The 56,331-nt window shown below is 61.7% G+C and carries 53 protein-coding genes, 1 tRNA gene and 2 rRNA genes (1 of these 56 running past the window's edge); 21 read left to right on the top strand and 35 right to left on the bottom strand.

What is annotated here, in order from left to right:
• Window positions 1–114, top strand: the 3' portion of a protein-coding gene (locus tag ACN9MO_RS18100; RefSeq protein ID WP_425985878.1) for a GNAT family N-acetyltransferase. The gene continues 357 nt to the left of window position 1, outside the view; only the last 114 of its 471 coding nucleotides appear in the window; the start codon falls outside the window, past its left edge; its stop codon occupies window positions 112–114.
• 61 nt (window positions 115–175) lie between these two features.
• Here the strand turns inward: ACN9MO_RS18100 and ACN9MO_RS18095 are convergent, their stop codons facing one another.
• Window positions 176–1,180: a 2-hydroxyacid dehydrogenase gene (locus ACN9MO_RS18095; RefSeq protein ID WP_057247751.1), complete on the bottom strand. Its 1,005-nt coding sequence runs from the start codon at window positions 1,178–1,180 to the stop codon at window positions 176–178.
• Between the two features lie 182 nt (window positions 1,181–1,362).
• Between ACN9MO_RS18095 and ACN9MO_RS18090 the strand changes: the two genes are divergently transcribed.
• Complete coding sequence (locus ACN9MO_RS18090) at window positions 1,363–1,914, top strand: SH3 domain-containing protein (protein WP_057247750.1); 552 nt, start codon at window positions 1,363–1,365, stop codon at window positions 1,912–1,914.
• 38 nt (window positions 1,915–1,952) lie between these two features.
• Here the strand turns inward: ACN9MO_RS18090 and ACN9MO_RS18085 are convergent, their stop codons facing one another.
• Together ACN9MO_RS18085 and ACN9MO_RS18080 are read right to left on the bottom strand one after the other, a co-directional pair.
• Window positions 1,953–2,945: an adenosine kinase gene (locus ACN9MO_RS18085; RefSeq protein WP_057247749.1), complete on the bottom strand. Its 993-nt coding sequence runs from the start codon at window positions 2,943–2,945 to the stop codon at window positions 1,953–1,955.
• An 87-nt stretch (window positions 2,946–3,032) separates the two neighbouring features.
• Window positions 3,033–3,461 carry a VOC family protein gene (locus tag ACN9MO_RS18080; protein WP_057247748.1) on the bottom strand — a complete coding sequence of 143 codons (429 nt, stop codon included), beginning with the start codon at window positions 3,459–3,461 and terminating at the stop codon, window positions 3,033–3,035.
• Window positions 3,462–3,529: 68 nt separating this feature from the next.
• Here ACN9MO_RS18080 and ACN9MO_RS18075 point away from each other — a divergent pair, with 68 nt between their 5' ends.
• Complete coding sequence (locus tag ACN9MO_RS18075; protein WP_057247747.1) at window positions 3,530–4,123, top strand: TetR/AcrR family transcriptional regulator; 594 nt, start codon at window positions 3,530–3,532, stop codon at window positions 4,121–4,123.
• Window positions 4,124–4,153: 30 nt separating this feature from the next.
• Here the strand turns inward: ACN9MO_RS18075 and nth are convergent, their stop codons facing one another.
• Window positions 4,154–4,924 carry an endonuclease III gene (nth, locus tag ACN9MO_RS18070; RefSeq protein WP_058328341.1) on the bottom strand — a complete coding sequence of 257 codons (771 nt, stop codon included), beginning with the start codon at window positions 4,922–4,924 and terminating at the stop codon, window positions 4,154–4,156.
• 22 nt (window positions 4,925–4,946) lie between these two features.
• Between nth and ACN9MO_RS18065 the strand changes: the two genes are divergently transcribed.
• Window positions 4,947–5,444, top strand: a complete 498-nt coding sequence (locus tag ACN9MO_RS18065) for a DUF2244 domain-containing protein (protein WP_057247746.1) — start codon at window positions 4,947–4,949, stop codon at window positions 5,442–5,444.
• A gap of 105 nt (window positions 5,445–5,549) precedes the next feature.
• A complete protein-coding gene (locus ACN9MO_RS18060) occupies window positions 5,550–6,437 on the top strand; it encodes a methylated-DNA--[protein]-cysteine S-methyltransferase (protein ID WP_058324472.1) in 888 nt (295 codons plus the stop codon).
• Window positions 6,438–6,554: 117 nt separating this feature from the next.
• On the opposite strand, the gene ACN9MO_RS18055 is transcribed toward ACN9MO_RS18060, so the two are convergent.
• The 6 genes from ACN9MO_RS18055 to mepA form a co-directional block, all read right to left on the bottom strand.
• Window positions 6,555–7,190, bottom strand: coding sequence for a 2,3-bisphosphoglycerate-dependent phosphoglycerate mutase (locus ACN9MO_RS18055; RefSeq protein WP_058328325.1), 636 nt, complete (start codon window positions 7,188–7,190; stop codon window positions 6,555–6,557).
• A gap of 34 nt (window positions 7,191–7,224) precedes the next feature.
• Window positions 7,225–8,043 carry a 4-hydroxy-tetrahydrodipicolinate reductase gene (dapB, locus tag ACN9MO_RS18050; protein WP_057247743.1) on the bottom strand — a complete coding sequence of 273 codons (819 nt, stop codon included), beginning with the start codon at window positions 8,041–8,043 and terminating at the stop codon, window positions 7,225–7,227.
• A gap of 125 nt (window positions 8,044–8,168) precedes the next feature.
• Window positions 8,169–9,986: an ABC transporter ATP-binding protein gene (locus tag ACN9MO_RS18045; protein WP_113132915.1), complete on the bottom strand. Its 1,818-nt coding sequence runs from the start codon at window positions 9,984–9,986 to the stop codon at window positions 8,169–8,171.
• A 112-nt stretch (window positions 9,987–10,098) separates the two neighbouring features.
• Window positions 10,099–11,118 carry a glucokinase gene (locus ACN9MO_RS18040; RefSeq protein WP_058324620.1) on the bottom strand — a complete coding sequence of 340 codons (1,020 nt, stop codon included), beginning with the start codon at window positions 11,116–11,118 and terminating at the stop codon, window positions 10,099–10,101.
• A 120-nt stretch (window positions 11,119–11,238) separates the two neighbouring features.
• Window positions 11,239–11,622, bottom strand: coding sequence for a methylglyoxal synthase (locus ACN9MO_RS18035; RefSeq protein WP_057247741.1), 384 nt, complete (start codon window positions 11,620–11,622; stop codon window positions 11,239–11,241).
• 103 nt (window positions 11,623–11,725) lie between these two features.
• On the bottom strand, window positions 11,726–12,781 hold the full coding sequence (gene mepA / locus ACN9MO_RS18030; protein WP_425985866.1) for a penicillin-insensitive murein endopeptidase: 1,056 nt from the start codon (window positions 12,779–12,781) through the stop codon (window positions 11,726–11,728).
• Between the two features lie 232 nt (window positions 12,782–13,013).
• Here mepA and ACN9MO_RS18025 point away from each other — a divergent pair, with 232 nt between their 5' ends.
• The 5 genes from ACN9MO_RS18025 to ACN9MO_RS18005 all read left to right on the top strand — a co-directional run bounded on the left by ACN9MO_RS18025 (window position 13,014) and on the right by ACN9MO_RS18005 (window position 19,888).
• Entirely contained in the window at window positions 13,014–14,873 is a 1,860-nt protein-coding gene (locus ACN9MO_RS18025; RefSeq protein ID WP_112994246.1) for an extracellular solute-binding protein, read from the top strand.
• 177 nt (window positions 14,874–15,050) lie between these two features.
• Window positions 15,051–16,136, top strand: coding sequence for a microcin C ABC transporter permease YejB (locus ACN9MO_RS18020; protein ID WP_058328328.1), 1,086 nt, complete (start codon window positions 15,051–15,053; stop codon window positions 16,134–16,136).
• Entirely contained in the window at window positions 16,136–17,281 is a 1,146-nt protein-coding gene (locus ACN9MO_RS18015; RefSeq protein ID WP_112994247.1) for an ABC transporter permease, read from the top strand. The genes ACN9MO_RS18020 and ACN9MO_RS18015 overlap by 1 nt, the downstream gene beginning before the upstream one ends.
• Window positions 17,282–17,289: 8 nt before the next feature.
• On the top strand, window positions 17,290–18,918 hold the full coding sequence (locus tag ACN9MO_RS18010; RefSeq protein WP_113132930.1) for an ABC transporter ATP-binding protein: 1,629 nt from the start codon (window positions 17,290–17,292) through the stop codon (window positions 18,916–18,918).
• A 10-nt stretch (window positions 18,919–18,928) separates the two neighbouring features.
• Window positions 18,929–19,888 (top strand): 2-hydroxyacid dehydrogenase, encoded by a 960-nt coding sequence (locus ACN9MO_RS18005; protein WP_057247736.1) that lies wholly within the window; start codon window positions 18,929–18,931, stop codon window positions 19,886–19,888.
• 51 nt (window positions 19,889–19,939) lie between these two features.
• On the opposite strand, the gene ACN9MO_RS18000 is transcribed toward ACN9MO_RS18005, so the two are convergent.
• The 3 genes from ACN9MO_RS18000 to ACN9MO_RS17990 all read right to left on the bottom strand — a co-directional run bounded on the left by ACN9MO_RS18000 (window position 19,940) and on the right by ACN9MO_RS17990 (window position 22,633).
• Window positions 19,940–20,794 carry an NlpC/P60 family protein gene (locus tag ACN9MO_RS18000; RefSeq protein WP_113132916.1) on the bottom strand — a complete coding sequence of 285 codons (855 nt, stop codon included), beginning with the start codon at window positions 20,792–20,794 and terminating at the stop codon, window positions 19,940–19,942.
• Window positions 20,795–20,803: 9 nt separating this feature from the next.
• Entirely contained in the window at window positions 20,804–21,154 is a 351-nt protein-coding gene (locus tag ACN9MO_RS17995; RefSeq protein ID WP_057248220.1) for a MarR family transcriptional regulator, read from the bottom strand.
• Between the two features lie 87 nt (window positions 21,155–21,241).
• A complete protein-coding gene (locus ACN9MO_RS17990; protein WP_057247734.1) occupies window positions 21,242–22,633 on the bottom strand; it encodes a leucyl aminopeptidase family protein in 1,392 nt (463 codons plus the stop codon).
• 131 nt (window positions 22,634–22,764) lie between these two features.
• Here ACN9MO_RS17990 and ACN9MO_RS17985 point away from each other — a divergent pair, with 131 nt between their 5' ends.
• A complete protein-coding gene (locus tag ACN9MO_RS17985; protein ID WP_113132917.1) occupies window positions 22,765–23,586 on the top strand; it encodes a tetratricopeptide repeat protein in 822 nt (273 codons plus the stop codon).
• Between the two features lie 272 nt (window positions 23,587–23,858).
• On the opposite strand, the gene ACN9MO_RS17980 is transcribed toward ACN9MO_RS17985, so the two are convergent.
• From ACN9MO_RS17980 to ACN9MO_RS17935, 10 genes are all read right to left on the bottom strand, one after another.
• A complete protein-coding gene (locus tag ACN9MO_RS17980; RefSeq protein WP_057247732.1) occupies window positions 23,859–24,842 on the bottom strand; it encodes a type II secretion system F family protein in 984 nt (327 codons plus the stop codon).
• Between the two features lie 10 nt (window positions 24,843–24,852).
• Entirely contained in the window at window positions 24,853–25,863 is a 1,011-nt protein-coding gene (locus ACN9MO_RS17975) for a type II secretion system F family protein (RefSeq protein ID WP_057247731.1), read from the bottom strand.
• Between the two features lie 8 nt (window positions 25,864–25,871).
• Entirely contained in the window at window positions 25,872–27,341 is a 1,470-nt protein-coding gene (locus tag ACN9MO_RS17970) for a CpaF family protein (RefSeq protein ID WP_057247730.1), read from the bottom strand.
• A gap of 21 nt (window positions 27,342–27,362) precedes the next feature.
• Window positions 27,363–28,652: an AAA family ATPase gene (locus ACN9MO_RS17965; RefSeq protein WP_113132918.1), complete on the bottom strand. Its 1,290-nt coding sequence runs from the start codon at window positions 28,650–28,652 to the stop codon at window positions 27,363–27,365.
• Between the two features lie 18 nt (window positions 28,653–28,670).
• Window positions 28,671–29,366: a CpaD family pilus assembly protein gene (locus ACN9MO_RS17960; protein ID WP_057247728.1), complete on the bottom strand. Its 696-nt coding sequence runs from the start codon at window positions 29,364–29,366 to the stop codon at window positions 28,671–28,673.
• A gap of 56 nt (window positions 29,367–29,422) precedes the next feature.
• Window positions 29,423–30,970: a type II and III secretion system protein family protein gene (locus tag ACN9MO_RS17955; RefSeq protein ID WP_057247727.1), complete on the bottom strand. Its 1,548-nt coding sequence runs from the start codon at window positions 30,968–30,970 to the stop codon at window positions 29,423–29,425.
• A 10-nt stretch (window positions 30,971–30,980) separates the two neighbouring features.
• The gene (cpaB, locus tag ACN9MO_RS17950) at window positions 30,981–31,790 is read right to left on the bottom strand and encodes a Flp pilus assembly protein CpaB (RefSeq protein ID WP_110880881.1); all 810 of its coding nucleotides are present in this window, start codon (window positions 31,788–31,790) and stop codon (window positions 30,981–30,983) included.
• Window positions 31,791–31,907: 117 nt separating this feature from the next.
• The gene (locus tag ACN9MO_RS17945) at window positions 31,908–32,420 is read right to left on the bottom strand and encodes an A24 family peptidase (RefSeq protein WP_113132919.1); all 513 of its coding nucleotides are present in this window, start codon (window positions 32,418–32,420) and stop codon (window positions 31,908–31,910) included.
• Window positions 32,421–32,532: 112 nt separating this feature from the next.
• Window positions 32,533–32,712 (bottom strand): Flp family type IVb pilin, encoded by a 180-nt coding sequence (locus tag ACN9MO_RS17940; protein ID WP_110880879.1) that lies wholly within the window; start codon window positions 32,710–32,712, stop codon window positions 32,533–32,535.
• 30 nt (window positions 32,713–32,742) lie between these two features.
• Entirely contained in the window at window positions 32,743–32,925 is a 183-nt protein-coding gene (locus ACN9MO_RS17935) for a Flp family type IVb pilin (protein ID WP_110880878.1), read from the bottom strand.
• A 259-nt stretch (window positions 32,926–33,184) separates the two neighbouring features.
• On the opposite strand from ACN9MO_RS17935, the gene ACN9MO_RS17930 reads away from it, so the two are divergent.
• From ACN9MO_RS17930 to ACN9MO_RS17900, 7 genes are all read left to right on the top strand, one after another.
• Entirely contained in the window at window positions 33,185–33,595 is a 411-nt protein-coding gene (locus ACN9MO_RS17930; protein ID WP_110880877.1) for a pilus assembly protein N-terminal domain-containing protein, read from the top strand.
• 115 nt (window positions 33,596–33,710) lie between these two features.
• Window positions 33,711–34,334, top strand: coding sequence for a TadE/TadG family type IV pilus assembly protein (locus ACN9MO_RS17925; RefSeq protein ID WP_113132920.1), 624 nt, complete (start codon window positions 33,711–33,713; stop codon window positions 34,332–34,334).
• Between the two features lie 59 nt (window positions 34,335–34,393).
• On the top strand, window positions 34,394–34,933 hold the full coding sequence (locus ACN9MO_RS17920; protein WP_093235394.1) for a TadE/TadG family type IV pilus assembly protein: 540 nt from the start codon (window positions 34,394–34,396) through the stop codon (window positions 34,931–34,933).
• 144 nt (window positions 34,934–35,077) lie between these two features.
• Window positions 35,078–36,298: a phosphopentomutase gene (locus ACN9MO_RS17915; RefSeq protein WP_057248218.1), complete on the top strand. Its 1,221-nt coding sequence runs from the start codon at window positions 35,078–35,080 to the stop codon at window positions 36,296–36,298.
• The gene (locus ACN9MO_RS17910; RefSeq protein WP_057247720.1) at window positions 36,295–37,263 is read left to right on the top strand and encodes an adenosine deaminase; all 969 of its coding nucleotides are present in this window, start codon (window positions 36,295–36,297) and stop codon (window positions 37,261–37,263) included. Before ACN9MO_RS17915 ends, ACN9MO_RS17910 begins: the two co-directional genes overlap by 4 nt.
• Window positions 37,264–37,484: 221 nt before the next feature.
• Entirely contained in the window at window positions 37,485–38,114 is a 630-nt protein-coding gene (gene upp / locus ACN9MO_RS17905) for a uracil phosphoribosyltransferase (protein ID WP_058324465.1), read from the top strand.
• Window positions 38,115–38,302: 188 nt separating this feature from the next.
• A complete protein-coding gene (locus ACN9MO_RS17900; protein WP_110880901.1) occupies window positions 38,303–38,827 on the top strand; it encodes a TIGR02281 family clan AA aspartic protease in 525 nt (174 codons plus the stop codon).
• On the opposite strand, the gene deoA is transcribed toward ACN9MO_RS17900, so the two are convergent.
• The 9 genes from deoA to ACN9MO_RS17855 all read right to left on the bottom strand — a co-directional run bounded on the left by deoA (window position 38,820) and on the right by ACN9MO_RS17855 (window position 49,724).
• Entirely contained in the window at window positions 38,820–40,136 is a 1,317-nt protein-coding gene (gene deoA, locus ACN9MO_RS17895) for a thymidine phosphorylase (protein ID WP_113132921.1), read from the bottom strand. The two genes, ACN9MO_RS17900 and deoA, sit on opposite strands and share 8 nt — an antisense overlap.
• On the bottom strand, window positions 40,133–40,939 hold the full coding sequence (locus ACN9MO_RS17890; protein ID WP_058328335.1) for a purine-nucleoside phosphorylase: 807 nt from the start codon (window positions 40,937–40,939) through the stop codon (window positions 40,133–40,135). The genes deoA and ACN9MO_RS17890 overlap by 4 nt, the downstream gene beginning before the upstream one ends.
• Window positions 40,936–41,328 carry a cytidine deaminase gene (locus ACN9MO_RS17885; RefSeq protein ID WP_034805117.1) on the bottom strand — a complete coding sequence of 131 codons (393 nt, stop codon included), beginning with the start codon at window positions 41,326–41,328 and terminating at the stop codon, window positions 40,936–40,938. The genes ACN9MO_RS17890 and ACN9MO_RS17885 overlap by 4 nt, the downstream gene beginning before the upstream one ends.
• A 4-nt stretch (window positions 41,329–41,332) precedes the next feature.
• Window positions 41,333–42,304, bottom strand: coding sequence for an ABC transporter permease (locus tag ACN9MO_RS17880; RefSeq protein ID WP_057247715.1), 972 nt, complete (start codon window positions 42,302–42,304; stop codon window positions 41,333–41,335).
• 4 nt (window positions 42,305–42,308) lie between these two features.
• Window positions 42,309–43,442, bottom strand: coding sequence for an ABC transporter permease (locus ACN9MO_RS17875; RefSeq protein ID WP_058324463.1), 1,134 nt, complete (start codon window positions 43,440–43,442; stop codon window positions 42,309–42,311).
• Window positions 43,439–44,974 (bottom strand): ABC transporter ATP-binding protein, encoded by a 1,536-nt coding sequence (locus ACN9MO_RS17870; protein ID WP_057247713.1) that lies wholly within the window; start codon window positions 44,972–44,974, stop codon window positions 43,439–43,441. The genes ACN9MO_RS17875 and ACN9MO_RS17870 overlap by 4 nt, the downstream gene beginning before the upstream one ends.
• A 252-nt stretch (window positions 44,975–45,226) precedes the next feature.
• The gene (locus tag ACN9MO_RS17865; RefSeq protein WP_113132922.1) at window positions 45,227–47,515 is read right to left on the bottom strand and encodes a heavy metal translocating P-type ATPase; all 2,289 of its coding nucleotides are present in this window, start codon (window positions 47,513–47,515) and stop codon (window positions 45,227–45,229) included.
• Window positions 47,516–47,608: 93 nt separating this feature from the next.
• Window positions 47,609–49,027, bottom strand: a complete 1,419-nt coding sequence (locus tag ACN9MO_RS17860; RefSeq protein ID WP_112994257.1) for a coniferyl aldehyde dehydrogenase — start codon at window positions 49,025–49,027, stop codon at window positions 47,609–47,611.
• Window positions 49,011–49,724 (bottom strand): lysoplasmalogenase, encoded by a 714-nt coding sequence (locus ACN9MO_RS17855; RefSeq protein ID WP_112994258.1) that lies wholly within the window; start codon window positions 49,722–49,724, stop codon window positions 49,011–49,013. Before ACN9MO_RS17855 ends, ACN9MO_RS17860 begins: the two co-directional genes overlap by 17 nt.
• A 306-nt stretch (window positions 49,725–50,030) precedes the next feature.
• Between ACN9MO_RS17855 and tnpA the strand changes: the two genes are divergently transcribed.
• The 3 genes from tnpA to tnpC are packed head-to-tail and all read left to right on the top strand — an operon-like array spanning window position 50,031 to window position 52,483.
• Window positions 50,031–50,441: an IS66-like element accessory protein TnpA gene (gene tnpA, locus ACN9MO_RS17850; RefSeq protein WP_113132924.1), complete on the top strand. Its 411-nt coding sequence runs from the start codon at window positions 50,031–50,033 to the stop codon at window positions 50,439–50,441.
• Window positions 50,438–50,782: an IS66 family insertion sequence element accessory protein TnpB gene (tnpB, locus tag ACN9MO_RS17845; protein WP_113132925.1), complete on the top strand. Its 345-nt coding sequence runs from the start codon at window positions 50,438–50,440 to the stop codon at window positions 50,780–50,782. The genes tnpA and tnpB overlap by 4 nt, the downstream gene beginning before the upstream one ends.
• Window positions 50,783–50,827: 45 nt before the next feature.
• Complete coding sequence (tnpC, locus tag ACN9MO_RS17840) at window positions 50,828–52,483, top strand: IS66 family transposase (protein WP_113132926.1); 1,656 nt, start codon at window positions 50,828–50,830, stop codon at window positions 52,481–52,483.
• A 199-nt stretch (window positions 52,484–52,682) separates the two neighbouring features.
• Here the strand turns inward: tnpC and ACN9MO_RS17835 are convergent.
• The 3 genes from ACN9MO_RS17835 to ACN9MO_RS17825 all read right to left on the bottom strand — a co-directional run bounded on the left by ACN9MO_RS17835 (window position 52,683) and on the right by ACN9MO_RS17825 (window position 56,123).
• Window positions 52,683–52,759 (bottom strand) — tRNA-Met (locus ACN9MO_RS17835).
• 304 nt (window positions 52,760–53,063) lie between these two features.
• A 5S ribosomal RNA gene (gene rrf, locus ACN9MO_RS17830) occupies window positions 53,064–53,178 on the bottom strand.
• 148 nt (window positions 53,179–53,326) lie between these two features.
• Window positions 53,327–56,123: ribosomal RNA gene (locus ACN9MO_RS17825) — 23S ribosomal RNA — on the bottom strand.
• Between the last annotated feature and the right edge of the window lie 208 nt (window positions 56,124–56,331).

The following is a 56,331-nucleotide window of genomic DNA, read 5'->3' as shown; positions in this document are numbered from 1 at the left end:
GAACTCACCGAAAACCACCGGGCGTTCGCCGCCTGGGGCTTCGTCAAAACCGGTACGATGTGCCACCCCGGCTTTACCCGGCCGACGGCGATCGAGATGCGCAAGACGCTCTAGCTTCTGACTTTGAGCAGGACGGACGGACAACCGCACGGCAGGACCGTGCGGCGCTCCGCGATCAGTCGCGGCCCGGAAGCACGCGGTCCGGCGGGCGATGGCCGTCGAAGAAGGTGCGGATGTTGATCACCACCTTGTCGCCCATGTCGATGCGGCCCTCGAGCGTCGCCGAACTCATATGCGGCAGGAGCACGACCTTGCCTTCGCCCGCGAGCTTGATCAGCTTCGGATTGACCGCGGGCTCGTTCTCGAAAACGTCGAGGCCGGCACCGGCTATCTTGCCTTCGCGCAGGGACTTGATCAGCGCCGTCTCGTCGATGATGCCGCCGCGGGCTGTGTTGACGATATAGCTGTCGGGCCGCATCAGCGCCAGGCGCCGGGCCGAGAGCAGGTGATAGGTCGCCGGCGTCGACGGGCAGTTGACCGAGACGATATCGACGCGGGCAAGCATCTGGTCGAGGCTGTCCCAGTAGGTCGCCTCCAGCATCTCTTCGGTTTCGGCGTTCACCCGGTGACGGTTGTGATAGTGGATCGAAAGGCCGAAGGCCTTGGCGCGGCGTGCGACCGCGGTGCCGATCCGGCCCATGCCGACGATGCCGATGCGCTTTCCGGCAATGCGCCGGCCGAGCATCCAGGTCGGCGACCACCCGGCCCATTCGCCCTTGCGATCGGTCAGGATCTGCGCACCTTCGGCAAGCCGGCGCGGCACTGCGAGAATCAACGCCATCGCCATGTCGGCGGTGTCCTCCGTCAACACGTTCGGCGTGTTGGTGACGGTGATGCCTTTGCGCGCTGCGGCGTCGACGTCGATATTGTCGACCCCATTCGAGAAGCTGGCGATCAGCTTCAGCTGTGGGCCGGCCTGCTCGATCAGCGCCGCATCGATGCGATCGGTCACTGTCGGCACCAGCACGTCGGCGCGCTTCACCGCCGCGACGAGCTCGGGCTGGCTGCGCGGCGTGTCGTCGATGTTCAACTCCGCATCGAAAAGTTCGCGCATGCGCGTCTCGACGATATCAGGCAGTTTACGGGTGATGTAGACCGTGGGCTTCTTCTTGCTTGTCATTGCTGCGACGGGCCTTGTTGACGGGTCCTTAACCAAGTTGGGCGATACTTTCTCCCTGTAGCCGCAATTTCTACCAGACCCCACCGGGAAGACAAACAAAACTCGCGCGTTCGTCCCCGCGATTTCAGCCCGTGTGTTGGGCCCCAGGTGAACTGCGCCCGCAAAAGCTAGTGCCACGGAAAATGAGCTTCGTCATGCGTCATGTCATTTCCAGATTCTCGTTCTCGTTGATCGCCGCCTGCCTTGGCGCCGGGATCATGGCGTCGGCGGCTTACGCTCAAGCTGCCAAGGGCGCCAGCGGACTGCCGCTGCCGCGCTTCGTGAGCCTCAAGTCGAAGAGCGTCAATCTCCGGATCGGCCCGAGCGTCGATTACGCGGTCGCCTTCCGCTACATGAAGCCCGGCGTTCCCGTGGAGATCATCCAGGAATACGATAACTGGCGCCGTATCCGCGACGCCGACGGCACCGAAGGCTGGGTCAACCAGGCGCTGCTTTCCGGCGACCGTACAGCCGTCGCAGCGCCCTGGATGCGCGGCAAGGGCGAAGGCGTCTTCGTCAACATGCGCCGCGATCCGCAGGGTACATCCCCGATCGTCGCCCGCATGGAGCCGGGGGTCATCGTGCATGTCGGCGAATGCAATGGCGACTGGTGCCATGCCGAGACGCAGGGCGTCGAAGGCTGGATCGCCCAGAGCGAGATCTGGGGCGCCTATCCCGGCGAGGCCTTCAAGTAAGGCCACGCCTGCTTTTCACAAAATTCAATCAGGACGAATCAGGCGAGACCCGCCTGCTTGGCGGCCGTTTCCAGCGAGACCATCGGCCGCGGGCCGATCTGACCGATGACAATGCCGGCGGCGAGATTGCCGAGCCTGCTGCAGTCTTCGAGCGAGCGTCCGGTCGTGTAGCCGTGCAGGAAGCCCGCGGCATAGAGGTCGCCGGCACCGGTCGTATCGACGACCTGGGCGATCGGCGTTGCGCGGACCCGAACCCGCTCCTCTCCACGCACGACCACCGAGCCTTCTTCGCTGAGAGTCACGGCAGCGAGCTTGCAATCCTTCGAGAGTTTTTCCAGCGCCAGATCGAAGTCTTCGGTCTCGTAGAGGGCCAACGCTTCCTGCCTGTTGGCGAAGACGATATCGACCGTGCCTGATCGCATGAGTTCGAGGAACTCCTCGCGATAGCGGTGAACGCAGAAGCTGTCGGACAGCGTGATCGCGGTTTCGCGGCCGTTTTCGTGGGCGATCCGCGCGGTCTCGCGGATGGCGTCCTTGGCCCGCGGCGGATCCCAGAGATAGCCTTCGAAATAGGTGACCTTGGCCTCAGCGACGACGTCGGCCTCCACATCCTCGGGGCCAAGCTCGACGCAGGCGCCGAGATAAGTGTTCATCGAGCGCTCGCCATCCTCGGTGACGAAGATCATCGAGCGCGCGGTCGGCGGCACGTTTTCGAGCGGCTTCGTCTGGAAGTAAACGCCCTGGGCGCGGATGTCGTGCGCGAAGATCTCGCCGAGCTGGTCGCTCGCGGTCTTGCCGAAGTAGGCGGCGCGACCGCCAAGGCTGGCGACACCGGCTGCCGTATTGCCGGCGCTGCCGCCGGACGCTTCGACGGCCGGGCCCATGCGCGAGTACAACAACTCGGCTCGTTCGGCATCGATGAGGTTCATGGCGCCCTTTATGATGCCGTTTTCATTGAGAAAGGCATCGTCGCAGCGCGCGATGATATCAACGATGGCATTGCCGATCGTCAGCACGTCGTATTTTGTCATGAACCTCGTCCGGTCTCCGTGATGGCCGGTGTTCGTTAATACCGGTTTTCCGGCCATTTGGAAGACAAAAGACGTGGGGCCATCGCATCAGGCCGTCGGAAGCGCGCTTTCGTCGTAAGCTGCGGCGAATTCGGCGCTCGGCGGGATCGGCTTGATGACATCGATCAGCACGCCGTTCGGATCGGCGGTGATGAAATGACGCTGACCGAAGACCTCGTCTCGCAACGTCTTCAGGATCGGAAGCCCGGCGGCAACCGCTTGCGCGTAAATGCGATCCGGATCCTCGACCTCAAAATTCAGCAGAAGACCGCGGGTGGGCGTACGTGCTTCCTCCGGGATCGTCTCGTGGCGGTAGTCGAGCACCGCCAGCGTCACATGCTCGTCCTCGACCGACTGCAGATGCACATACCAATCGCTGGTGAAGAGCGCCTGGAAGCGGAAGTGCTCGATGTAAAAGGCGGCGGTGGCGGCAACATCTGATGTCATGATGACAGGATAGTAGCTCGTCGATTTCATGGCTTTCCCTCGCTCCGGCAATATCATACAATCTGTATGTATCTTTAATTAACATACAGGCTGCATGTATGCAACAGGAAGTCTCCCGTCGCTCCAATCGCGAGCGATCCGACACGACGCGCACCGCGATCCTCGATGCCGCGCGTGGCCTTTTCGTCACCCGGGGTTATGCCGATACCTCCACGCCCGATATTGTTGCCGCCGCCGGATTGACCCGCGGCGCGCTCTATCACCACTTCGAAGACAAGAAGGCATTGTTCCGTGCCGTGGCGGAGCGGGAGGCGGGCGCAGTGGCGATATCGATCGAGCAGGCAACGGCCAACGACCTCACGCCCCGCGACGCACTGAAAGTCGGTGCCCGCGCCTATTTCGACGCGATGCGCGAGCCGGGCCGAATCCGTCTGCTGCTGCTCGACGGGCCGGCGGTGCTCGGCAAGCAGGAAATGGCCGCGATCGACGCGGCCAATGCCCAGAGAACCCTGGAGGAGGGCATTGCCGAGGCGATGGCGCCGGCAGTGCCGGGCCCGGAAAGGCTGTCGGCCATGGCCTCGCTGCTTTCGGCCGCCTTCGATCGCGCGGCGCTCGACATCGCCGATGGTGCTTCGGCCGAGCTTTACGCGGAGACGATCGGCACGCTGATCGACCGGCTGGTGTCGGCCTGACGCCGACCGTCAAGACAACACCAGGGTGCCTCAGCCTGCGGCGGAGATGATCTGCGGCGGCAGTTCGACGAGCGGCGCCGGGATATCGCAGGTCTTTTCCGGCGACTTGCAGAGATCGGCGATGACGCAGCGCTCGCATTCGGGCTTGCGCGCCTTGCAACAGTAGCGCCCGTGCAGGATCAGCCAGTGATGCGCGTGGTAGAGGTATTCATCCGGGATGATCTTGATCAGCTTGTCTTCCACCTCGTCTGGGGTCTTGCCCGGTGCCAGACAGAGGCGGTTGGCGATGCGGAGGATGTGGGTGTCGACGGCGATCGTCGACTGGCCGAAGGCCATCGACAACACCACATTGGCGGTCTTGCGACCGACCCCCGGAAGGGTCACCAGTTCCTCCCGCGTGCGCGGCACTTCGCCACCGAAATCGCGGATCAGCTTTTCGCTGAGCGCGATGACGTTCTTCGCCTTGTTGCGGTAGAGACCGATGGTCTTGATGTAGTCCCGGACCTTCTCTTCCCCAAGCGCCAGCATCTTCTCCGGCGTATCGGCGATGGCGAAGAGCGCGCGCGTCGCCTTGTTGACGCCGGCATCGGTCGCTTGCGCCGAGAGCGCCACGGCAACGACGAGCGTGAACGGGTTGACGTGCTCCAACTCGCCCTTCGGCTCGGGGCGCTGGATCGAGAAGCGGCGGAAAATCTCCTTGAGCTCGTCCTGGCTGTAGAGGCTCTTCACCCGCGGCGTTGCGCGGCGGCTCGTCTTGGGTTTTGCGGCGCTGACGGGGAATTTCGGCTTCACGTTTTTCATGATGCATCTATAGTCAAAGGTCATGATCAATGGCAACGTCACCACCCCGCCCGAGGATGCGCCGGTCTTCACCGCCGAGCTTACGCCCTATCGTTCGCTCGGGCGAAAAGGCTTCAGGATCGTCTTCCTGATCGCCGGACTGCTCAGCCTGGTGCACGCTTTTGTCTTCCTCGTCATCGGCGCCTGGCCGATCGTGTTCTTCTTCGGGCTCGACTACCTGCTGCTGTTCGGCGCCTTCTGGCTGAATTACCGCTCGGCGCTCAGCCGCGAAGAGGTCAGCGTTTCCAGAACCGATGTTTCCGTGCGCAAGTTCACGCCGTCGGGCCAGATCACCGAACACCGCTTCAATCCGTTCTGGGCCCGCTTCAATGTCGCCCGCCATCAGGAAATCGGCATCATCTCGATGACGATCAGCGGTGGTGGCCGCCGGACCGACATCGGTTCGTTTCTCAATCGCGACGATCGCGAGACCTTCGCGCTCGCCCTCTCGGGTGCGCTTGCGACCGTTCGCCGCCGCTGACGCTCGCCGAACGACCAATGGGACGCAAATCCGCGCATTCGTTCAAGTTTCGGGTGGTTTCCTGGACCAGCAAGGGATTACCTGTGACATGACAGGAGAAGAGCCATGAACATTGCGACATCCGTACCCACAGACATCACGCCGAAAGGCACCGATTACGATACGGTCAGCCGCGTGATCGAAATGCTCACCGAGGATTATCGCGACCAGCCGTCGCTCGAAACGGTGGCGCACCGCCTGAAGCAGTCGCCGACGCAACTCCAGAAGGTCTTCACCCGCTGGGCCGGGCTTTCGCCGAAGGCCTTCCTCCAGGCGGTGACGCTCGACCATGCCAAGCGCCTGTTGCGCCAGGAAGACATGCCGCTGCTCGAAACCAGCATCGAGGTCGGCCTGTCAGGGCCGAGCCGCCTGCACGACCTGTTCGTCACCCACGAGGCGATGTCGCCCGGCGAATGGAAGGCGCGCGGCACCGGCCTGACGATCCGCTACGGTTACCATCCCTCGCCCTTCGGCACGGCGCTGGTGATGATCACAGACCGCGGCCTGGCAGGCCTCGCCTTTAACGATGGCGGCGGCGAACAGGCGAGCTTCGAGGACATGGCGCAACGCTGGCCGAACGCCAGCTATATCGAAGACAGTGCGGCCACCGCCTACTATGCGGCACGCATCTTCGATCCCTCGCGCTGGCGCCAGGAAGAGCCGCTGCATATCTTCCTGATCGGCTCCGATTTTCAGATCCGGGTCTGGCAGGCATTGTTGAAGATCCCGCTCGGCTGCGCCACCACCTATTCGAACATCGCCGGGACGATCGGCCAGCCGACGGCCTCGCGCGCCGTCGGTGCCGCGGTCGGGCGTAATCCGATCTCCTTCGTGGTTCCCTGCCATCGCGCACTCGGCAAGAGCGGCGATCTCACCGGCTACCACTGGGGCCTGACGCGCAAGCGCGCGATCCTCGGCTGGGAAGCCGGCAAGGCGGCGGACGGCACGATCTGATGCTTTCAAGTCACGCAGATCCGGACGGAAAGCCGCTTCGCACCTTTCCTGGAACTGCTTGGAAAAACAAAAAAGGGGCGCTCGGCGCCCCTTCTTCATTTCCATCTTTGTCAGCGCTCAGTGGGCGCCGGACATGTCGCCCAGCACTTCCTTGGAAGCGACCGTCGAGTCGGCCTTGAGCTTGTAGACCATTGGCACGCCGGTCGCGAGGTTGAGCTTCAGGATCTCTTCCTTGGTCAAATGATCGAGCACCATGACCAGCGAGCGCAGCGAGTTGCCGTGGGCGGCGACCAGAACCTTCTGGCCCGACAGCACGCGCGGCAGGATCTCGGTCAGGTAATAGGGCCAGACGCGGGCACCGGTGTCACGCAGGCTTTCGCCGCCCGGAGGCGGCACGTCGTAGGAGCGGCGCCAGATGTGCACCTGCTCTTCGCCCCACTTCTCGCGTGCGTCGTCCTTGTTAAGGCCGGAGAGGTCGCCGTAGTCGCGCTCGTTGAGCGCCTGGTCGCGGATCGTTTCGAGCGAGGACTGGCCGACGGCGTCGAGCACGAACTGGCAGGTGCGCTGGGCACGGACGAGGTCCGAGGTGAAGGCGATGTCGAACTTGATGCCATATTCGGCAAGCGCCTTGCCGCCGGCCCTGGCTTCCGCGACGCCGAGTTCCGTCAGGTCCGGATCACGCCAGCCGGTAAACAGGTTCTTCAGGTTCCAGTCGCTCTGGCCATGCCGGACGAGGACGAGAGTACCGCTCATGTCGAATTCCCCTTGAGACTTGAGAGTGGAAAGGTCAGTTGAGCCCGAGAACGTCGAGCATGGAATAGAAGCCGGGTTTCTGGCTGCGTGCCCAAAGCGCCGCCGTGACGGCGCCGCGCGCGAAGATCGAGCGATCCGTGGCACTGTGCGAGAGCGTCACCTGCTCGCCTTCGCCGGCGAGAATGACCGAGTGTTCGCCGACGACCGAGCCGCCGCGCAGCGTCGCAAAGCCGATCGTACCGGCCGGACGCGGGCCCGTATGACCGTCACGCACGCGCACCGAATTGTCGGCAAGGCTGATGCCGCGTCCCGTCGCCGCCGCTTCGCCGAGAAGCAATGCGGTGCCCGAGGGCGCATCGACCTTGTGCTTGTGGTGCATTTCGAGGATTTCGATATCCCAATTGGCGGGGCCGAGCGCACGCGCCGCCTTTTCCGTCAACACGCCGAGCAGGTTCACACCGAGGCTCATATTGCCCGACTTGACGATCCGGGCGTGACGCGCAGCAGCACGGATTTTCGCCTCGTCGTCGGCCGAGCAGCCGGTGGTCCCGATGACATGGACGATGCGGGCCTGGGCCGCAAGGCCGGCAAACTCGACGGTGCCCGCGGGTGCTGTGAAATCAAGCACGCCTTCCGCCTCGACGAACGCTTCGAGCGGCTGGTCGGTGACCGGCACGCCGATCGGCCCGAGACCGGCCACTTCGCCGGCGTCACGGCCGATGAAGGGAGAACCCGGGCGTTCGATGGCGGCATGCAGGCGCACGCCGTCCATCGCGTGGACCGTGCGTATCAGCGTCTGGCCCATACGGCCTGCAGCACCCACCACCACGAGCTTCATATCGGGTTCGCCCATCGGTGATTTCCTTCTCGTCCGCTGTTAGCGCGTTCCCAGTCAAAACGGCGTCGGGAAACGCTCTATCTCATTGTTCTTACGCATTTCCGGACGCAAAACCGCTACGCGCTTTTGCTGGAAATGTTCTAGATTTCGGCGCCGGCCGGCGCTTCGGGCGCCTTGGCCTCAGGCGACTGGCCCTGAAGATTGTGAAGCCGAGCGTAGAGACCGTCCGGTCGCCGTGCAAGCTCGGCATGCGTGCCCTCCTCGAAGACGGAACCATCCTTCATGACGATGATCTTGTCGGCATTGACGACGGTCGAAAGGCGATGCGCGATGACGATCACCGTACGGCCGTTCATGGCGTAATCGAGCGCCTTCTGCACGGCGGCTTCCGATTCGGTATCGAGCGCCGAGGTGGCCTCGTCGAGCAGCAGGATCGGCGCATTGCGCACGAGTGCACGGGCGATGGACAGCCGCTGGCGCTGGCCGCCGGAAAGCGTCATGCCGTTTTCGCCGACCGGGGTATCATATCCCTGCGGCTGCGCCAGAATGAAATCATGCGCATAGGCAAGCCGCGCGGCTTCCTCGATCTCCGCGTCGGTCGCATCGATGCGCCCATAGCGGATGTTGTCGCGGATCGACCCTTCGAAGAGATAGGGTTGCTGCGACACATAGGCGATGCTCTTGCGCAGCGACTGCTTGGTGACGTCGGCAATATCCTGCCCATCGATCAGGATCTGGCCGGAAGCCGGATCGTAGAAGCGCGGGATAAGGCTGATGACCGTCGACTTGCCGGCACCGGAGGGGCCGACGAGCGCCGTCGTCTTGCCGCCTTCTGCAACGAAGCTGACGCCTTTCAGAACCTCGTCGCCGTTAGCGTACTGGAAGCGGACGTCGCGCAGCTCGACTGCGGCGTTCGTGAAGGCCAGTTCCTTGGCGTCCGCCTTGTCGCGCTGATGCGGCACGGTGTCGAGGATTTCGTAGACCATGCGGGCATTGACGGCAGCACGCTCCATCGAGACCTGCAGCCGCGCCAGTCGGCGGGCCGGATCGTAAGCCATCAGGAGAGCCACCACGAAGGCGAAGAAGGCGCCGGGCGGCACGTCCGCATAGATCGCGCGGAAGGCGGAATAGGCAAGCACAGCAGAAATCGCGAGGCCGGCGAAGGTTTCGGTCATCGGCGCCGTGCGCTCGCTCAACCGCGCAATGCGGTTCGCCCGGTTCTCGGCCCGATCGATGATCGCATCGACCTTGCCGCGCAGTTCGCCTTCCATGGTGAAGGCCTTGACGATGGTGATGCCCTGGATCGTTTCCTGCATCGCGCCGAGAACGCGGCTATTGACCTCGATCGATTCGCGCGTCGCCGAACGCAGGCGCCTGGAAACGTAGCGCAGGCCGAGCAGCAACGGCGGCGCCGCGACGAAGACGATGATCGACAGCAACCAGTCCTTGGCGAACATGACGCCGACCAGACCAATCAGGGTCAAGAGATCGCGGGCGATCGACGTGACCGTCAGGTTGAGCACGTCGCGGATGCCGCTGACATTCTGGCTGATCTGGGCTGCAAGCTGTGCCGATCGCGTCTCGTTGAAATAGCCGACGCTCAGCGCCATCAGATGGGCGTAGAGCCGGCGCTGGTAACGCGCGACGATGTTGTTGCCGATCTTCGACAGGGCAACGGCCTGGCCGTAGGTGGCGAAGCCACGCAGAATGAAGGCTGCGAGGATCGCGCCGCAGACGAGCAGGACGATATCTGCCCGCTTGTTGGCGAAAGCCTCGTTGATCACGGTCTCCATGATCGAGGCCGTGAAACCGGTTGTGGCAGCGACGACGGCCAGACAGGCAATGGCAAAAGCATAGCCGCGAATGTGGTCGCGACCGTTTTCCGCAATGACCCGTTTCAGAATTCCGCTGATCGTATCGGAATCGACCGCGTACTGTTTTCTATTGCTGGCGCTCAAAAAGCCCGTCTTCCCTGGACCCAATGTGGCGAGCCGGTTTCCGGCCCGACCTTTCCCGGGGCTCTATAGTAGTTTGGTATCGCTTTGGCGAGTCTTTGCGCGCGCCGACTGCTCAGCTTCTCCAGCGGCGTCCCTCCGTTGCAACACCGAAATCCCTCGGCGTGCGGGCAAAAGCGGCCAAGCCGGAGAGCGCCGCCATTGGATGAATGACGGCAAAGGTCGGGATCGTCTTCATCAGCGCCGAGTGCGGCGCCTTGTCTTCGAAGGCGGCACGGAACGGCGATTTCATGAGCGCCGGCAGGATCTTCTGCGAGATGCCACCCGCCAAGAACACGCCGCCGCGAGCCATGAAAATTAGCGCCATGTCACCGGCAACGCGGCCGAGATAGGTGCAGAACAGCGAGATCGTCTCGATCGCCGCCCTGTCGCTCTCGGCCAGAGCGTGCGTCGTCACTTCCGCCGGATCGATGAGCACCGGGTCCACGCCATCGGCGGCACAGACGGCGCGATAGAGATTCATGATGCCGCGCCCGCAGAGGATCTGCTCGCCGGCCATGCGTCCCTCGATCGGTTCGAGGAAGGGCCAGATCTGAAAGTCGCGTTCGCTACGCGGGCCGATGTCGACATGGCCACCCTCGCCCGGTACCGGGATCCAGGTGTGCTGGGCAAAGACCAGTCCGCCGACGCCGAGACCCGTGCCCGGGCCGAGGACCACACGCGACGTCAGGGGACGAACGCTACCGCCGCCGATCTGCACGAGATCCTCGTCCGCCGGAGCAGCCACGGCGAGCGCCTGTGCCTCGAAATCGTTGATGATCAGCACGTCCTCGAGGCCAAGGCTCGAGAGCATGTCTTTCGGCCTGATCACCCAGCCGGCATTGGTGAGCGGAATTTCATCGCCCCGGATCGGACCGGCCACCGCCAGAATCGCCGAACGCGGCTGCACCGAGGTCTTGTCGAGGATGCTCTTCTGCATCGCCTCCTCGATCGTTTCGAAATCGCCGGTCTTGATCGGCGGCAACTGCTTCGGCTCGGCAAAAGCATCGAGGAGCAGGGCAAAGCGGGCATTGGTGCCACCGATATCACCGATCAGGATCGGAAAGGGGAAGGCGTTTTCACTGGTGCCGGGCATCGCAAGATCCATCCTGAGGGTCGTGGCAGGTATATCGCTGTCTATCAGCTAGAGCGGGATAAGGGAAAGTGTGTCCGGTTTTCCGCCCGCAGCCGCCTAACTCATGAGAAGCGATCACGTTTATGATTTTGGGTTGAAGTCGATCAACCGTTCGGCTGTCGCCTGGTTGAGGGCCATCGGAATGTCGTAGACGATCGCGAGACGCATCAGCGCCTTGACGTCCACGTCATGCGGCATTGCCGTCAGAGGATCGACGAAGAAGATCAGAAGCTGCACCTCGCCGGTGGCGATCATCGCGCCGATCTGCTGGTCGCCGCCGAGCGGACCGCTTTTCAGGCGCGTGATATCGAGCCCCGGACAGACATCGAGGACACGGCCGCCTGTCGTGCCTGTCGCAACGATGCGCCATTGGGACAAAACCGCTTCATGCACCTTGGCGAAAGCCGCAAGATCGTCCTTCTTCTGATCGTGAGCGATCAGGGCAATGCATTTCCGATCCGCCATGTCGGGCCTCGCATCAATCTTTAAATCGATTTGATCGCCCTATACATGAACGCCGCGGCAATGGGAAGGTTGAAGCCCGCCCACCCCGCTCACGCGTTCATGATCATTGCAAGGCCGGACGGGCCAGCGGCACTGGAATATCGGTCGGCGGAACGTCTCCGGCGGCAGCGCCGATCACCTGCTCGATACCTTCAGTCGCCGGGGCAGGTGCCGCCGCCCGATAGGCCGTGCCAAACGTGGCGGCCTCTTCCGAGGCGGGCGCGGGACCGTTCAGCACCAGCGCGCAAGCTTTCGGCAGGTCGGCCATGGTCGTGAGCCTTGGCTTCACCGGCTTTTCGCCCGGCTTTTTCTTCGGCTTTGCCCAGGGCTCGTCGGTAAACCACCAGGCCAGCGACTTGTCGCAGCCATCGCCGGCCGGCACCGCCGCCTGGTCCTTGCAGCTCGCTGCACCCGCAGGGCATTTGATGCGGATGTGGAAGTGGTAGTCATGACCGTAGATCGGCCGGACCTTGCCAAGCGCCGATCGGTCCCCGGTCCAGGTGTCGCAGAGCTTCTTCTTGATCGCCGGATTGACGAAGACGCGCTCCACCTGCGGGTAGCTGGCGGCCAGCATGATCAGCTGCGCGTGTTTTGGCGTCCAAATGGAGCGATCAACCGTCAGGAACTTGTTCTTCTGCAGCATCGAGGTCGCGGAGATATCTTCGCGCTCGCGGTAGCTGAGCGTGCGCTGCGGCATCGGCGTCAGCCAGATATCGGCGTCGAGACCGATCTGATGGGACGCGTGGCCCGACAGCATCGGGCCGCCGCGCGGCTGCGAGATGTCACCGAGCAAAAGGCCCGGCCAGCCGACCTTTTCGGCGGCATCGTGCGAAAACTGCTCGATCAGCGCGATCATCTGCGGGTGACCCCAACGTCGGTTACGCGACAGCCGCATCGCCTGCCAGGTGGGCCCGTCGGTCGGGATCGCGACACCGCCGGCAAGGCAGCCCTTCGCGTAGAAACCATAGGGGTTCGCGGCCATTTCGGCTGGCAGGGCCTTGGCACCGAACAGCGCCTTTGCCGGCACATCCTCGGCCGCCGCGTTGTCGGCAATCAGAAGGCTTGTTCCCAGCAGCAACGCAAGAAACGCCGAGCCGCAACGTCGAAGTGGAGCAATCATTGAATTTCGTCCCATTTGTCTCGCGGACAGAAGCGCCAGCACGCGGCATTCCCTGGCCGACGAACCCCGATCCTAAGGCCCCGTGTTTGCCTCAGCCTTACGCGTCACGCGCTTGTGAATCACCGGGATGTGACTCAAAAATTTTGCCTGATTTGCGGCGGTGCCTGTCAATTGCCCGGATTTCGCCTATGCTCTCGCAAAAGAAGATTGAAATATAAGGGGTACCGGCTGGATGCCAAACTTCTGCAGGACCGTGAAACCTGGCCTCGCTGCCTCGCTTCTGACAGCAGCGTTTCTTCTCTTTCCTCCTGCATCGAACGCCGAAGATCAGCCCGTCTGGCGTCATGGCACGTCGTCAATCGGTGAACTGAAATACAAGCCTGACTTTGCCCGCTTCGACTATGTCAATGCGGATGCGCCCAAAGGCGGCGAATTGAACCTCTCCGAAAGCGGCACCTTCGACACGTTCAATCCGATCCTTTCCAAGGGCGAGGCGGCGAGCGGTGTTACCTCCCTCGTCTTCGACACCCTGCTGAAATCCGCTGAGGATGAGATCACCACGGCCTACGGTCTGCTAGCCGAGGGCGTCTCCTATCCCGATGATATTTCCTCCGCCACTTTTCGTCTTCGCGCCGAGGCGAAGTGGGCGGACGGCAAGCCAGTGACGCCTGAGGATGTCGTCTTCTCGTTTGAAAAGGTGAAGGAGCACAATCCGCTCCTGTCCAACTACTACCGCCACGTCGTTTCGGCGGAAAAGACGGGCGAGCGCGACGTTACTTTCCGCTTCGACGAGAAGAACAACCACGAACTGCCAAACATTCTCGGCCAGTTCCCGATCCTGCCGAAGCATTGGTGGGAAGGACAGGACGAGAAAGGCAACAAACGCGACATCAGCCGCACGACGCTTGAACCGGTCATGGGCTCCGGCCCCTACAAGATCGCTTCGTTCCAGGCCGGCGGCTCCATCCGCTTCGAACGCAGGGACGACTATTGGGGCAAAAACCTCAACGTGAATGTCGGTCAGTATAATTTCGGTACGATCACCTACGCCTTCTTCAGCGACCGGAACGTACAATTCGAGGCGTTCCGCGCCGGCAATGTCGATTTCTACCAGGACAACAGCGCCAGCCATTGGGCGACGGCCTATGATTTTCCGGCCATGAAGGATGGCCGCGTGATCCGCGAGGAAATCGAGAACCCCTTGCGCGCGGCCGGGATCATGCAGGCCTTTGTGCCGAACATGCGCCGAGAAAAATTCCGGGACCAGCGCGTGCGCGAGGCGCTAAACTACGCCTTCGACTTCGAGGATCTCAACCGCAATCTCGCCTACAATGCCTTCCAGCGTGTCGACAGTTACTTCTGGGGCACCGAGCTTGCCTCATCCGCTTTGCCTGAAGGCCGGGAAAAGGCCATCCTGGAGGAGCTGAAGGACAAGGTTCCGGCCGAGGTCTTCACCACGCCCTACACCAACCCCATCAATGGCGACCCGCAAAAGGTGCGCGACAACCTGCGCAAGGCGCTCGCGCTGTTCAAGGAGGCCGGTTACGAACTGAAGGGCAACCGCCTCGTCAACGTGAAGACTGGCGAACCCTTCAGCTTCGAACTGCTTCTGTCCAACCCGTCTTTCGAGCGCACGGTCACCCCGTTCATCAACAGTGTGAAGAAGATCGGTATCGATGCCCGCATCCGCACCGTCGATGACTCCCAGTACACCAATCGCGTCAGAAGCTTCGACTATGACATGATCTACGGCATCTGGGCGCAGACACTGGTGCCCGGCAACGAGCAACTCGACTATTGGGGCTCATCCTCGGTCAACCAGCAGGGGTCGAGAAACTATGCCGGGATCGCCGATCCGGCGATCGACGAGCTCATTCGCAGAGTGATCTTCGCGCCGAACCGCGATGAACTGGTCGCGACCACGCGGGCGCTCGACCGCGTCCTTCTCGCCCACCACTACGTCGTGCCGCTCTTCTATTCGAAGTCGGTGCGCGTCGCCTATTGGAACCACCTCGCCCACACGAAGGAACTTCCCTATTACGGCACAGGCTTCCCGGATGCCTGGTGGTCGAAAAACGCCACCCCCAAATGAAGTCCTTGCACTCGGATGGCGTCTCGATTCCAAATGCAAAAAAACGAATCACTGAAACAAGCCCCGATCCGGGCCTGACAGCCGCAAGGAGACACAGGGATTGAAACACCATAGACGGCATGCCGACGCTTCGCCGGTCCGGGCCATCGCCCACACGTCGATCGAAAGGCTCGCCTGATGGGTGCCTATATCCTGCGCCGCCTGCTTCTGATGATACCAACGATCTTCGGGATCATGGCGATCTCCTTCGCCATCGTACAGTTCGCACCGGGCGGCCCGGTCGAGCAGGTGATTTCGGATCTCACCAATGCTGGCGGCGGCTCGGACCGCTTGAGCGGCAGCAGCGGCGACCTGATGCCGTCGGGGGGGGATGAAGGCGGCCGCTATCGCGGCGCGCAAGGGCTAGATCCGGAATTCATCGCCAAGCTCGAGAAGCAATTCGGCTTCGACAAGCCGCCGCTTGAGCGCTTCGCGACGATGATGTGGAATTACATCCGCTTCGATTTCGGCGAGAGCTTCTTCCGCAACACCTCGGTCATCGATCTCATCAAGGAGAAGATGCCGGTCTCGATCTCGCTCGGCCTCTGGATTCTGCTGTTTTCCTACGCAATCTCCATCCCGCTGGGCATCAAGAAGGCGGTTTCCGACGGCTCGGCCTTCGACGTCTGGACCTCCGGCATCATCGTCATCGGCTATGCCGTGCCGAGCTTCCTGTTCGGCATCCTCTTGATCGTCATCTTCGCCGGCGGGTCGTTCTTCGACTGGTTCCCGCTCCGCGGCATTGTCTCCGACAATTTCTGGCAATTGCCCTGGTGGCAGAAGCCACTCGACTACATCTGGCACATGACGCTGCCGCTGATCACGCTGCTGCTTTCGGCATTTGCGACCACCACGCTGCTCACCAAGAATTCCTTCATCGACGAGATCAAGAAGCAATATGTGACGACGGCGCGGGCGAAGGGTCTCAACGATCGCCAGGTGCTCTACGGCCACGTGTTCCGTAACGCCATGCTGATCATCATCGCCGGCTTCCCGGGCGCCTTCATCTCGGCCTTCTTCACCGGGTCGCTGCTGATCGAGTACATCTTTTCGCTCGATGGCCTCGGTCGCCTCGGTTATGATTCGGTCGTCAAGCGTGACTACCCGATCGTCTTTGCAACGCTCTTCATCTTCTCGCTGATGGGTCTGCTCGTCAGCCTGCTGTCGGACCTCATCTACACCTGGGTCGATCCGCGCATCGACTTCGAGCGGAGGGACGTCTGATGGTGGACGTGACGACCTCTCCGACAAGCCGCGTGGAGGTGCCCCCGCGCGGCTGGCTGTCTCCGGTCAACCAGCGGCGCTGGCAGAATTTTAGGGCGAACCGACGCGGCTACTGGTCGCTCTGGATCTTCCTTGCGCTCTTTGGGCTGAGCCTTGTTGGCGAGTTCATCGCCAATGACAGGCCGATCGTCGCCTCCTACAAGGGCGAGCTTCTCTTCCCTGTTGTCATCGACTACCCGGAGGAAAAGTTCGGCGGCTTCCTTGCCGAGACCGACTACCGCTCCGACTTCATCCGCGACGAAATCGAGGCCAATGGCTGGATGGTCTGGCCGCCGGTCCGCTACTCCTATCAGACCGTCAATTCCAACATCCCACATTCGGCGCCCACCAAACCCTTCTGGCTGATGGACAAGGAGGAGCGCTGCTCCGCCTATCCGGAGGGGCGGAATGACCGCAACTGCATCGTCGGCAATCTCAACTGGCTTGGCACCGACGATCAGGCCCGCGACGTGTTTGCGCGCATGATCTACGGCTTCCGTCTCTCGGTGCTGTTCGGCCTGACGCTGACCATTGCCTCGGCGGTGATCGGCGTGACCGCCGGTGCTGTCCAGGGCTATTTCGGCGGCTGGACCGATCTCCTGATGCAGCGCTTCATCGAGATCTGGTCGTCAATGCCGGTGCTTTACATCCTGTTGATCATTGCCGCGATTCTGCCGCCCGGCTTCTTCATCCTGCTCGGCATCATGCTCTTGTTTTCCTGGGTCGGCTTCGTCGGCGTCGTGCGCGCCGAGTTCTTGAGGGCGCGCAATTTCGAGTATGTGAATGCGGCGCGGGCGCTCGGCGTCGGCAACGGCACGATCATGTACCGCCACCTGCTGCCGAACGCGATGGTCGCAACGCTGACCTTCCTGCCCTTCATCCTCTCCGGCTCGATCACGACGCTGACATCGCTCGACTTCCTCGGTTTCGGCATGCCACCGGGCTCGCCTTCGCTCGGCGAGATGATCGCGCAGGGCAAATCCAACCTGCAGGCACCCTGGCTCGGGCTGACGGCCTTCTGCGTCATGTCGCTGATGCTATCGCTGCTGATCTTCGTCGGTGAAGCAACGCGCGATGCCTTCGACCCGAGAAAGACATTCCGGTGAGCGCGACGATGACAGATCCCATCCTCTCCGTCCGCGACCTCTCGGTCGCCTTTCACCAGGGCGGCAACACCTCGATCGCCGTCGACCACATCTCCTTCGAGATCAAGCGCGGGGAAACCGTGGCGCTTGTCGGCGAATCCGGTTCGGGCAAGTCGGTTTCGGCCAATTCGATCCTGAAGCTGCTGCCCTATCCGTCCGCGAGCCACCCGAGCGGCGAGATCGTCTTCAACGGCAAGGACCTGTTGAAGGCCGGCGATGCGGAGCTGCGCAACGTGCGCGGCAACGACATCACCATGATCTTCCAGGAGCCGATGACCTCGCTCAACCCGCTGCATTCGATCGAGCGGCAGATCGGCGAGATCCTCGAACTGCACCAGCGGCTCGAAGGAGCCGCTGCGCGCACCCGCATTCTCGAGCTTCTCAATCAGGTCGGTATCCGCGAGCCGGAGAAGCGCCTCAGCGCCTATCCGCACGAGCTCTCCGGTGGCCAGCGCCAGCGCGTCATGATCGCCATGGCGCTTGCCAACCGGCCCGAGCTCTTGATCGCCGACGAGCCGACAACGGCGCTCGACGTCACGGTGCAGGCGCAGATCCTCGAGCTTCTGAAGACGCTCAAGGACGAGCACGGCATGTCGATGCTGTTCATCACCCACGACCTCGGCATCGTGCGCAAGATCGCCGACCGGGTCTGCGTGATGACCAAGGGCAAGATCGTCGAGACCGGCCCGACCGCCGAGATCTTCGCCAATCCGCAGCACGCCTATACCCGCCATCTGCTCGCCTCCGAACCGAAGGGCAACCCGCCGCCGTCAGACGCGTCGAAGCCGCTCGTGTTGGAAGCCTCCGACATGAGGGTCTGGTTCCCGATCAAGGCCGGCTTTCTGCGCAAGGTGGTCGACCACGTTAAGGCGGTCGACGGCATCGACCTGAAGCTGCGCGCCGGCCAGACGCTCGGGGTCGTCGGCGAATCCGGTTCCGGCAAGACGACGCTCGGCCTGGCGCTGACGCGGCTGATCTCGTCGAAGGGCCGCATCGCCTTTATCGGCAAGGACATCGACCGCTACAGCTTCAACGAAATGCGGCCGCTTCGAAACCGGATGCAGATCGTCTTTCAGGACCCCTATGGCTCGCTCAGCCCGCGCATGTCGGTGGCCGATATCATCGCCGAAGGCCTGAAGATCCATGAACGTTCGCTTTCGGAAAACGAGCGCGATGCCCGCGTCGCCGCCGCTCTCGAAGAAGTCGGCCTCGATCCTTCGACCCGCTGGCGCTACCCGCACGAATTTTCCGGCGGCCAGCGCCAGCGCATCGCCATTGCGCGTGCCATGGTGCTGAAGCCGCAATTCGTCATGCTCGACGAACCAACCTCGGCGCTCGACATGAGCGTGCAGGCGCAGGTGGTCGATCTCTTGCGCGACCTGCAGAGCAAACACGATCTCGCCTATCTGTTCATCAGCCATGACCTGAAGGTCGTGCGGGCGCTTGCCAACGAGATGATCGTGATGCGCCTGGGCAAGGTGGTGGAACAGGGGCCGGCCGAGCGCATCTTCAATGCGCCGAGCGAAGATTACACGAAGGCGCTGATGGCAGCGGCCTTCAACCTCGAAGCCGTCAATCTCACCGCGATCCGCCAGTAGAGTGCCCGCAATGTCCGCAAAGAGCCCCGTCATCGTCGATCTGAAGTTCATTCCGGAGGAGGTCGAGGCGGCTCTTCGCGGCGCCTTTCCCGATCGCGAGGTGATCAATCGCGCCGACGTCGTGCACCACAACCGCGATCTCTCGGGGATCGACTATGCAGTGGTGTGGAAATCGGCGCCGGATCTCTTCGAGCGGGCGCCGGATCTCAAGGTGGTCTTCTCCGGCGGCGCCGGCGTCGATCACGTGCTGACGCTTCCCGGGCTTCCCGAGGTGCCGCTCGTGCGCTTCGTCGATCAGACGCTGACGACGCGCATGAGCGAGTGGGTCGTCATGCAATGTCTTCTGCATCTGCGCCAGCACCGCGCCTATGAGGCGCTAGCGGCGAAGCGCGAATGGCGCGATCTGACCCAGCCGGAAGCCGCAGACATCACGGTCGGCATCATGGGCATGGGCGTGCTTGGCCAGGACGCCGCCCGCAAGCTCTCCACCATGGGCTTCAAGGTCGTCGGCTGGTCGCGCAGCAAGCGAGACGTCGCAGGCATCGAGACCTTCGGCGGCAGCGAGCTCGACACGTTCCTGGCGCGCACGGATTTCCTCGTCGGTCTGCTGCCGCTGACGCCGGACACGCGCGGCATCTTCAATCTGCGCCTGTTTGCCAAGCTCAGCCGCAACGGCCCGTTCGGTGCGCCTGTTTTCATCAATGCCGGCCGTGGCGGCAGCCAGGTCGAAGCCGATATCGTTCAGGCACTCGACAATGGCGTGCTCGGCGGCGCCTCGCTCGATGTCTTCGAAGAGGAACCGCTTGCCAGCGACAGCCGCTTCTGGACCATGCCGAACGTCTATGTCACACCGCATGTGGCGGCATCCTCCGACGTCAAGGCGTTGTTCCGCCATGTCGAGCAGCAGATCGCCCGCTTCGAAAGCGGTCAATCGCTCGAACACGTGGTCGACAAAGTAGCCGGCTATTGATTTAGCGGAAGCGAGGTGCGGCGGAATCAACCCGCCTGCACGTGGCTTGCTTCAGGGCCGTCGATAGCCGGTCGGCTGGTCGTAGAGCCAGCCAATGCGAGCGATCGCCTCTTCCAATCCTTCATGCGCGACCGACATGGTGTGGCCGTTGGCATGGATCAGCGTGCGTTCGTCTTCCATGATCGCGACATGGCCCTTCCAGAACACGAGATCGCCGCGCCGCAACTCTTCACGAGCGATCGGCATGCCGAGCCGAGCCGCCTGCATGTCGGAATCGCGCTCGACTACACGGCCTGCCATCAACATCGACGTCTGGACGAGGCCTGAGCAATCGATGCCGAAGCCGGAGCGGCCGCCCCACAGATAGGGCGTCTCCAGGAAGCGGGTGGCGACGGTGACGTAGTCGGCGCTGACGGCGTGGCCAACGGGCGCACAATGATTGGCGACGATCGCGCGGCCGCCCTCAAGCAGGAAGTAGCGCGTGCCACGCGTTTCCGCCTCGCCGATGACCGCGACACGGCTTCCCATCGAGAGAGCGAGGGCATGCGGAAACTTGAGGTCGGCACCGTTGTAGACGAATGTGCGCGGCACGGTGACGATATGGGTCGGAACGGTCGTCTGCCGCAGAAGAGCCGTCTCCGGCAGATAGCCGACATAGCCGTCGAGATCGGCTTTGACCCAGGCCCAGCCCTCGGCCGTATCAAGCACCCGCACGCCCTCGCCATAGAGCACCTCGGTGTCCGTGCCGCAGGCGGCGTCCGGGCGAGCACGCAGCGGCGCGACCGGCACGGCGAGCGTCGCCACCTCTCCCTCGACATAACGCTCCGCCTCGACCTGGCCGCGAAGCGCGATTTCGGCGAGATCGCTGCGATAGGCGTTGAGACGACGGTCCGGCAGTTGCGACATGGCTGAGACTCACAAGGTCAATTTGCGACCATGAAGAATGATCAGATCGCCGAGTTTTTCAAGGTAAAGCGCACCTTCGACGGTGCGTTTTATGATCACGTTGCGCCGGTCGATATCGTCACGCACCCGGTCCACGAGACCAAGAGCGCCCATGGTATCGAGCGCGCGGGTGATGACCGGCTTGGTAACGCCCAGCGTCGCCGCCAGTCCGCGCACCGTGTGGGGCGGTGGCACGAGGTAGATGTGCAGAAGGATCGCCAGCTGCCGCAGGGTCAGGTCGCGGCTGTCGACGCGCACCTGGGCGAGCGACACCGTATGCCAAAGCCCGAGGGCCTGGGAAGGCGTAAGCTCGATCGGCAATGGCGGCTCCTGCGCAGAAAGATGATCCGCCACGATAGCGGCGGATCGTTACGCAAGCGTTTCTTTCTTGCCAATCGTTCCGATAGGCTATTTCGCCATCTTCTGGACGTGATGGTAGAGCGCCCGGATCGCCTGCGCCTCGCCGCCAACCGGCGAATGCGGCCGCTCGGACTGTGCCCATCCGAAGATGTCGAAATGCACCCAGCTCTTGGTGTTGGTGACGAAACGCCTTAGGAAGAGCGCTGCAGTGATTGAACCGGCCATACCACCCGCCGGCGCATTGGTGAGATCTGCGATCCGTGCCGAGACATCCTTGTCGTAGCCATTGTAAAGCGGCATGCGCCACATCGGATCGTCGACCTCGAGGCTTGCTTCCGAGAGATCATGGGCAAGGTCGGCGTCGTCGGTAAAGAAGGGCGGTAGATCCGGGCCGAGCGCGACGCGAGCGGCACCGGTGAGCGTCGCCATGTCGACCAAAAGATCAGTCTTCTCCTCGTCGGCATAGGCGAGCGCATCGGCCAAGATCAGCCGGCCCTCGGCATCGGTGTTGTCGATCTGAACTGTCAGCCCCTTGCGGCTGCGATAGATGTCACCGGGGCGGAAGGCATTGGCGGAGATCGAGTTCTCGACAACCGGCACGATGACGCGCAGATCGACCTTGAGTTTGGCGTCCATGATCATCAACGCGAGGCCGAGGACATTGGCGGCACCGCCCATGTCCTTCTTCATCAAGAGCATCGAGGCGGCCGGCTTGATGTCGAGACCGCCGGTGTCGAAGCAGACGCCCTTGCCGACCAGCGTTACCTTCTTGTGGCCCTTCTTGCCCCAGCGCAGCTCAAGCAGGCGCGGAGCTTCGGCGCTGGCGCGTCCAACGGTATGGACCAGAGGGAAATTCTGCGTCAGCAGCGCTTCGCCCGATATCACCGAGACATCGGCCTTGTAGTGGGCGGCAAGCGCGCGGAATGCCGCTTCGAGCGCCTCGGGACCCATGTCGTTGGTTGGCGTGTTGATCAGGTCGCGCGCAAGGAAGACGCCGGCGAGCTGCCGCTTGATATCGGTCGCATCGGCGTCGGCGGGGATCAGCAGTGTCGGCGGCTCGCCCTTGGTGGATTTGTAGCGCTCGAAGCGATAGGAACCGAGGCCATAGCCGAGCGCCAGCCGGTTGGCGGTGAGCGGCGCGGTTTCGATGTGCCACTTGCCTGCCGGCAGTGCTCGCGCAAGCTTGCCGGCCAGAAACGGCGCTTCCGACGGGTTGCTGCCGAGACCGAAGAGCGCACCGCCGAGATGGCCGTCTGAGGACGGGATCAACAGCACCGCGCCGGATTCGGCCGTGAAGCCAGCCTTGCGCGCCCAGTCCAAAGCGATCGGATCGATCGTCCCCGTCTCAATATGCGCCGGCGTGACCGCGAAGATCGGCAGGGTCTTGCCGGCGCTGGTGTTGAACGGCGACGGCCGCTCGATGAACTGATAGGGAGCCATGAAAGTCCTCGGCTGACAGAGATGGAATCGCGCCATTAACGCTCCGTTAGGGTTAACAGATTATTGCTGGAGTGAAAGTTGCGCCGGTGTTGTCTGAAGTTCAGGTGCGCGAATGCATGCTGGGGACACTCATGGCCAAACGCACGACTTCACCGTTGAAAGCCGCTCACTTCTTCCAGGGCGCGGCGATTGCGCTGGTGGCGCTCTCGCTCGCAGGCTGCGCCAATCAGCCGAAGAAGGAGCTGACCACGGGCTCGATTTCGAGAACGTCGACGCCGGTTCAGTCGATGACCGCGACCGAGCTTTCGGCGGCGGCCGAAAGCGTTGGCCAGGCCTATGAAAAGAACCCCAAGGATCGCGAAGCCGGGCTCAACTACGCCAACCTCCTGCGTATGACCGGCCGCAACGAGCAGGCCCTCGCGGTCATGCAGCAGGTCGCGATCAACAATCCGTCGGACCGGGAAGTGCTCGGTGCCTATGGCAAGGCGCAGGCCGCGGCCGGCCAGCTCGATCAGGCGCTGGCGACGATCAGCCGCGCCCAGACCCCGGACCGTCCGGACTGGAAGCTGAAATCGGCCGAGGGCGCGATCCTCGACCAACTCGGACGCCCGCAGGAGGCGCGCACGCGCTACCGCGAAGCGCTCGAACTCAGGCCGACCGAACCGTCGGTGCTCTCCAACCTCGGCATGTCCTATCTTCTGACCAAGGATCTCCGTACCGCCGAAACCTATCTCAAATCGGCGGCGGCCCAGCCCGGTGCTGACAGCAGCGTGCGCCAGAACCTGGCGCTGGCCGTCGGGCTTCAGGGCCGCTTTCAGGAGGCCGAGACCATCGCCCGGCAGGAACTTTCCAGCGAGCAGGCAGAAGCGAACGTCGCCTATCTGCGCTCAATGCTCTCCCAGCAGGGAGCGTGGAAGCAGCTGGCGAAGGCTGACGAAGCGAAGACCAACTGAGCACCTTACAGTCAAGGCACAGTCAGGCGGCTCTCCCCTCCTCCGGTGTATTTCACCTCAGAAACGCATGCGTTAACGCGCGTCAGACCGCGCGGCGTCGTGAGCCGGCACTGTCCCCCAAACAGTGGGCGCAACGGACGACACGATTTTCAGTTACACCCCGAAATTCGCTGGAGCAGCCCGCTTCGAGCGGAATCGCTGGAAGCAAAAAAGACGCTCTGGAATCAAGGTTCCAGAGCGTCGTTCGTGCGTTCGTCTGAGCGCAGGGTGGTCTAGAACTTGTCGGCCACCTGAATGCCGGCGGGTCCGAGGATGACGGCGACCAGCACGGGCAGAAAGAACAGGATCATCGGCACCGTCAGCTTGGGCGGCAGCGCCGCCGCTTTCTTCTCCGCCGCGTTCATGCGCTGATCGCGGCTTTCTTGCGCAAGGACGCGCAAGGCCTGGGCGATCGGGGTGCCGTAGCGGTCCGCCTGGATGAGTGCCTGGACCACCGACCTGACCTCTTCGAGGCCGGTGCGAAGACCGAGGTTTTCAAGTGCTGCGCGACGCTCGGGCAGGAAGGAAAGTTCTGCCGTCGTCAGCACGAGTTCTTCCGCCAATGGCTGCGACTGGGCTGCGATTTCGTCGGCGACACGCCGCATGGCAAGTTCCATCGACACACCCGATTCGACACAGATCAAGAGAAGGTCGAGTGCATCCGGCCAGGCGCGACGAATGGAAGCCTGACGCTTGGAGACGGCATTGGCGACGATAATGTTCGGCGCGTAGAAGCCCAGATAGGCGAAACCGATCGCAAAGAAGAGACGTACCATCAGCGGTTTCTCGGCAAAGTTGCCGAGCCCGAAGATGTAGACGAGGGCGACGAGCAGAAACAGGAAGGGCAGGCAGAAACGCGCAAACAGGAAGGTATTGAGGGCATTCTGTGAGCGAAAGCCGGCCATTTTCAAACGGTTGACCGTCTTGTCATCCACGAGCGCCGTGCGCAGATTGAGCCGTTCGACGATCTGGCGAATGGAGGCGTTGTTTTGGCCACGCAGGCTCGCCCTGCCGCCCTGCATATCAGCAAGCCGCGCCCGTTCGCGTGCTCGGATTTGTTCCCGCTCGCTCGCAACCGACTTCATCCGCTTTCCGAGGTCGCCCCGTTCGAAGAACGGCACGATCAGCGAATAAAAAGTCGCGAGCACGGCGAGCGAAACCAGAACGGCCAGGACAACGTTCGGATCGGTCAGTGTCTTGATCAGGCCCGTGCTCATCGATGCCCCCTCAGATATCGAAATTGATCATGTTGCGCATCACCATGATGCCTACGCTCATCCAGAAGAGGCCGAGACCGATAATCAAGTGGCCGCGCGGGTCGGTGAACAGGACCATCATGTATGCGGGTGACGTCAGATAAACGAGCAAGGCAACGATGAACGGCAGGGCACCAATGATGCACGCCGACGCCTTGGCCTCCATCGACATCGCGCTGACCTTCGCCCTCATCTTCCTACGTTCGCGCAGAACCTTCGACAGGTTGCCGAGGGCTTCGGAAAGGTTGCCGCCCGCCTGCGCCTGAATGGCGATCACGATCGCGAAGAAGTTCACCTCCGGCAAGGGAATGCTATTGATCATGCGGGCACAGGCATCAGTGACGCTCAACCCGACCTGCTGTGATTCCACCACGCGGCGAAACTCCGTCTTCACCGGCTCCTGCGCGTCGGCGGCAATGAGGCGGAGCGCGTCATTGAGAGGAAGGCCCGATTTGATCGAGCGGACCATGGTCTCGAGAGCGTTCGGAAACTCCTCCAGGAACTTCTTGCAGCGTCGCTTGATCAGGAAGCCGACAAACCAACGGGGTAGGCCAAGGCCGGCGATCACTGCTATGCCGAGGCCTATAGCGGGCCCGGCTCCCATGATCAGGGCGACGAGAAAGGCGAAGGCGCCGAAAAGCGCGCTGAACAGATAGAAGCGCCCCAAGGAAACTGAGAGGTCCGCCTGGGTCAGTCGCACCTTCATCGAAGGGGAAGACTTGGCCGAGCGCTCCTGTTGCTTCTTCTCGAGTTCCTTCAGCGAATCCTGCACGGACTTGCGCCGCTTCGACAGTTCGCTCACGCGGTCCCGCGCGGCCTTCACCTTGGCGCGGTCCGTTTCAGCCGCGCTGACCTTACGCACGCGGCCTTCCGCCTTCTTTTCGCTTTCGATACGCGAGAACAAAAGGCCGTAGGCGAGCGCCGCCGCCGATATTGCGACAAGGGCGGCCAGCGCCAGAACGGTGATGTCTATGCCGAACATCGCAGCTCCTAGTTCTTGTCCATCGCGTCAAGGGTGGCGGCCAAACGCTTATCCTCGTTGAAGTAGCGGGCGCGATCCCAGAAATGCGGCCGGCCGATGCCGGTCGACGTGTGGCGGCCAATGATACGTCCGCCGGCGTCCTCGCCATCGATCTCGTAGCGCATCAGGTCCTGCGTGATGATCACGTCACCTTCCATGCCGACCACTTCGGTTATGTGGGTAATGCGCCGGGAGCCGTCGCGCAAACGCGATGCCTGGATGATCACATCAACCGATCCGGCAATGATCTCGCGCACGGTTTTGGCTGGCAGGCTGTAGCCACCCAAGGCGATCATCGATTCCATACGGCTCAAGCATTCGCGCGGCGTGTTGGCATGGATCGTTCCCATCGAGCCGTCATGGCCGGTGTTCATCGCCTGAAGCAGGTCGAAAACTTCTGGTCCGCGCACTTCGCCGACGATGATGCGTTCGGGGCGCATGCGCAGGCAGTTCTTGATGAGGTCGCGCATGGTGATCTCACCTTCGCCTTCGATGTTCGGCGGGCGCGTTTCCAGGCGCACGACATGCGGCTGCTGCAGCTGCAGCTCGGCCGTGTCCTCGCAGGTGATAACCCGCTCGTCGGCGTCGATGTAGCGCGTGAGGCAGTTGAGAAGTGTCGTCTTGCCCGAGCCGGTGCCACCGGAGATGACAATGTTGCAGCGGACGCGGCCGATGATCTGCAGAAGGACGGCACCCTCCGCCGTTACCGAACCGAAGCGCACGAGCTGCTCCAGCGTAAGCTTGTCCTTCTTGAACTTGCGGATGGTCAGCGCCGTGCCGTCGATGGCGAGCGGCGGGGCAATGACGTTGACACGGGATCCGTCTGGCAGGCGGGCGTCGCAGATTGGGCTCGATTCATCGACGCGACGGCCGACCTGGCCGACGATGCGCTGGCAGATCGACAGCAGCTGCGCGTTGTCGCGAAACCGGATTTCCGATTCCTGCACCTTGCCGCCGACTTCGATGAAGGTCTGACCGGCGCCATTGACCATGATGTCGGCGATGTCGTCGCGGGCAAGCAGCGGTTCGAGCGGACCATACCCCAGCACGTCGTTGCATATGTCGTCGAGCAGCTCTTCCTGCTCGGAGATCGACATCGCGAAATTCTTGATCGTGATGATGTCGTTGACGATGTCGCGGATTTCCTCGCGCGCGCTCTCGGTGTCGAGCTTGGCGAGCTGCGACAGGTCGATCGTGTCGATCAGCGCCGAAAATACCTGCGACTTCGTATCGTAATAGTCTTCCGTTCGCGCGGTGCGACGCCGGGTCGTCGATGGGGCGGCCGGCTGGATCTTCGGGATCGCGGACGTCGTTTCGCCGAGAACCGGAACCGCGGACCGCTCGGTCGCCATCGGTTGCGCAGCAACCACGGGCGGAGGAACGGCGGGACCCGGGGTGCCGCTTTTGCCGAAGCCTTCGTTTCCGCGTTTGCCAAACATTTGCGTGATCCTATGTCCAGTCTATTTCCTGCCGAGCGCGGCAAGCACCTTTCCAAGTCCGCCGCGCCGAGCCTTCTTCATCGTTACCCGGCCGGTCAAAAGATGCGCGAGCTGTGAGAACGTTTCAGCCGCCGGCGCCTTCTTGTCGATTTCCGCTATCATCCGTCCGCTGTTCGAAGCGTTGCCAAATAGGGCCGCGTCAAAGGGAATGATGGCCGCCGCTTCGGTTTCCAGCGAATCGCAGAACTCGCTCGCCGTAATCTCCGGACGCTTCGGCATCCCGACCTGGTTCAGAACCAAGTGGGGCGGTTTGTCGTTTGGACGCAGCTTCTTCATTGCATCGAGCAGGTTCTTGGTATTGCGCAGGCTGGCGAGATCGGGGATCGCGGTAATCACTACTTCGTCGGCTTCTCCGAGCACGGCGCGGGTCCAGTCCGTCCACAGATGCGGAATATCAAGAACGGAAACGGGGGCGCTGCGCTGCAGGATCTCCAGGATCGGGTGGAACGCACCGGTCTCAAAATCATAGGCGCGGTCCAGCATGGAGGGGGCGGCCAACAGCGACAGGTGGTCGGAGCATTTGGTCAGCAGCCGGTCAAGGAACACCTCGTCCAGGCGCTCTGGCGCAAACACCGCTTCGGCAATGCCCTGCGGCGGATCCTGGTCGAAATCGATGTTGGCCGTGCCATAGGGAAGGTCGAGATCGGCGAGAATGGTCTCGGTCGAGAAGAGGCTGGAGATGCCCCAGGCGCAATTGTGCGCGATCACCGACGAACCGCAACCGCCCTTTGCACCGATGAAGGCGATGCTTCGGCCCAGGGGCTCGGCATCCGGGTCGACGAAGATCGCCGAAACGGCGGTGAGAATGTCCGGCATAGACACCGGTGCGACCATGTATTCCGAAATGCCGTTGCGGATGAGCTCGCGATAGAGCCCGATATCATTGTGTTTGCCGACGAGAATCACCTTGGTGCTCGGGTCGCAGACCTCTGCAAGCGGCGTAAGCTCGGCCAGTAGCGACCGTGGTTCGGTCGATGTTTCAAGGATGATGAGATTGGGGGTAGACACGGTCGCGAACATGTTTGCGGCCGCGTCGATGCTGCCGCTGTTGATGCGCAAGCTGACCTTGGCCATGCGCCGGTCCCGCCCGCAACGCTCCATCAGCTGCTGCATTGCATTGGTTTCGCAGAATGCGTGGATCGAGATCCGCGGTAGCGGGCGGACTTGCTCCAGATCGCCCGTGCGCACCTGGTCGGAGAAAGGATCGTCCCCCTCGCCGCCGGTGCCGATCTTATAATCGATCGTGTTCATTTCTTCATCCCGCCGCTATCAGTTGAAGATGACGACCGGGCCGTCGCTCTTGTCGGTTCCACGCCAGTCCTTGATCACCTGGCCACGCTGTTCCGCGTCGATCGGCGACGTCTGGCGCGGGCCGAGCAGGTCTGTCGGATTGGCGATCTGGGCGGCCAGGTTCGATTGCGAGGCGCAACCGAAATTGTAATAGTTCTTGTTTTCCAGTGTGTTGAGGTTCAGATCTTCCGGCCAGGTGCCGCAAGGCGCGGTCTGGGCGGTAATCGCAACGTAGCTCAAGCGGATCGGTGCCGCGTCTCCATAAGGTCCGGCGTCGTAGCTCGTTTCGAGCAGACGTTTGGCGGGAATGCCCGCAGCAACCAGGACGCCGCGGATTTCCCTGCGCATCGCTTGCGCAGCATGGCTGTTGGCCGCGCCGCGCGGCATCATGATCTGCACGACGCCGCTTGCCGAATTGCGATAGTCGGAAGCGAACCCGGCGATAACATCGCGCGTGCCCTGGGTCAGGCGACGGTCGCCCGATGCGATCGGGATGTCGATGGCGCGTTCGCCTTCGGCGAGCACGATCGGATGTCTCGTGCGATAGTCGTCCGGAATCGAGCCAGTAGCGAGATTGTCCTTTGTCCCGCAGCTCGCAAGAAAGATACCAGCGATGGCCAGCATGGCCACGCGGCTCGTGCATCGCATGAAGGCGCTGGATGTGCTCAGGGGCATGGCAGTCGGCCTTTCAGAATTCTGGTGGGAACCGGTTCGAAGCGTCATGATCCGACCTATTTGTAGATGAAGCCGACATTGCCGTGGTAACGCCCTGCCGGAGCGGCCGCCTCCGGCCGCCCGTAGATGCGGTTCACGCGGCCAAGGAAGTAGCTGTCGAGATCATTGGCCGGATTGAAATTGTCGTCAGGCCGGGAGATCGCGCTTCTGGCGACAGGACGGACAAGATAGGGCGTCGCGATGATGACGAGCTCGGTTTCGTTGCGCACGAAATCCTTGCTGCGGAAGAGCGTTCCGAGGATCGGGATCTTCGAAGCACCCGGCAGGCCGGACATCGCCTGGCGAATATTGTCCTGAACCAGGCCGGCGATCACGATCGAGCCGCCGGAAGGCAACTCGACGCTGGTCGAAGCTTCGCGCCTGCGGATGCCGAGAAAGGTATTGCCAGGAATCTTGCTCGTGCCGTTGCCAGTGACGACGGATCCCTCATAGGTGGGCTCAGAGACATTCGTCTCGATCTGCAGGCTGATGCGTCCCGGTCCCAGGACAACAGGCTTGAAGTTCAGGCGGATGCCGTATTCGACGTCGTTGACTTCGCGCGTGACCCTGTTTTCGCCGGTCTGATCGTCGGTCGTGACTTCCTGGGTTCCCGACAGGCGAAACTGACCGCCGACATAGAACTTCGCCTCCTGACCAGAAATCGCCGTCAGGCTTGGCTCGGCCAGTGTCCGCATCACACCCGCCTGCTCCATCGCGTTGATGTAGCTGGAGATCATCGTGCCGCCGACAGACTTGTTGATCACCGCGTTGACACCAACGCCGATCGCATCCCCGAGGTTGGCCGGATTGCGGAAACCGATGCCGCTTTCGCCGTCGCTAACACGGCCGTTGAAACCGAGCTGCTTCAGCACCTGGCGGCTGACTTCGGCCACCGTGACCTTGAGGTTGACCTGGTCATCGCCGTCGATCGTCAGGAGGTTGACGATCTGCGAAACCTGGCGATCTTCAGCGAAGATGTCGGCATCGCCATTGTTGCCCTGGGCGGTGATGTTGCGCGTGGTCGCCTCGCCGCCCTGGAGGAAGGCCTTCGCAAGGTCTACGGCACGGGTGGAATCGAGCGGCGTTCGCACGGTTCCGGTCAAGACGATGTTGTCCGAAATGATCTCGACATTGATGTCGGCGTCCGGAATGAAGCGACGCAGATTGGACTGGAGATTGGCGATATCGCGCTCGACTTCGATGTCGAGGCTGACGATCTCCTCGCCATTGGGGCCGAAGACGAAGATGTTGGTCTGGCCGACGGATTTGCCGAAGAGATAGATACGCCGTGAGGTGCGCGTCACTGCGTCCGCCAGCGACGGGTCCGCCACGAGAATGTCGTGCGCGTCCGCCGGCAGGTCGACGACCACGGCCTTGTTTAAGCCGAGACTGACCTTCTTCTTGACGCCTGGGCCGCTTTCAACGATCCGCACGACGGAGGAAGCAGCGGCGAGTGCGACCGTCGGCGCCGGCAGATACATGCCGGTAAACGCCAGGCAGAATGATAGGCCGGCTGCGACAGACGCCCGAAATGTGTTTCCGCTCCGTTTCACCTTATGCCCCATTCTAGCCTGGTTACTGCTGTGTCTGGCCGAGGGCGCCATCGCTCTTGACGATGGACCCGGATTTGATGACCTGAATGCTCGGCTGACCGTCGCCGCTCAATAGATAGTCTGCGGCGTCGGTGTCGGATTCCTGTGCATCGGCGACGCTTCGGAGCGCCAATGAAATGCGCTCGGCCATCTGCTGCGCCACTGTCATTACTTTCGACTGGTCGGGCGTCAGCTCCAGCGTGGCCGTGGTTCCGACCACGGCCTTGGTGCCGTCTTCCTTCTCCTCGACCTGCTGGTCGATCGCCAGAACACGCACGTTGCTGAGCACGGTTTCGGTCAGGTAGAGTTCGCCATCGCCCTTGCGGACCATGATGACGTCGACACGGTCATTCGGAAGGATGAAGCCGCCGGCACCGGTAGCGACGGTGATTTCCGTCGCGACGGCGCGTTTGCCCGCCGGCAACAGCGACGACATGATGCGGTTGGACGAGTCTGCGACCTTTTCGTGACGGACCGGCTCGCCGTTGAAGATCGGCAAGCGAACGACGGCTCCGGTGAGGTCGTCGATTGCCGACGGTTGACTTTCGTCGGTGATCAGGCCGTCAACCAAACCGTCCTTCGGCCAGGCCATCCACTGGATGGAATCGCCGCCCAGGCGCGAACCGACAGGCAGGCTCTTGCTGGCAACCAGGACGTTGACGGTCGGCGCCCGCTCGATCAGAGGCTCGGCGGCCAACGGCGCAGGTGCGCGCGTCAGTTTCATCGCCAATAGACCAGCCATTGCAGCCGATAGAACGGCCACCGCCAGTATGATGATGCGAACCGGTTTCATGATCGTTTCCGAGCCCCGAAAAATGCCAGGGTCAGATTGATCAGGAATTGGTGTAATTATAGTTAACGGATTGCTTATGAGGAGAGTTAACGAAAGGTGATGCCCCGCGCCCGGGCCTTAAGAAAGGCGCGCAAAGGCCGCCTGCATGAGCGGCGAAGCCGGATAGGCGGCAAAGCCACCAAGCGCGATTGCAACGCCGTAGGGAATTTTCTTGGCCGTCAGCAAGAGTTGCGGAACAGGGATGCCACTCGCCAGTATTGTGTTTTCATGCCGGCGCAGCATCAGGATGGCAAGCGTCAGCAAGCCTCCAAAAATCGAGACGTAGAGCAGAAAAGCGGTCAACGATGGGGTGAACCCGAACCAGATGGCGCTGGCGGTTAAGAGCTTGGCGTCTCCGCCGCCCATCACGTTTGCGGCAAACAGACCGAAGCACACGGCAAAGACAACCAAGGCCGCAGCCATATGCCGGGCGATCTCCGTGAAATCGAGCCCCGCCAACGGCGCCACGACAAGAAAGCTGCCCAGAAGGATCACCGAAACGCGATTGGGAATCGTCATGGTCAGCAGGTCCGAAAACGCTGCAAATCCCAGACAGAAGGGAAAGATCACGAAAATGGCGGCTTCAGTCATGTTCCGGTCTTCCGAAGGAGGGTATGCAATCTCCGATGCCCCGCAGGACTCCAGATAACAATGGAGCCGCCTTTGGAGCGGCTCCATTTCAGGTCATTGCGGGACCCGTTCGTCAGATCTTGCCGCTCGTCGCAATGCTCGACCCGATTTTACTGAGCGCGGAATCGAGCGTGTTGCCAAGCGTGGATGCACCGGCGATCAGGGCTGCGGAAACAAGCGCCGCGATTAAGCCATACTCGATCGCGGTCGCACCGCCTTCATCCCGCTTCAGGCGATGGAAAATCTTCGTCATGCGAATTTTTCCTCGCTTAAAGCAGTCAGATCAGAGACCGTTCGTTTCGGTCGTCAGCTTCGTGCCCAGCTTGCTGAATGTGTCGTCGAGCGCGTTGCCCAGGGTGCTTGCGCCAGCAATGAGGGCAACCGAGATGAGGGCGGCGATCAGGCCGTACTCGATCGCGGTCGCGCCGGACTCGTCCTTCATCAGACGGGCAAAAATCTTCTTCATGATGATTCTCCTACTTCGCGTTTGTTGTTCAGCACTTCCGCCAACTGTTGCCGTTGATCGGATGGCCTCAAACTAGTCCTGGCGCATTTCCATCGACTTAAAGAAGGCGGTTACCGACAGGTTAACGATGCATCCCTGATTTTTGGGTAAACGAACAGAAAACGGCGCGGGGCGCCTATCCGGTCTCGAAATCATGGATTTAACGGTTCATTCACCAAGACGAGGGAGTATGGCGTGAGCATCACCTCAAGGACCCGCCATGACCATGCCATTCGCGACCGGCCGAGCCGCCCTGTTTGCTTTCGTGATCGCATCGCTCCCGGTGGTCGCCGCTGCTGCAGAGAACGACATGATGCGCGTCTATATGGATCACGCGCGCGTGCTCAAACTCGACCGTCCGGTCAGCAAGGTCATCATCGGCAATGCCGAAGTGGCAGACGCCACGGTTGCCGATGCCCGAACCATCGTCATCACCGGCCGCAATTTTGGCACGACCAATCTGGTCATCCTCGACCAGGATGGAAACGCCATTGTCGATGAGCGGATTCTGGTGTCGATCGATGAAGGCAACACCGTGCGCGTCTACAAACAGACGTCGCGCACCGTGCTCTCCTGTACGCCAAATTGTGAACGACACGCGGAACGTAAAACCACAGGTAGCACCAACTGAATTTTATGGGTTTCGACCCGCGATTCGTTAAAATGCACATGATTTGCGGGAACGAAATATCAACGGTTGCTCCATAATCTTCCGCCCGTCTGGCGTAACATGATGGGACGGCACAATGAGCAGCGAGCAGGCAATCGAACGTGCGAGCGGGCCTGATATCAGGCGAAAAGGCATTCTGCGCCGCTTCATCCGCAACCGCAAAGGCACGACGAGCATCGAGTTCGCCATCCTCGCGCTGCCCTTCTTCGTGGTGATTTTCGCCTCACTCGAAACCTTTGCCGCCTTCTACGGCGACCAGCTCCTGGCGAACGCAACGGAGACGATGGCGCGCAAGGTCCGTACCGGCCAGATTACCTTCCAGCGGGGGAAGGCCACGGATATGACTCAGGCGCAGTTTCGCCAGGCCTTCTGCAATGAAATCTCAGTCCTGATGAAATGCTCCGCCACCGAAGCAAACCAGCCCTCGCAGTTCTACCTGGATGTCCGGGCGGTCTCGGATCTCAGCACGTTTCCTGTGAACATCCCGCGCAAGGCGGATTCGACCGATATTGATACGGGCGACTTCAAGTTTGCCCCCGGCGGTCCGGGTACCTTCAACGTGGTGCGTGCCTACTATCGGTGGAGCGTGATCACCGACCTCGTCAGGCCGTTCGTCACCAATTTGCGGCCCGCCGGCGCGAGCATGCCGAAGGACTATCTCATGGTGGCAACCGCCACCTTCCGAAACGAGAGCGAGTGAGGTTTGCCGTGAAGCAGATTGCGAAGCAAACGATCCTGCGCCTTCGGGCGGTTTCTGCCATGTTTCACGCACTGCGGCGGGACAAACGCGGCGTCGGAGCCGTTGAATTCGCGATCGTCGCACCCTTGCTGATCATAACCTATCTCGGTGCGTTCGAGCTTTCGGTCGGTTTTACGGTCGCAGGCAAGACGGCCCGCGCCGCGAGCGCCGTCGCCGACATCATCGCACAGCAATCGGAAGTCAACAAAGCCTTCCTCGCCAAGGTGCCGAATATCGCAAAGAGTATTCTCGAACCCTATGGGAACGCGAACTACACACTGAAGATCACCGGTATCGAGGTCTCAAGCACCAATGAGGGGACCGTCATTTGGTCGCGCGATCAGGCCGGCGGGGTTCCCTACAGCGTGAATTCGAAGGTCACCCTGCCCGGCCAATTCACGGCCAACAAGTCCTTTGTCATTCGCACGGAGCTGACCGTGCCGCACGAGTTGCTGCTCTACGCTCCGAGCCTTCAGGCCACGGCGAAGACGATAGACCTCTCCAAGACGGCCTACTTCCATTCGCGTCTCGCCCAAACAATAAAATGCACTGATTGCTGATCGGGCACTGATCCGGCGCAATTGCATTGCGCCGTGCGCAGCGCTATCCCTTCGGGATTGTGCGTGGCGCGCGCCTCCGGCGTCGTCGCGTTCTTCCAGAAGCTTTCGGAGCGCGATGCGAGCGCTTCCGCTGTCAGGTGCATCATGGCGCGTGCGTTTCTATTCGTTCTCGATTCCTTCGGCTTAGGCGGCGCGCCGGATGCCGAAGCCTACGGTGACCTGGGCGCCAACACGCTCGGACACATCGCCGAGTTCTGCGCCGCCGGCGCCGCAGATCGGGTTGGTTTGCGAGAAGGGCCGCTCAATCTGCCGAACATGTCCGCCCTTGGCCTTGTTCACGCAGCAAAGCTCGCCAACGGCACGATTCCCAAGGGCATGCCGGTGCCCAATCGGGTCTATGGTGCCTTTGGCGCCGCCAGCGAAGTCTCGCGCGGCAAGGACACGCCCTCCGGGCACTGGGAAATCGGCGGCACGCCGGTCATGTTCGATTGGGGTTACTTTTCGGCTGAAGGCGATGCCTTTCCGCCCGAGCTCGTCGAAACCATCTGCCGCGAAGGCAACATTCCCGGCATCCTCGGCAATTGCCATGCTTCCGGCACCGACATCATCGCCCGCCACGGCGAGGAGCACATGCGCAGCGGCAAGCCGATCTGCTACACCTCTTCGGACTCGGTCTTCCAGATCGCGGCGCATGAGCAGAGCTTCGGGCTCGATCGCCTGCTTGAGCTTTGCCAGACGGTCCGCCGCCTGGTCGACGACTACAATATCGGCCGCGTGATCGCCCGCCCCTTCGTCGGCACCAGCCCGCAGACTTTCACCCGGACCGGCAATCGCCGTGACTATTCCGTGCTGCCGCCGGAGCCGACGATCCTCGACCGGCTGACGGAAGCGGGGCGCACGGTTCACGCGATCGGCAAGATCGGCGACATCTTCGCCCACCAGGGGGTGACGAAGCTGACGAAGGCCGACGGCAATATGGCGCTCTTCGACGCAAGTCTCGCGGCCATCGACGAGGCCGAAGACGGCAGCCTGGTCTTCACCAATTTCGTCGATTTCGACATGCTCTACGGCCATCGCCGCGACGTCGCCGGTTACGCGGCAGCACTCGAAGCCTTCGATGCGCGCCTGCCGGATCTCGACCGCCGCCTGCAGCCCACCGACATCGTCATCCTCACGGCCGATCACGGCTGCGACCCGACCTGGCGCGGCACCGACCATACGCGCGAGCGGGTGCCGGTGCTGATGTTCGGACCGTCGCTGCGCAGCCGCTCGCTCGGCGTCGCCAACACCTTCGCGCATATCGGCGAATCCGTCGCCAAACATCTCGGCATCGCGCCGGGCCATCATGGGAGAAGCCTCATTTGACCGCGCATCTGAAGAAGGCGGAGCTGCATTGCCACATCGAAGGCGCGACGCCGCCTGAGCTGGCTTTAGCTCAGGCCGAGAAGTATGGCATCGACACCAGCGCGATCATCCGTGACAGGGCCTATGTCTGGGAAGACTTCACCAGCTTCGTGAAATGCTACGACGCCATCGCCTCGCTGTTTCGGACCGAGGAAGACTACGCACTGCTCGCCGAAGCCTATCTGACGGAGCTTGCCGAAGCCGGCACAATCTACAGTGAAATCATCGTTTCGCCCGACCACGGCAACACGATCGGCCTGGGCGCGAAAGCTTACCTTGAGGGCCTTGCCGCCGGCATGGAAGCCGCAAGGCAGAAGACCGGGATCGAATCGCGCATGCTGATCACAGGCATTCGCCATCTCGGCCCGGAGTCCGTAATCAAGACCGCAGAATTCGCGGCCAGGCGGGAGCATGCGCTCGTCACCGGCTTCAACCTCGCTGGCGAAGAACGCATGCACAACGTGGCCGATTTTGCCCGCGCCTTCGACATTGTACGGGACGCAGGCCTTGGCCTGACGATCCATGCGGGCGAGCTCTCCGGCGCCTTTAGTGTGCGCGACGCGCTTGACCACGTGCACCCCTCGCGCATCAGCCATGGCGTTCGGGCGATCGAAGACATGGATCTGGTGCGGCGCCTTGCCGATGCCGGAGTCGTGCTCGAAGTCTGCCCCGGCTCCAACATCTCGCTGCAGGTCTTCCCGGACTTCGCCTCGCACCCATTGCGGGCACTTTACGAGGCCGGCGTGCGCGTCACGCTCAATTCCGACGATCCACCGTTCTTCCATACGTCGCTCGCTCAGGAATACGACATCGCCTCTGCGGTGATGGGCTTCACCGACGAGGAGATCAACCGCATGACCCGCACGGCGATCGAGGCCGCCTTCGTCGACGAGCCGACGCGCCAGCGGCTGCTCGCGCGGATCTAGAGCGCCGTGCGTTCAGGTGAACGCACTTGGCTCTAGCCTATGATGCCAGAGCATCTTCCCGCTTCAAGCGATTACGCTTGAAAGCGGGATGCTCTGGAAACCGCGACGCCGGATTGCCGTCCGTCGGCTGGGGATGACGTTCTCCGGCCGGCCAATACCCTTGCGGCGACGACGCATTCCATGGAAAAAGGACGGATACAAAAAATCCGGAAAGGTGAGCCATGAACGGCGTTACAGTGATCGATCATCCGCTTGTGCAGCACAAGCTGACCATCATGCGCAAGAAGGAGACCTCAACCGCGGGTTTCCGCCGGCTTCTCCGGGAGATCTCGACGCTGCTCTGCTACGAGGTCACGCGCGATCTCGAACTGACGATGGAGCGGATCGAGACTCCGCTGGAGGAAATGGACTCGCCGGTCCTCGAGGGCAAGAAGCTTGTGTTCGCCTCGATCCTGCGCGCCGGCAACGGGCTTCTGGAAGGCATGCTCGAGCTGGTGCCTTCGGCCCGCGTCTCGCACATCGGCGTCTATCGTGACCATGAGACGCTGGAAGCGGTGGAGTATTACTTCAAGGCGCCGGAAAGCCTGTCCGAACGCCTCATCATCGTCGTCGACCCGATGCTCGCCACCGGCAACTCGTCGATCGCAGCGATCGACAAGCTGAAGGAGCGCGGCGCCAAGAACATCCGCTTCCTCTGCCTGCTGGCTGCCCCCGAGGGGATCCGCAATTTCCAGGGTGCACACCCGGACGTGCCGATCTACACGGCCTCGATCGACAGCCACCTCAACGAACTCGGATACATCATGCCCGGCCTCGGTGACGCGGGCGACCGCATGTACGGCACCAAATGATTTCCTGATCCTTAACCAGGATTGCAAATCCGTGAGAAAGCCGCCGGTATCCGGCGGCTTTTTTATGTCGTCTTAGGCGTCATGCGGTCTACTGCTCCATAGCGATCGCGCCTCCTTTTCGGGCGTGCAGACCGGTCTCCGCAGCAATTTGCGTTTGCTGCATCCGATGCCATTGAAGGGTGATGTCCATGCTCGTCCGTTTGCTCGCATTGGCAGGTTTGGCCGCACTTGCAGCCATGGTGGTTCCGCACTTGGCAACGACCGCCTTGACGCAAGGCGGTAACAAGACGGCTGCCAAGGAAGCTGCAGCCCCGCCGACGACCACGGCAAAGTATGCGGCGGGGCGGAGCGTTGTGCTCGACGCCGATGGCAGGGGCCACTTCTTTGGCACTTTCCGCATCAACGGCCGCAGCGAGCGCGGCCTGGTCGACACCGGCGCCAGCAGCATCGCCATCAACCTTTCGACCGCACGCCGGCTCGGCATTGCACCAAGCACGCTTTCCTTCACGGCTCGCGTCAATACTGCCAATGGTGTCGTCGAAGCGGCTCCGGCGATGCTGAACCGGATCGAGATCGGCGGCATATCGGTACGCGACGTTCAGGCACTGGTGCTGCCGGACAAGGCGCTCTCCGGCACGCTTATCGGCATGACGTTCCTGAACCGGCTGTCATCCTTCCGCGTCGAGGACGGTGCCCTGCACCTCGTCAGGTGATTTTCGCGAGAATCGGCGAACGCTTCGTCGGCTCGATATCATCGATCGTATAGAGTTCGTGCAGACGCCGACGGGCTACGTCCGCAGCATCCCGATCGGCCGCATGAACAAAGGCAATCAGGTCGCCCTTCTCGATCTGCGTACCGAGCGGCTTCAGCGCATCGAAGCCGACCCGATGATCGATCCTGTCATCCGGATGCGACCGTCCGCCGCCGAGCGCAATGACAGCCATGCCCAGTTCGCGGGTCTCACAGGCTGCAAGATAGCCGGACTGCTTCGCTTCGACCGGCAAGATGACCGGCGCACGCCCGAGATAGGCCACCGAGCGCTCGACGAAATCCGTCGGGCCGCCGAGCGCGTGCACCATTTTTCCGAAGCATTCGAGCGCCGCCCCGCTTGAAAGCGCCTTGCGCGCCAGCGCTTCGCCCTGTTCGGCATCACCAGCGACGCCCCCCGCCACCAACATTTCGGCAGCAAAGGCCAGGACGACCGTTTCGAGCCGAGTGCCCTTCTTCTCGCCCCGGAGGAAGGCCAGGCAATTGTCGATCTCCAACGCGTTGCCGGCGGCATCGGCCAGCGGTTCGTTCATGTCGGTCAGAAGCGCCGAGGTACGAACGCCGGCGCCGTTGGCGACATCGACCAGCGAGCGCGCAAGCACCTCCGCTTCCTTGGCATCGCTCATGAAGGAGCCATTGCCGAGCTTGACGTCGAGCACCAGCGACTGAAGGCCGGCGGCCAGCTTCTTCGACAGGATCGAGGCCGTGATCAGCGGCACGGAATCGACGGTCGCGGTCACGTCGCGGATCGCATAAAGCCGTTTGTCGGCCGGAGCGAGGTTCGCCGTCTGGCCGATGATTGCGCAGCCGATCTCGTCGACTGTCCTGCGGAATAGCGCCGCCGACGGCTGGATATCGTAGCCGGGTATCGATTCGAGCTTGTCGAGCGTGCCGCCCGTATGCCCGAGCCCGCGCCCCGAAATCATCGGCACGGCAAGGCCGCAGGCGGCGACGATCGGCGCCAGCATCAGCGAGACGTTGTCGCCAACGCCGCCGGTAGAATGCTTGTCGGCGATCGGGCGACCGATGGTGCTCCAGTCGAGTGTTTCGCCGGAGTCGCGCATCGCGAGGGTCAGGGCCACGGTCTCGTCGCGGCTCATGCCGGAAAACCAGACCGCCATGGCGAAAGCGGCGACCTGCCCTTCGGAGATCGAGCCATCCGAAAGGCCGCGGACAAAGTCCGCGATCTCGGCTGGAGCGAGGCGTTCGCCGTTGCGCTTGCGCCTGATTGTTTCCTGCGGAAGCATCGTCACCCGCGCACCGCGTCGGCTGCGATCATGTCGGCGAGGATCGCGGCAAGCCGCTTGCCACCAACCGGCGCCATGTCCTTCGTCTCGTGATGGCTGATCTCGCCCCCGGTCATGCCGGCGCCGAAATTGGTGATCACCGAAGCGGCGACGACCCTCAGCCCGAAGAAACGGGCGAGAATGACCTCCGGAACCGTGGACATGCCGACGGCATCGGCGCCAAGGATGCGGGCCATGCGGATCTCGGCCGGCGTCTCGAAACTCGGGCCGGAGAACCACATATAGACGCCGCCAAGAAGCGGAATGCCGAGGCGTTCGGCACTCTCCTGCATTCTTCCGGCGAGCTCGGCATCATAGGCATTGGTCATGCCGACGAAGCGATCGTCGCTTTCCACGCCGATCAGCGGGTTGAAGCCCGAATAGTTGATGTGATCGGAAATCCGCATCACCGATCCCGGCGGCAGATCCTCCCGCAGCGATCCTGCGGAATTGGTCAGCACCAGGCACTCAATGCCGAGCGCTTTCAGGGTTTCCAGCGGCAGGCGCATCGCGTTGGCGTCGCCCTGTTCGTAATAATGGACTCGGCCGGAGAGCATGACAACAGGAACGCCCGAGAGCGTTCCGGCGACGAGTTCGCCGGCATGGCCGGAGACGCTGCTGACCGGGAACCCTGGTATGTCGGCATAGGAAAGCCGCAGCGTTTCGTCCACGGCATCGACCAGCGAGCCGAGCCCGGAACCGAGCACGATGCCATAGCGCGGCGAAAGGCCGCCGAGCCTGGATTTCAGCAATTCAGCGGCCGCGGTCATCCGAGGATCTCGGTCTCGAAGCTGTGCGGCAGCAGGTCCGACAGCGCCAGGGTCTTCTTCACCCCGGTCTCATCACACAGGAAGATCCGCGTGCTGGCACCGGAAAATTCCGCCAGCCGCTGCCGGCAGCCGCCGCAGGGTGGGCAGAGCGCCAGCTTCTCGGCGATGACGGCCACTTCCATGATCTTGCGTTGGCCTGCCATGACCATATGGCTGATAGCGGTGGTCTCAGCGCACCACCCTTCAGGGAACGACAGGTTCTCGATGTTGGCGCCGGTATAGATCTTGCCGTCCTCGGCACGGATCGCCGCGCCGACCGGAAACTTCGAATAGGGCGCGTGCGCCTTGGCCATCGCGTCACGCGCGGCCTCGAACAGTTCCTTTTCCATGGTTCTAGCGCTCCTTGACATAGGGGACACCGCCGGCCTTCGGCGGGATGGCCTTGCCGATGAACCCGGCGAGCAGGATCACGGTCAGAATGTAGGGCAGCGCCTGCATCAACTGCACCGGCACCTGGCCGATCAGCGGCAGGGGATTGCCCTGAAGGCGGATCGCCAGCGCATCGAGGAAACCGAAGAGCAGGCAGGCCAGCATGATGTTGAACGGCCGCCATTTGGCAAAGATCAGCGCTGCGAGCGCGATGTAGCCCTTGCCAGCGGTCATTCCCTTGACGAAGCCGGCGGTCATCGCCAGCGACAGATAGGCACCGGCAAAGCCGCAGAGGATGCCGCAGCAGATAACTGCGCGATAACGCAGCCAGAGAACCGAGATGCCGGCGGTATCGACCGCGCCCGGATTTTCGCCGACGGCGCGTAAGCGCAGGCCGAAGCGGGTGCGGTAAAGGATCCACCAGCTGATTGGCACCATCGCGAAGGCGACATAGGTCAGAAGGAAATGGCCGGAAAGCAGGTCAGAATAGATCGGGCCGAGGATCGGGATCTCCCTGACGCTGTCGGCATAGGGAAAGGTGATCGTCTGGAAACGGGAACCTTCCCCGAGCGCCGGCGTGCGGCCGCCCTGGCGGAACCAGGCTTCACCGAGAATGACGGTCGAGCCGGCGACGATGAAGTTGATCGCGACACCGGAGACGATCTGGTTGCCGCGCTGGGTGATCGAGGCGTAGCCGTGCACCAACGACAGCGCGATCGAGATCAGGATCGCCGCAAGCAGCCCCATCCACACGGACTGGGTGACCGCAGCGACGGCGCCGGCCGCAAAGGCCGCACCAAGCATCTTGCCTTCAAGGCCGATGTCGAAAACGCCGGCGCGTTCGGTGAACAGCCCGGCAAGGGCTGCGAAGATCAGCGGAACGGAAACACGGATGGTGGACTCGAGGAGCACCACGATGACGTGGAAGAAATCCATGGCTTCAAGCTCCCTTGGTCTGCGTCACGACGGCCGCACGGCGGCTCTGCATCGTAAACAGCCGGGTGATTGCCGGCCGGAACATGTTTTCGAGTGCACCGGCGAAGAGAATGACCAGGCCCTGGATGATGACGATCATGTCGCGCGAGATCGACGGCATTTCAAAGGAGATCTCGGCCCCGCCCTGATAGAGCATGCCGAAGAGCACCGCGGCCGGGATGATGCCGGCCGGATGCGAGCGGCCCATCAACGCCACGGCGATGCCGACGAAGCCTGCACCTTGCACGAAGTCGAGCTGCATGCGCGCCTGTTCACCCATGATCGGGTTCAGCGCCATCATGCCCGCGAGACCACCCGAGATCATCATGGTGATAACGGTGACGCGGCTCTCGCTCATGCCCGCGTAGCGTGCCGCCGACGGGCTGTGGCCCATAGTGCGCATTTCGTATCCGAGCTTGGTACGCCAGATCAGCAGCCAGACACAGAAGGCCGCAACGAGCGCCAGCAGGAACGAGACGTTGAACGGCGCCGTACCGACGTTCAGTCCGAAGATCGCAAGCAGCCAGTCGAGCTTCGGCAATTGCCCGCCTTCGGCGAAGGTCCGCGTCTGCGGCGCCATGGAGCCGAGCGGCTTCAGGACGCGTGTCAAGAGATAGACCATCAGGCTCGACGCGATGAAATTGAACATGATGGTGGTGATGACGATGTGGCTGCCGCGCTTGGCCTGCAGCCAACCGGGCAGGAAGGCCCAGGCCGCGCCGAAGAAGGCGGACCCAAGGATCGCCAGCGGGAACACCACGAACCAGGGCATCGTCTGATCGAGCCAGAGGCAGGCGAGCGCCACGCCAATGCCGCCAACATAGGCCTGGCCTTCGCCGCCAATGTTGAAGAGGCCGGCATGGAAGGCGACGGCGACGGCAAGACCGGTGAAGATGAAGGTGGTGGCGTAGTAGAGCGTGAAGCCCAAATACTCGCCTCGGCCGAAGGCACCGTTGATCAGATGATAGGCCGCTTCCAGGGGATTTTCGCCGACGAGCAGCACCACGAGGCCGGCAACGAGGAAGGCGACCGCGAGGTTGATCAGCGGGATGAGGCCATATTCGACCCAGCCCGGGAGCTTAGCATAAGGGGTGCTCATTCTGCGGCCTCCTTGCGGCCTTCTACACCGGCCATCAGGAGGCCGAGTTCGCCCTCGGTCGCATCAGGATCGCGCTCGCCGACGACACGGCCGGCGAACATGACCAGAATGCGGTCCGACAGGGCGCGGATTTCATCGAGCTCGACGGAGACCAGAAGGACAGCCTTGCCCTGGTCGCGCATCTCGATGATCCGCTTATGGATGAATTCGATGGCGCCGACGTCGACGCCGCGCGTCGGCTGACCGATGATCAGCACGTCAGGCCCGCGCTCCATCTCGCGTGCCAGCACGATCTTCTGCTGGTTGCCGCCGGAGAAATTCGCGGTCTTCAAGCGTGGGTTCGGCGGGCGGATGTCGTATTCGCCGATGCGCTTCTCGGCGTCCTTGCGAATCGCATCAACGTCGAGGAAGACGCCGTTGAGATAGCGCTTGTCATGGTGATAGCCGAGGATGGCGTTTTCGCATTCTTCGAACTTCAGGACGAGGCCGACATGGTGGCGGTCTTCCGGAACATGGGCGAGACCACGATCACGCAGCTCGGAGGGGTCGGCGCGCCCGGTGACATCGATCGGTTTGCCGTTCAGGAGCACGGAGCCGGAAACGGCGCGGCGGATGCCGGAGATCGCTTCCAGCAGTTCCGACTGGCCGTTGCCGGCAACACCGGCGATGCCGACAATCTCGCCAGCCCGCAGATTGAACGAGACATTGTCGACCATGGTAACCCCACGGCCATCCTTGACGGTCAACCCCTCGACGGCGAGCTTGACCTCGCCGGGCTTGGCTTCGCCTTTCTCCACACGCAAGAGCACGCGGCGCCCGACCATGAGCTCGGCGAGCTCTTCGACCGACGTTTCGGCCGTCGTGCGGGTCGCCACCATCTCGCCGCGGCGCATGACCGAAACCTCGTCGGTGATCGCCATGATCTCGCGCAGCTTGTGGGTGATCAGAATGACGGTCTTGCCCTGGCTCTTCAATTGCTCGAGCACGCGGAAGAGGTGATCGGCCTCGGCCGGCGTCAAGACGCCCGTCGGCTCGTCCAAAATCAGGATATCGGCCCGGCGATAGAGCGCCTTCAGGATCTCGACGCGCTGCTGCAGACCGACCGGCAACTCCTCGATGACGGCGTCCGGATCGACTTCCAACGCGTATTCGCGCTCCAGCCGTTTCAACTCGACGCGCGCCTTGGCAATGCCCTTGTTGAGGATCTGGCTGTCCTCGGCGCCAAGCATGATGTTTTCCAGAACAGTGAAGTTCTCGACCAGCATGAAGTGCTGGTGGACCATGCCGATGCCGGCGGCGATCGCCGCGTTCGGATCACGGATGGCAACGGGTTTGCCGTCGACGAGGATCTCGCCGCTGTCGGCCTGATAGAAGCCGTAGAGGATCGACATCAGGGTCGATTTCCCCGCACCGTTTTCGCCAATGATGCCGTGGATCGTCCCTTTGCGGACCTTCAGATTGATGTTCTTGTTGGCGTGGACCGGGCCGAAACTTTTGTCGATCCCACGCAGTTCGATGGCAATATTGTCCATATTGGCCTTGCGATCCCCAAACTGGCCCGCTTCGGCATTCTTCCCAGAAACCGTGCCGGCGATTTTTTTACCATTTGGTATAAGTTTATCATCGATTTTTCGGGGCGGAAGCCCTCAATCGAGTTCTCCTTATACTCTATACTCTCATCAGATCGCTGGTGAGAGTCCAGCGTGAATATACACAGGCGCCTGGACGCGAAAAACCGGCGACACCATGTGCCGCCGGTCGTCTTTTTGAGGCATTTTAGCTGTTCAAGCGGCTCGCAACGGCCGAAGCAGACGCAGAGCGTTCATGGTAACGAGCACTGTGGCGCCGGTGTCGGCCAGGATGGCGGGCCAAAGGCCGGTGACACCGATGATCGTCGTCACCAGGAAGACCGCCTTCAGGCCGAGCGCGATGGTGATGTTCTCAACGATATTGCGCATGGTGGCGCGGGACAGCCGGATCATCGCCGCCACATCGCCCACCCGGCCATGCAGGACCGCTGCATCGGCTGTCTCAAGGGCAACATCGGTGCCGCCGCCCATGGCAATGCCGATGTCGGCCGCCGCCAGCGCCGGCGCGTCGTTGATGCCGTCGCCGATCTTGGCGACGTTGAAGCCCTCGGCCTTCAGTTCACGGACGATGCGTTGCTTGTCCTCGGGCAGGAGCTCGGCGCGAACCTCCATGCCGAACTGGCGGCCGATTGCTTCCGCCGTGCGGCGGTTGTCACCGGTCAGCATGACGACGCGCAGACCAGCATCGGTCAGCGCCTTCACGCCGGCGGCCGCATCCGGCCGCGGCTCGTCGCGCATGGCAATGGCACCAGCAATCACGCCACCGGCCGCCAGCACCGAAACCGTCTTGCCTTCGTCGTTGAGCGCCGAAACACGCGCCGTCTCAGCCGCCGTCATCGGTGCCCGCTCAGCGGCCGCCTTTGGCGAGCCGAAGAACAATGCGACGCCCTCGACTGACCCTTCGAGCCCCTTGCCGCCGACCGCATTTACGGTCGCGATATTGGGGACGACAAGGCCGTCAGCTGCGCTCCGCTCCAAGATGGCGCGGGCAAGCGGATGGCTCGATCCCTGCTCGAGTGCCGCCGCCAGGCACAGAACCTCGGTCTCCGATCGGCCGAAGCCGACAATGTCGGTCACCTTCGGCTTGCCTTCGGTGAGCGTGCCGGTCTTGTCGAAGGCGGCGGCGGTCACCTTGCCGACATTCTCGAGCACTGCGCCGCCCTTCATCAGCAGGCCGCGCCGGGCGCCAGCCGAAAGGCTGGCAGCGATCGCAGCCGGCGTCGAGATAACCAGAGCGCAAGGGCAGCCGATCAGGAGGATCGCGAGGCCCTTGTAGATCCATTCGTCCCAGGCGCCGCCCCATAGAAGCGGCGGCAGCACGGCGACCAGCGCCGCAACCACGACGACACCTGGCGTATAGTACCGCGAGAAGCGATCGATGAAGCGCTCGGTCGGCGCCTTGCTTTCCTGTGCTTCCTCCACCAGGCGGACAATCCGCGCGATGGTGTTGTCCGCAGCAGCGGCCGTCACTCGCACGCGCAGCGCACCGGAACCATTGACGGTGCCCGCAACGACGGTGTCGTCGACCTCCTTGCGCACCGGCGTGCTCTCGCCGGTCACTGGCGCCTCGTCAACGGCGCTCTCGCCTGACAGTACTACACCATCGGCCGGAATCCGGTCGCCGGGACGAACGAGAATGACAGCGCCGACACTGGGCGTCTCGGCGGGAACTTCGTCCAGCCGGCCCTCCCGCTCGACGAAGGCGGTCTTTGGAACGAGTGCTGTCAGCGACTGGATGCTGGCGCGCGCCTTGCCGGCCGCTACGCCCTCCAGCAACTCGCCGATCAGGAAGAGCAGCACCACCATCGCCGCTTCTTCGGTCGCCCCGATGAAGACCGCGCCAACGGCAGCGAGCGTCATCAGCATCTCGATCGAAAACGGCGTGCCCATGGTGGCAGCGGCAAGGGCGCGGCGCGCGATCGGCAACAGGCCGACCAGCATGGCCAGCGTGAAGATCCAGGGCTCTGTGGCCGGAACCATCTTGCCGACCGCGTAGGCGGCGATCAGCGCCAGGCCGCTGGCGATCGTCAGCTTGCCCTTACCCGATTTCCACCACGGGCCGCTCGCCGGGCCATGGTCATGGCCATGAAGGCCCATTGCCGCAGCCGCTGCGTCTTCGCCCTTCTGTGCGGCGTGGCCCTCATCGTGATGATCGTGGCGGTCGTGGTGATGCCCATGATCGCGGTCGTGGTCATGATCGTGGCCATGGTCATGGCCGGAGCACACATGCGCTGCTTTCCGTTCCAGCGTCTGGCCAGCATTGATCGGATGCAGACGATATCCCAGCTTTCCGACTTTGCTGACGATCGATGTCGCGAGATCATTCTCATCGGCAAATTTTACCGACATCGTGCCTGCCGATACGGAGACCGAAACGTCCTCGACGCCTGACAGCCTGCGTACCGCCGTATCGATCTTGGTCGCGCAGGATGCGCAATCCATGCCTTCGACGCGATAACGGGCTTCTCGAATAGTGCTCGCCATGACCTGCTCCTTGCAATCTTGAAGCAAGGCTACGACCTCTAGCAACTAGAGCTACAAGGCGAAATTGCAGCGCGCATGCAGTTTTTTTGGCAGCTATCGCGAAAGGAAACGGATCACCCAGTCGGCGATGCCTTTATAGGGCGGTTTCACCAGGTCGCTCGGCGCCGGATCGTATTTCCGCAAGATCGGCATTGCCTTGGAGAATGTCAGGAATCCGTCGCGCCCGTGATAGTGTCCCATTCCGCTGGCGCCGACGCCGCCGAACGGCAGGTCGTTGCAGCCGAACTGGTAGAGCGTGTCGTTGATGCAGACGCCACCGGCGACGACGCGCGAGAGCATGGCTTCGATTTCGGCCTCGCTGCGCGTGAAGCAATAAAGCGCCAGCGGACGGTCATGGCCGAGCACATGGCCGATCGCCGCGTCGATCGAAGCGTAGCTGACAACAGGCAGGATCGGGCCGAAGATCTCCTCGCCCATGACGGCGCTGTCGCGATCCGGATCGAGGATGACTGTCGGCGGGAGAAAGCGTGGGCGTCCGGGCGCGTCCTGTGTCCCATCGAGAAGCGGGACCACCCTGTGGCCGCGCCGATCGGCATCGGCGATCAGCCGTTTCAGACGTTCGTGCTGGCCGGCATTGACGATCTCCGTGTAATCGTCGAAGCGACGCTTTGCCGGATAACGCGTGGCGATTTCCTGCTTCAGCAAGTCCACGAAGGCATCGCGTCTGCTCTCATGAATCAGAACGTAGTCGGGCGCGATGCAGGTCTGTCCGGCATTGAAGAACTTGCCGGTCGTAACACGCCTTGCGGCTTTTGCGAGATCGGCGGTTTCTCCGATGATCGCCGGCGACTTGCCGCCGAGCTCGAGCGTTACCGGCGTCAGGTTTTGCGCGGCTGCCGCCATCACCTTGCGCCCGACGGCGGTCGAGCCGGTGAAGAACAGATGATCGAAGGGAAGAGCCGAGAAACTGGCGGAAAGCTCGGGGCCGCCAAGCGCGACCGCCACCCGCGACGTGGGAAAGACCTCGGCAAGCAGCGACCGCAGGAACTCTGCCGTTTTCGGCGTATGCTCCGAGGGCTTCAGGTAGACATGGTTGCCGGCAGCAATCGCCGCGACCAGGGGCGCGAGCGCCAGATTGACCGGGTAGTTCCACGGCGAGATGATGCCGACGACGCCAAGCGGCACGAAGCGCACTTCTGCCTTGGCCGGCCAGAGCTTCCATCCGGCTTTCCGCTGCTCCGGCCGGACCCAGCGCTTGAGTTTCGCCAGCGTGTGATCGATCTCGGAAAGCACGACGCCGCCCTCGCCCAGCAGCGTTTCATGCCGGGCGCGATGGCCGAAATCCGCATTGATCGCTTCGCACATCTCGTCCTTGCGGGCGCGCAGCCGATCCTTGAGCCGGCTCAGGTCGTCACGTCGTTGCTCGGTGGTTGGACGCTGTTCCAGCCATGCGCCGCGCAGCCGGTCCAAGGTGGAGCGAAGCTGCGCGGATGAGTTATCGTTTGCTGTCATGGGCTTGCGTCGAACGGGCGAAGAAATACTGGGCGGCATAATAGGTGCCGAGCACCCAGAGTGCGTTGTAGGGGATCTGCCAGCGGAAGCGGCCATAGGCAAGCAGCGTGTCGCTGATCATGAACAGTAGGCCGCCATAGGCGGCAAACCGCGCGGTTGCCTGCGCCGGCGTTCCCGAGAACTGCCTTAGGCGGCAAATGGCCTGGGCGGCCATGGCGCCGAGCGCCAATGCGTAGATGATGACTGGGATGCGCATCTCCGGCGGCAGGGACGTCCAGAGGCCAGCGACGACGGCAAAGGCGATCAGAGCGAAAGCACCGAACAGCCCGGGATGGGCCGCAAATTTGGCATCGCGGGTGAGTGCGAAGATGTAGGCGCAATGGGTCAGCAGGAAGCAGATCAACCCGGCGAGGAAATAATCGCCGGGCAGCATCAGAAACGTGTCGCCGGCCGCGGCAAAAAGCAGGCCGATGGCGACTGCCATGCCGTAGGTGCGTGACGAGGCCGGGCTGTTGCGCAGGACCACGACGAAAAGCAACAAGGCCGCCGTCGGCTTCGTCAGATAGTGCAACCAGCGCCAAGGGGACTCGTCTGAAGCGGCAAGCAGACTGCCGAGGATCGCCAGCCCGGCGCAAACGAGAAAGAGTGCGTAGACCAGTCGGGTTCGCTCGATACCCAAAGTCCCCTGATAGGCCATGCTCGCGAATCCCCCCGCCATTTTCGGAGCCTGGTGCGACTCCCTTTTGATTATGGCGATAGTTTCTATTTTCGAGAGCTTGTCCAGCTGCATCGCGCAGAGCGGGTGCCTGGAGGGGCCGATCAGCAGGATGTGCTTCGCTGTCGTGCACTCTGCCCATACGCTTGCTTCTACTTGCTTGGCCACCCAGCGACGTCAGGTTTCATTGGTCAAAACACAACAATCGCCGTAAGCCTCCGGTGAAGGCCGTCTTGTGAGGTGATACCAAACATCGGAAGTCCTAGTGCTAGCACTAGGAGTAGTCATATGACGAAGCATCCGATTGAAGTGATCACGTCCGTCGAGCGCCGGCGGCGCTGGTCCCGCGACGACAAGGAACGCCTCGTCGCTGCCTGCCTTGAACCGGGCGCAGTGCTCTCCGAGATCGCCCGCGCCGCCGGGATCCACGTCAGTCAGCTCTTCCGTTGGCGCAAGGAGTTTTGTCGTATTGAGGAGCCGTCCATGCAGACGGCGAACACGTTGGTGCCTGTAATCGTGTCGGAGGCCACACCTGCAACCCAACCCGTTGTCTCGGAACCGTCGGTCCCATCGCATTCTCGTCGGAAGCGCAGCGATGTGACGATTGAACTGGGACGAGGTCGACGTGTCCGGGTAGACAGCGACATCGACACCGAGGCGCTGGGTCGCATTCTCGACGTCGTGCTGGCTCGGCGATGATCGCGGTCCCGACTGGTGTGAAGGTCTGGTTGGCGACGGGCCATACCGACATGCGCAAAGGCTTCCCTGGTCTGTCGCTGATGCAAGAGACGCTGAAGCGCGATCCGATGTGCGGCCATTTGTTCGTGTTTCGCGGTCGCGGTGGAGGTCTGCTCAAAGTGATCTGGCATGACGGGCAAGGCGCCTGTCTGTTCACAAAGAAGCTGGAACGCGGCCGTTTCATCTGGCCGTCGGCAGCCGACGGCACGGTGGTGATTACGCCGGCGCAGCTCGGTTATCTGTTGGAAGGCATCGACTGGCGGATGCCGCAAAAGACTTGGCGTCCGACGTCGGCAGGATAAGCAAAACCACTGGCATGGCGGGATCGAATATGATTCCATCCTGCCATGAACGGCGCGCCTGATGAACTTACGAACGACCTTGCCAGGGCGCTTGCACTGCTGGCTGAGGAGCGTACCCGGCGCGTCGCTGCCGAGGCAGAAGCCGCGACCGCCAAGGCGCAAGCCGCCAGCGCAAAGGCGCTCGTGTCGCATTCCGAAGCACTGATCGCGCGGCTGAAGTTGGAGATCGAGAAGGTTCGTCGAGAACTTTACGGCAGCCGCTCAGAACGCAAGGCGCGGCTCCTTGAACAGATGGAGCTGCAGCTCGAGGAACTCGAAGCCGACGCTGGCGAAGACGAACTGGCGGCGGAGATCGCAGCCAAGGCCTCGGCAGTCCGGGCCTTCGAGCGCAAGCGCCCGTCACGGAAGCCGTTTCCCGAACATCTCCCGCGCGAACGGGTCGTTATCGCGGCTCCGACAAGCTGCTCCTGCTGCGGTTCGGCCAGGTTGTCGAAGCTCGGCGAGGACATCACGGAGACGCTGGAGGTCATCCCGCGCCAGTGGAAAGTGATCCAGACAGTGCGGGAGAAGTTCTCCTGCCGCGAATGCGAGAAGATTACCCAACCACCAGCCCCCTTCCATGTGACGCCGCGCGGCTTTGTCGGGCCAAACTTGCTGGCAATGATCCTGTTTGAGAAGTTCGCCCAACATCAGCCGCTGAACCGGCAGAGTGAGCGCTATGCCCGCGAAGGGGTTGATCTTAGCCTGTCGACGCTGGCCGACCAGGTCGGCGCTTGTGCGGCAGCGCTCAAGCCCATTCATTCACTGATCGAGGCGCATGTTTTGGCTGCCGAGCGGGTGCATGGCGATGACACGACAGTGCCGATCCTAGCGAGGGGCAAGACCGATACCGGCCGGATATGGACCTATGTCCGGGATGACCGGCCTTTCGGCGGGCAGTCTCCGCCGGCGGCACTCTATTATGCTTCGCGAGACCGGCGACAGGAGCACCCCGAACGTCACTTGAAGACCTTCACCGGCATTCTTCAGGCGGATGCCTATGGCGGCTACAATCCATTGTTCAAGGTTGATCGCGATCCCGGTCCGCTGACGCAGGCGCTCTGCTGGTCGCACGCGAGGCGCAAGTTCTTCGTGCTGGCCGACATCGCCACGAATGCCAAGCGCGGAAAGAACGCCGCGCCGATCTCGCCGATGGCATTTGAAGCCGTCAAACGGATGGATGCCCTGTTCGACATCGAGCGGGAGATCAACGGACTTGCCGCCGACCAACGCCTGGAGCGTCGACGCAGGGACAGCCTGCCGCTCGTCGGCGACCTGCGCGACTGGCTTCAAACCGAGCGGGCAAAACTGTCGCGCAGTTCCCCAGTCTCTGAGCCGATCGATTACATGCTCAAGCGTTGGGACGGCTTCACGTCCTTCCTCGACGACGGCCGGATTTGCCTGACCAACAATGCAGCCGAACGGGCATTGCGAGGCTTTGCACTTGGAAGGAAGTCATGGCTCTTCGCCGGATCGGATCGTGGTGCTGAGCGTGCCGCCTTCATGGCGACGCTGATCATGAGTGCTAAGCTCAACGATATCGATCCGCAGGCCTGGCTTGCCGACGTCCTCGCCAACATTGCGGACACGCCGGTCAGCAGGCTGCAGCAATTGCTTCCGTGGAATTGGACACCAAAGGCTCTGAACGCTCAGGCCGCATGACCTGCGGCCTTCACCGGATGCTCACCAATCGCCGCTGGCTAGAAGGGGTTGGTCAAGTGTCTGGCATCGCGTCGCGGTTTGCCGTTTCAGCGCGCTTTATGCTTGCGGGCGTGGTGGTTTCGCGTGGTGACGGTGGTTTTGGTGGTTGAGAAACGCCAAAAAAGCCCGGCGGATTTCTCCGCGCGGGCTTTTGAGTGTTTGGTTGCGGGGGCAGGATTTGAACCTGCGGCCTTCAGGTTATGAGCCTGACGAGCTACCGGGCTGCTCCACCCCGCGCCATCTAGGTAAACCGCTAAGCGGTTTATCCGTCATCGCGGTAAATCCCTATGGGATTTATCCGCTCTTTCCGGGTTTTGCCGAAGGCAAAATCCCGTTTAATCCGGTCCGAGTTTTGCGAAGCAAAATCTCGTTGTTTGTCTCTGCCGAGCAAATCCGTGAGGATTTGTCTCGCGTAAGGGACGCACTGATTATTTTCAGCCTAGCAAAACAAAAGGGCCGCTTGGTGGCGGCCCGTGTTCGGCAGGGCCGAGACAGAAGAGAAGAAGATCGTTTTCGGTTTTGTTTCTCTTGCGTTTTGCAGACCTGGCAGCGACCTACTCTCCCGCGTCTTAAGACGAAGTACCATCGGCGCTGGGGCGTTTCACGGCCGTGTTCGGAATGGGAACGGGTGCAGCCACCCCGCCAGAACCACCAGGTCGGCAAAGCGCAAGATTTGCGCCTAGCTTGGCGCAAACCGAATGAGAAGCTGGTTGAAGTTTTCACTTCAGTTGTTTTGAACACGTCACTCATCTCAAGGCGAATGCAAAAGCATTCGTCCGAACGTGATGAGCACAAGCAATGGGAACGATCAAGCCAATCGAACGATTAGTACTGGTAAGCTTCATGCGTTGCCGCACTTCCACACCCAGCCTATCAACGTGGTCGTCTTCCACGGTTCTCAAGGGAATACTCGTTTTCAGGTTGGTTTCCCGCTTAGATGCCTTCAGCGGTTATCCATTCCATATATAGCTACCCTGCTATGCCCTTGGCAGGACAACAGGTCCACCAGAGATATGTCCATCCCGGTCCTCTCGTACTAGGGACAGATCCTGTCAATATTCCTACACCCACGGCAGATAGGGACCGAACTGTCTCACGACGTTCTGAACCCAGCTCACGTACCGCTTTAATTGGCGAACAGCCAAACCCTTGGGACCTGCTCCAGCCCCAGGATGCGATGAGCCGACATCGAGGTGCCAAACAACCCCGTCGATATGGACTCTTGGGGGTCATCAGCCTGTTATCCCCGGCGTACCTTTTATCCGTTGAGCGATGGCCCTTCCACGCGGGACCACCGGATCACTATGACCGACTTTCGTCTCTGCTCGACTTGTCAGTCTCGCAGTCAGGCGGGCTTATGCCATTGCACTCGACGACCGATTTCCGACCGGTCTGAGCCCACCATCGCGCGCCTCCGTTACTCTTTCGGAGGCGACCGCCCCAGTCAAACTACCCACCATACACTGTCCCGGATCCGGATAACGGACCGCGGTTAGACATCCATGACGATAAGGGTGGTATTTCAAGGATGGCTCCACAAGAACTGGCGTCCCTGCTTCAAAGCCTACCACCTATCCTACACATGCCGACACGAATGCCAGTGTAAAGCTATAGTAAAGGTGCACGGGGTCTTTCCGTCTGACCGCAGGAACCCCGCATCTTCACGGGGAATTCAATTTCACTGAGTCTATGCTGGAGACAGCGGGGAAGTCGTTACGCCATTCGTGCAGGTCGGAACTTACCCGACAAGGAATTTCGCTACCTTAGGACCGTTATAGTTACGGCCGCCGTTTACTGGGGCTTCGATTCAGAGCTTGCACCCCTCCTCTTAACCTTCCAGCACCGGGCAGGCGTCAGACCCTATACGTCGTCTTGCGACTTCGCAGAGCCCTGTGTTTTTGATAAACAGTCGCTACCCCCTGGTCTGTGCCACCCCATCTGACTTGCGTCAAAAAGGGTCACGCTTCTTCCGAAGTTACGCGTGCAATTTGCCGAGTTCCTTCAGCATAGTTCTCTCAAGCGCCTTGGTATACTCTACCTGACCACCTGTGTCGGTTTCGGGTACGGTCTATAATGGTGGAGCTATTTCCTGGAACCGCGTCCCCGCCTGGACAATCCAATAAGTCCAAACAAGTTAAGCGATCCGTCACTACCACCAGGCCCACGAATATTAACGTGGTTCCCATCGACTACGCGTGTCCGCCTCGTCTTAGGGGCCGGCTAACCCTGCTCAGATTAACTTTAAGCAGGAACCCTTGGTCTTTCGGCGAGAGGGTCTCTCACCCTCTTTATCGTTACTCATGTCAACATTCGCACTTCCGATACCTCCAGGACCCCTCACGGGTATCCCTTCACAGGCTTACGGAACGCTCCGCTACCACACGTCTTGCGACGTATCCTCAGCTTCGGTGCATGGCTTTAGCCCCGTTACATTTTCGGCGCAAAGACCCTTAATTAGACCAGTGAGCTGTTACGCTTTCTTTAAATGATGGCTGCTTCTAAGCCAACATCCTGGTTGTTTTGGGATCCTCACATCCTTTCCCACTTAGCCATGACTTGGGGACCTTAGCTGGAGGTCAGGGTTGTTGCCCTTTTCACGACGGACGTTAGCACCCGCCGTGTGTCTGCCGACTAGTACTCCTCGGTATTCGGAGTTTGGTTAGGATCAGTAAGACGGTGAGTCCCCATAGCCCATCCAGTGCTCTACCCCCGAGGGTATTCGGTCGACGCACTACCTAAATAGTTTTCGCGGAGAACCAGCTATTTCCGAGTTTGATTGGCCTTTCACCCCTAACCACAAGTCATCCCAATCTATTGCAACAGATGCGGGTTCGGTCCTCCAGTTGGTGTTACCCAACCTTCAACCTGCTCATGGCTAGATCACTCGGTTTCGGGTCTAATGCGACGAACTGAACGCCCTGTTCAGACTCGCTTTCGCTGCGCCTTCACCTATCGGCTTAAGCTTGCTCGTCACACTAAGTCGTTGACCCATTATACAAAAGGTACGCTGTCACCCTTGCGGGCTCCAACTGTTTGTAGGCATCCGGTTTCAGGTTCTATTTCACTCCCCTTGTCGGGGTGCTTTTCACCTTTCCCTCACGGTACTTGTTCGCTATCGGTCATGCACGAGTACTTAGGCTTGGAGAGTGGTCTCCCCATGTTCAGACAGGATTTCACGTGTCCCGCCTTACTCAAGGACACTGAGTGTTCTACGTGTAAGGGGCTATCACCCTCTACGGCCGACCTTTCCATGTCGTTCCACTTTATTCCTCAGTGCCACTGGCCTGGTCCGCGTTCGCTCGCCACTACTTGCGGAGTCTCGGTTGATGTCCTTTCCTGCAGGTACTTAGATGTTTCAGTTCCCTGCGTTCGCTTCTTACCCCTATGTATTCAGAGTAAGATACCTTTAAACAATACTTGGAAACCTAAGCCGTACTTGCGTACGACTTAAATTTTCCAAGCATTTAAGGTGGGTTCCCCCATTCGGAGATCCATGGATCAAAGCTCATTCGCAGCTCCCCACGGCTTATCGCAGCGTATCACGTCCTTCATCGCCTGTGCATGCCAAGGCATCCACCAAATGCCCTTCTTTCACTTGATCGTTCTCATTGCCAATGCTCATCCATTAGCCGTCGTCCCGAAGGGACGCGGCAGAAAGGGTTACCTTTTACAACCCAATCCTTATGAGATGCCATCGACGTGTTCGATACGGTCGCTTTATTGGAACCACGCCGAGCGGTTCACTTGCGCCATATCTTAAGACCAGCTTCTCGAGATCTGTCCGGTGATGCGCGGTCAGGCAACACCAA

This window comes from Ensifer sp. R-19 (assembly GCF_049905105.1).
In the GTDB taxonomy this organism is placed as follows: Bacteria; Pseudomonadota; Alphaproteobacteria; order Rhizobiales; family Rhizobiaceae; genus Ensifer.
Note: the sequence above shows the minus strand (reverse complement) of the source record. Positions and strands in the feature narration are given on the sequence as shown.

Coding starts and splice junctions, on each gene's coding strand:
- ACN9MO_RS17940 (WP_110880879.1), bottom strand. CDS start 32,712: ATGACGAAGATTTTCCATCGCCTGAAGCGGGATGAAGGCGGTGCGACC.
- ACN9MO_RS18015 (WP_112994247.1), top strand. CDS start 16,136: ATGGTGGACGTGACGACCTCTCCGACAAGCCGCGTGGAGGTGCCCCCG.
- ACN9MO_RS17885 (WP_034805117.1), bottom strand. CDS start 41,328: ATGGAAAAGGAACTGTTCGAGGCCGCGCGTGACGCGATGGCCAAGGCG.
- ACN9MO_RS18035 (WP_057247741.1), bottom strand. CDS start 11,622: ATGGCGGATCGGAAATGCATTGCCCTGATCGCTCACGATCAGAAGAAG.
- ACN9MO_RS17915 (WP_057248218.1), top strand. CDS start 35,078: ATGGCGCGTGCGTTTCTATTCGTTCTCGATTCCTTCGGCTTAGGCGGC.
- ACN9MO_RS17955 (WP_057247727.1), bottom strand. CDS start 30,970: ATGGGGCATAAGGTGAAACGGAGCGGAAACACATTTCGGGCGTCTGTC.
- ACN9MO_RS17875 (WP_058324463.1), bottom strand. CDS start 43,442: ATGAGCACCCCTTATGCTAAGCTCCCGGGCTGGGTCGAATATGGCCTC.
- nth (WP_058328341.1), bottom strand. CDS start 4,924: ATGAAAAACGTGAAGCCGAAATTCCCCGTCAGCGCCGCAAAACCCAAG.
- ACN9MO_RS18075 (WP_057247747.1), top strand. CDS start 3,530: ATGCAACAGGAAGTCTCCCGTCGCTCCAATCGCGAGCGATCCGACACG.
- ACN9MO_RS18065 (WP_057247746.1), top strand. CDS start 4,947: ATGATCAATGGCAACGTCACCACCCCGCCCGAGGATGCGCCGGTCTTC.
- ACN9MO_RS17900 (WP_110880901.1), top strand. CDS start 38,303: ATGCTCGTCCGTTTGCTCGCATTGGCAGGTTTGGCCGCACTTGCAGCC.
- tnpC (WP_113132926.1), top strand. CDS start 50,828: ATGAACGGCGCGCCTGATGAACTTACGAACGACCTTGCCAGGGCGCTT.
- ACN9MO_RS18020 (WP_058328328.1), top strand. CDS start 15,051: ATGGGTGCCTATATCCTGCGCCGCCTGCTTCTGATGATACCAACGATC.
- ACN9MO_RS17935 (WP_110880878.1), bottom strand. CDS start 32,925: ATGAAGAAGATTTTTGCCCGTCTGATGAAGGACGAGTCCGGCGCGACC.
- cpaB (WP_110880881.1), bottom strand. CDS start 31,790: ATGAAACCGGTTCGCATCATCATACTGGCGGTGGCCGTTCTATCGGCT.
- ACN9MO_RS17985 (WP_113132917.1), top strand. CDS start 22,765: ATGGCCAAACGCACGACTTCACCGTTGAAAGCCGCTCACTTCTTCCAG.
- ACN9MO_RS17865 (WP_113132922.1), bottom strand. CDS start 47,515: ATGGCGAGCACTATTCGAGAAGCCCGTTATCGCGTCGAAGGCATGGAT.
- ACN9MO_RS17920 (WP_093235394.1), top strand. CDS start 34,394: ATGTTTCACGCACTGCGGCGGGACAAACGCGGCGTCGGAGCCGTTGAA.
- ACN9MO_RS18010 (WP_113132930.1), top strand. CDS start 17,290: ATGACAGATCCCATCCTCTCCGTCCGCGACCTCTCGGTCGCCTTTCAC.
- ACN9MO_RS18055 (WP_058328325.1), bottom strand. CDS start 7,190: ATGAGCGGTACTCTCGTCCTCGTCCGGCATGGCCAGAGCGACTGGAAC.
- ACN9MO_RS17975 (WP_057247731.1), bottom strand. CDS start 25,863: ATGTTCGGCATAGACATCACCGTTCTGGCGCTGGCCGCCCTTGTCGCA.
- ACN9MO_RS18095 (WP_057247751.1), bottom strand. CDS start 1,180: ATGACAAGCAAGAAGAAGCCCACGGTCTACATCACCCGTAAACTGCCT.
- ACN9MO_RS17930 (WP_110880877.1), top strand. CDS start 33,185: ATGACCATGCCATTCGCGACCGGCCGAGCCGCCCTGTTTGCTTTCGTG.
- ACN9MO_RS17980 (WP_057247732.1), bottom strand. CDS start 24,842: ATGAGCACGGGCCTGATCAAGACACTGACCGATCCGAACGTTGTCCTG.
- tnpA (WP_113132924.1), top strand. CDS start 50,031: ATGACGAAGCATCCGATTGAAGTGATCACGTCCGTCGAGCGCCGGCGG.
- tnpB (WP_113132925.1), top strand. CDS start 50,438: ATGATCGCGGTCCCGACTGGTGTGAAGGTCTGGTTGGCGACGGGCCAT.
- mepA (WP_425985866.1), bottom strand. CDS start 12,781: ATGATTGCTCCACTTCGACGTTGCGGCTCGGCGTTTCTTGCGTTGCTG.
- ACN9MO_RS17890 (WP_058328335.1), bottom strand. CDS start 40,939: ATGACCGCGGCCGCTGAATTGCTGAAATCCAGGCTCGGCGGCCTTTCG.
- ACN9MO_RS18085 (WP_057247749.1), bottom strand. CDS start 2,945: ATGACAAAATACGACGTGCTGACGATCGGCAATGCCATCGTTGATATC.
- dapB (WP_057247743.1), bottom strand. CDS start 8,043: ATGGGCGAACCCGATATGAAGCTCGTGGTGGTGGGTGCTGCAGGCCGT.
- ACN9MO_RS17945 (WP_113132919.1), bottom strand. CDS start 32,420: ATGACTGAAGCCGCCATTTTCGTGATCTTTCCCTTCTGTCTGGGATTT.
- ACN9MO_RS17880 (WP_057247715.1), bottom strand. CDS start 42,304: ATGGATTTCTTCCACGTCATCGTGGTGCTCCTCGAGTCCACCATCCGT.
- ACN9MO_RS18060 (WP_058324472.1), top strand. CDS start 5,550: ATGAACATTGCGACATCCGTACCCACAGACATCACGCCGAAAGGCACC.
- ACN9MO_RS18080 (WP_057247748.1), bottom strand. CDS start 3,461: ATGAAATCGACGAGCTACTATCCTGTCATCATGACATCAGATGTTGCC.
- ACN9MO_RS18090 (WP_057247750.1), top strand. CDS start 1,363: ATGAGCTTCGTCATGCGTCATGTCATTTCCAGATTCTCGTTCTCGTTG.
- ACN9MO_RS17870 (WP_057247713.1), bottom strand. CDS start 44,974: ATGGACAATATTGCCATCGAACTGCGTGGGATCGACAAAAGTTTCGGC.
- ACN9MO_RS17860 (WP_112994257.1), bottom strand. CDS start 49,027: ATGACAGCAAACGATAACTCATCCGCGCAGCTTCGCTCCACCTTGGAC.
- ACN9MO_RS17960 (WP_057247728.1), bottom strand. CDS start 29,366: ATGCCCCTGAGCACATCCAGCGCCTTCATGCGATGCACGAGCCGCGTG.
- ACN9MO_RS17970 (WP_057247730.1), bottom strand. CDS start 27,341: ATGTTTGGCAAACGCGGAAACGAAGGCTTCGGCAAAAGCGGCACCCCG.
- ACN9MO_RS17855 (WP_112994258.1), bottom strand. CDS start 49,724: ATGGCCTATCAGGGGACTTTGGGTATCGAGCGAACCCGACTGGTCTAC.
- ACN9MO_RS17925 (WP_113132920.1), top strand. CDS start 33,711: ATGAGCAGCGAGCAGGCAATCGAACGTGCGAGCGGGCCTGATATCAGG.
- ACN9MO_RS18005 (WP_057247736.1), top strand. CDS start 18,929: ATGTCCGCAAAGAGCCCCGTCATCGTCGATCTGAAGTTCATTCCGGAG.
- ACN9MO_RS17990 (WP_057247734.1), bottom strand. CDS start 22,633: ATGGCTCCCTATCAGTTCATCGAGCGGCCGTCGCCGTTCAACACCAGC.
- ACN9MO_RS18000 (WP_113132916.1), bottom strand. CDS start 20,794: ATGTCGCAACTGCCGGACCGTCGTCTCAACGCCTATCGCAGCGATCTC.
- ACN9MO_RS17965 (WP_113132918.1), bottom strand. CDS start 28,652: ATGAACACGATCGATTATAAGATCGGCACCGGCGGCGAGGGGGACGAT.
- ACN9MO_RS18040 (WP_058324620.1), bottom strand. CDS start 11,118: ATGCCCGGCACCAGTGAAAACGCCTTCCCCTTTCCGATCCTGATCGGT.
- upp (WP_058324465.1), top strand. CDS start 37,485: ATGAACGGCGTTACAGTGATCGATCATCCGCTTGTGCAGCACAAGCTG.
- ACN9MO_RS18025 (WP_112994246.1), top strand. CDS start 13,014: ATGCCAAACTTCTGCAGGACCGTGAAACCTGGCCTCGCTGCCTCGCTT.